This is a genomic window from Acidobacteriota bacterium, assembly GCA_012729555.1.
Classification (GTDB): Bacteria; Acidobacteriota; UBA6911; order UBA6911; family UBA6911; genus UBA6911.
Window position 1 is genome coordinate 1 of record JAAYCX010000081.1, and the last position, 57,461, is coordinate 57,461.

Here is a 57,461-nt window from a genome sequence, read left to right on the forward strand (position 1 = left end):
AATACGAGGCGCAGCAGCGGGAGATCGCCCGCATCAAGGCCTTCGCCGACAAGTTCCGCTACAAGGCGACCAAGGCGGCGCAGGTGCAGAGCCGGCTGAAGGAGCTCGAGCGGATGGAGCGGATCGAGATCCCCCCGGACACCCGGCCGATCCGGCTCCGGTTCCCCGAGGGGCCGCGCACCGGGCGCAACGTCCTCGAGCTCGCGCGGGTCTCGGCGGGGTACGGCGGCGAGCCGGTTTTCCGAGACCTCGACTTCATCCTGGAAAAGGGGGACCGGGTCGCCCTCGTGGGGCCCAACGGGGCGGGCAAGTCGACCTTGATGAAGATCCTGGCCGGGCGCCTGCCGCTCTCCGCGGGGGAGCGCAGGGAGGGGCACAACGTCATCGTGTCCTATTTTTCCCAGGACCAGGACGACCTCCTCTCCTCGACCAAGACCGTCTGGGACGAGGTCTACGCCGTGGCGCCCAACCACATCGTGCCCGAGCTGCGGACGCTGCTCGGGTGCTTCCTCTTTTCAGGGGACTCGATCGAAAAGCCGGTGTCGGTCCTGAGCGGCGGGGAGCGGAGCCGGCTGGTGCTGTGCAAGCTCCTCCTGTCGCCGGCGAACTGCCTGCTGCTCGACGAGCCGACCAACCACCTGGATATCCGGTCGAAGGACATCCTGATGGACTCGCTCAGGGATTACGGCGGGACGATCGTGTTCGTCAGCCACGACCGCTACTTTCTCGACGGGCTGGCCAACAGGGTCCTGGAGATCGGCGACGGGACGGCCGTGGCCTACCTGGGCAACTACGAAGACTACGTGCGGAAGAAGGAAGCGGAGCTCCGCGCGGCGGAAGCGCCTCCCCCGCCGGCCGTTTCCGCACCGGCGCGCGAAACCCCGGCCGCGGGCGAGGGGCGGAAGAAGAAGGTGAACCCGATCAGGATCCGGAAGATCAGGGAGGAGATCAAGGCCCTGGAGGGGAAGATCGAGCTCGACGAGACCCGGATCGCCGTTCTGGGCCGGATGCTGGCCTCGGAGGAACTCTACCGGGACCACCAGCTCTTCCGCGCGACCATGGAGGAGCACAACCAGCTGCAGGCGGCGCTGGCGATTTCGATGTCGGATTGGGAGCGGCTGCACGCCGACCTGGAGGCCATGCAATCCTCCGGGGCCTGATCCCGGGGAATCGAAAATTGTCGACCTCGGGCCCCGCGTGTGGTAACCTGTATGTTCGCTGGCCTTGGAAGATTATCCAACCAATCGTAGTGCAATACTTCGAATGAGGATTCGGAGGCCGCCTTCAGGCGGGGCCTATTTTGGAGCCCATGAGTCCTGTCGCACCAGCCCTTGCCTGGAGCGGCCCAAGATTCAGAGATCGGTTCTCCCCCAAAAGCGGGACCTGAAAATCATGCGGTTTGTGCCGGGCGGAAATCTTCCCGCCGGACTGTTGAGGAGATGAATGTCCAGAAAATATCGTCAATCCGGGTACATGGATTCGGACCGGGAGAGGCGGCCCAAGCTGCCTCCGCACCCCAGGGGGCCCAGGGGGGCCGGGGCGAGAATCGAGACGAAGTTCCACCTGGTCACCCGGTGCAACAACTGCGCGGCGGAGATCCAGGTGGCGGAAAAGATCCAGACCACCGATACCTGCAAGAGCTGCGGCACCGATCTTCACACCTGCCGCAACTGCCTGAATTTCGACCCCTCGGCGCGCAACGAATGCATCAAGCCGGTGGAGACGCGGGTGACGAACAAGAGCGCCAACAACTCCTGCCCCCTTTTCGAACCGAAGGTCCTCATCGAGAAGCAGGGGAGCGGGGCGCCCCCGCCGCGGGTGGAGAACAGCCACCGCCAGGCGTTCCTCGACCTCTTCAAGAAATAGAGATCCCCCAAAAAGAACGGGGCCGGCGTGAGCCGGCCCCGGGGGCCTTGCCGTCCCCTGACGGGATGCGGTCTACCCGAGTTGCGAGGTGCAGTTGGGGCAGCGCGTGGCCTTGATCGCGATCGCGGAGGCGCAGAAGGGGCATTCCTTCGTGTCGGGCGCCGGCGCGGCCTCTTCCTTCCGTTTCATCCGGTTGACCTGCTTGATGAGCAGGAATATGGCGAACGCCACGATCAGGAAATCGATGACGGTGTTCAGGAACACTCCGTAGTTCAGCGTGGCGGCCCCAGCCTCCTTGGCCGCGGCGAGACTCGCGAATTCGCCGCCGGAGAGGGTGAGGAACAGGTTGCCGAAATCCATGCCTCCCATCAGGACGCCGATAGGAGGCATCAGGACATCGGATACGAAAGAGGTGACGATCTTGCCGAAGGCGGCGCCGATGACGATGCCCACCGCCATGTCCAGCACGTTGCCCTTCATCGCGAATTCTTTGAATTCCTTGAACATGTGCCTCTCCAGGGTTTTGAGTTCACCGCATTTCGAGAACGGCCTCCCGTTCGATTTCCCCGGCGGAGGTTTCCCCCTCGAGCTCCTTCCCGTAGCGCTTGAGGAAATAATCGATGGTCTCGACCCGGAGCCGGATCGACCCCGTCGGCCTGTTCTCATCGATATCCTTGAACGCGAAAAAGGGCGTTCCCGACATCTCGATTATGCGCTCGATGGTAGCATAGATCGGGGCGTCGTGACCGCACTTAAAATTCGACATCTCCACCGCGATCAGGTTGGGGTGACGGGCGGTGAACTTGGCCGCCCAGACCTTGTGGGCGCTGTTGGCTGAGTAGGAGTGTTTCCAGACGTCGGAGATGTCCAGGGGGTGCTCGATGACGCCCGCGGCCACCTCGTCCCCGAACAGGCGATCGAGCAGGTCCCCGTCCATGGGGAGGGTCGACTGCGAAAGAACCGGGTACCCCCGCCTCTGCAGCTCTTCGGGGATTCCGTGGTGGATCCCCGGGTCGTGATGGTACGGCCTCCCCAGCAGGACGATGCCGATCCGCCCCTCCTTTTCCAGGCGGTCGATGATATCCCGGGCCCGGCGCTGCAGGTTCGCCTCGTACTCCTCCAGGGCCGCGTAGCCCGCGTAGACGGCCTCCAGGTTTTCCTTCCTGGCGAGGCCGAGGAGGGGGTGCAGTTCCGCGTAGAGCTGGCGCGCCAGGAGCTGGGGTTTCGCCATGTCCAGCAGGGGGTTGATATAGCGGAGGCCGTTCTCGGCGAAGAGGTCCGTTTCCTTGGTGAAGGCCGCCCTCACGACCTCGGGGGTGAGGGCCGTCGTCGGACAGGCGTTGGCGGCGCGAATGCTCAAAGGGGTGCGCAGGATGTCGAGCATCGGGAAGAAAATGCAGTCGAGCGCCTTTTTCCGGTGTTTCTCGAAGAGGAGGTTGTGGACGTGGGCCAGGCCGAGTTTCGAGGGGTAGCACGGGTCGATCGACCCCCGCTTGGAACCCGCACGGAACATCTCCTCGCTGGTGACATCGGAATAGACGATGTTTTCGGCCGCGACTCCCAGGGACCCGAAATAAGCGCTGAAGAGCGGGGCGTAGGCGTACATCCCGAGCACGCGCGGGATCCCGACGCGGAAGCGCCCGCGGCGCTCCATGACCGATTTCCGGCGGAGGTTCCAGGCGGGGACGGGCCTCGCTTGCCCGCTCGCGGGCATTTTCCATACCTCCCGGCCCGCGTATTCCACGAGGTTGGGGTTGGTGTCGCGCGCCGCGTCGAGCTCCGCCTGGATCGCCTTCATGGCCCCCAGGTCTTCCGCCGCCCCCTTCTCGCATGGCGCGATGATGAGGCGGCGGGGCGCTTCCCCCTGTCCCCCGATATCGATGAAGGTCCGGAGGCAGTGGTTCTTGCAGAAAGGACAGCGGGTTTCCTCCCCGACCGTCGTCCGGTATTCGATCCTGCGCACCGCGTCCAGGCCGATGAAGGTGGTGGCGCGCCCCTGGCGCCACAGCGTCATGGCCTCGAAGGCGGTGCCGATGGCGCCCGCCTCCCCCGCGTGCTTGTGGACGGTGATTTCGGGCGTTTTCCCGGTCCCGCGGAAACGCTGCTGGATGAAATCGATCTGAGCCTTGACCGCGGCCAGGTTGTTCTGCGTCCCCCCCTGCAGGATGAAGCGCGTGCCCAGTTCGGCCAGGTTGGGGACCTTGGCGATGTAGAGCCAGACGTTCTTGGGGAGCACGGCCGCCAGCCCGGCGAGGATCTCGTTCGGTTTCCACCCCTGCCCCTGGAAACTGGCGATGTCGGACTGCAGGAACACGGCGCAGCCGTAAGGGAAGACGGGCATCTCGCGGGCGGTGAAGGCGACCTCGGCGAACTGCTCCACGCGGTATCCGAATCCCTCGGAAATCGCCTGCAGGAAGTAGCCGTTCCCGGCCGAGCACTGGGTGTTGAGCTTGAAATCCTTGACGCGTCCGTCCTTCAGGACCATGAGCTTGATGTCCTGCCCGCCCACGTCCACGATGACGTCCGGGACGTCGTAGTAGTGGAGGGCCGACTTGGTGTGCGCCACCGTCTCCACCAGGGCCACATCGGCGCGGATGACGTCGCGCAGCGTGTCCTTGGCGTACCCCGTGGTCGCGGCGCCCAGCACCTCGATCCGGGCCCCCTGCGACTCGACCTGGCCGCGGAGCTTTTCGAGGATCTCGACCGTGTCCTGGATGGGGTTCCCCTTCGAGAGCTGGTAGGCCCGCGCCAGGACCTCCCCCCCGGGAGAGAGGAGGACGGCCTTGGTGGATGTCGATCCGCCGTCGATTCCGATGAACCCCCGGGCGATATCGCCCGGGGAGAACTTCGGCGGCACGAAGGGGGGGGGCGCGTAGGCCGCGAGGAAGGAGGCCACCTCTTCCTCCGATCGGGCCAGGGCGGGGATCCCGGTTCCGCTCCGGCCTTCCCCGCGCGAGCGTTCGGCGTGGAGGTCCCGCAGCTTCCCGGATCCCAGGTAATGCCCGACTTCCGCCTCCTCGTCCCTGCCGAACTCGATGGCTCCCAGGGCCCCGTAATACTCGGCGTCCTGAGGGGCCCGGATCAGGTCCCCGGGCCGGGAGCCTTCGGGGATCCGCACTCCGCGTTCCCGCCACATCAGGGTGATGTTATGCACCCACGCTTCCCGCATCCCCGGGATGAAGGCGTTCGGCCCCCCCAGCAGCACCACCTGGGGCAGGAGCGTGTGGCCGCGCGCGAGCACCTGCAGGTTCTGGACAACGAAGGCTTCGAACAGGGAGGCCATCAGTTCCTCGGCCGGAATCCCCTGTTTCTGCAGGCCGTTGATGTCGGTTTCGGCGAACACGCCGCATTTGCCGGCCACCGGGTGCAGGCGGAGGCCGTCGTAGCGGAGCCGGGACAGGTCCTCGAGCGGGATCCCCAGCTTCTTGCTGATCTTGTCGATGACCGACCCGGTGCCCCCGGCGCACTTGTCGTTCATCGAGGGGAACTTCTTGACGGGGCCGCCCCCGGGGTCCCTGCGCATGATGACGATCTTGGCGTCCTGCCCGCCGATCTCCACGTAGGAGGAGGCCTCCGGGCAGCGCCGCTCCACGGCCAGCGAGGCGGCCAGGACCTCCTGGACGAACTTGGCCCCGATCAGCTCCGTGAAGATCGATGCGCCGCTGCCGGTGAGGAACACCCGGCCGTTGCCGGGCCCGAAGTCCGTCTCCCGCTCCATGCGCTCCAGGAAATCGAGCAGGGTGTCGAGCTGGCGCGTCTCGTGCCTGCGGTAGTCCTTCCACAGGATCTCGTCGGTCTCCGCATCGGCCACCACGGCCTTGACCGTGGTGGAGCCCACGTCAATTCCGGCAATCAATCTGGTCATATCCAAAGCCTGACTCGAACAAAAAGTGTACTCGTATCGACGGCGGACCCCGGGCCCGGCCTTCCGGCGGCGCGCTGCATCATCGCCCCGCCATCAGGTCCCCGACATGGAGCACGAAGTTGGCCGCCACGCCGGCGGTACCCCTGCGGTGCGGGACCGGGTACATGGGGGAGCTCAACTCGGGGTGCTGGGCGACGAAGGCGCGGATCTGGTCGAGGTGTTTCCCGGTGCTCTCGAGCGCCTGCTGAAACTCCGCCTTGGCCTTCGCCTTGGCCTCGCCGAGCGCCATCTGCACGCGGCTGTATGCGTTTGTTTCCCCCTCGCCGGAGGTCTCGATGGGGAGGTAGATCATGTCCTTGTGCCCGCTGACGACGGCCGACTGCACCCCGTCGGACTGGGAGGAGGGGAGGCAGCCGAAGGGCTTGAGACTCAGCACCATGTGGCACAGCTTCTGCGAGTGGTAGTAGATGTTTTTCCCCACCTCGAGATAACCCTCCCCCCCGCGAGCCAGCGGCCGGTAATAGGGACTGGCCAGCTCGGCCAGCTTCTCCTGCGAGACCAGGGTGTGGGCGATGCCGCCGAGGGACTTGATGACCCGGTGGTAGAGCCGGGCATAGAGGCGTTCCCCGAAGGAGAGGAGCGCCCGTTTCTTCTGGAAGGAGAGTTCGTTCCGGAGGCGCTGCCGGAGATCCCAGGGGGCCGGTTCCTCGCAGTCCGCGTTCATCCCGCGGCGGGGGACCATCTGCATGCGTGCGTGGGCCATCAGGTAGGCGAGCCAGGTCCCGATCGCTTCGGGCTGGACATGGGCCCCCTCTTTCTCCAAAAACTCGAACATCCTGTAGTTGCCCCCCCCCTCGGTGGTCTGCGCCCAGAATTCCCCGATGACCTTGACGATCGGTTTCTGGCGCGTCCGGTCGACCTCGATGGAGTCGATGCGCCTGCGGCAGCGTTCGAGCACCCCCTGGAATTCCTCCCCCTTCAGGTGCCGGTTCATCTTGTAGAGGAAGCTCAGCAGGTGGCGCACCAGGTCCCTTTTTTCCAGGGTCGGGACGAACCAGCCCGGCACCCGCTCGACCAGATCGGGCGCCTTGTACCGGCGCAGGTGGTCGCACAGGTCCTCCATGCAGAGGGCCATGACCCGGTTGGTTTCCCCCGGGATCGCCTCGTAGGGGCGGATGTTGTGGGTCAGGTCGTTGAGGACGTCCCCGAGGAAGAGCACCTTCAGCATGCCGAGTCCGAAATCGATGGTGTATTTCAGCCCCGGGGCGGAGATCCTCTGGCGGATGCCGTCGTCCTGCTGGAAGCGGAGGACGCGAAAACCATCGAACCCGGCGTTCTGCAGCGCCAGCCGGTATTCGGCCGCGTAGGTGCCGAAGCGGCAGGGGCCGCACGACCCGGCGGTGAAGTAAAGGTAGTTGTCGACGATGTCCCGCCGGGACATCCCCCCGGCTTCCAGGTCGCGCAGGTACTGGATCAGGGCCCCCGAGGTGAAATAGGCCGGGCTGCACTGGCCGTTGTTGCCGAATTCCTTCCCGAGGTGAAACGCTTCCTGGTCCGGGACCGGGAGGAGTTCACACCTGTAGCCGCCCCCCTGGAAAACGGCGCGGATGAGCTCCTCGTGTTTCCGGGTGAGCCCCCCGACCAGGATCGTCACCCGGGAGCTTTCCTCTTCCGTGAAAGGCCTTTCGGCAGGGCGGTGGTAATGCCTTCTTTTCGGAGAATCTTCCTGCATCATGTCCATGAGGTCATCCTGTCCTGGCGCCCGGTACGTCCAATGTCGGGTTTAAATTTATAACATTCCCGAACTTACCCTTGCAAGGTGTTCGTCGATTTGCTCTAGTGGCGCGGCCGCTGGATGGTGCGAATGTTCTATTTTCGGGTTATTCGACCGTGACGCTCTTGGCCAGGTTGCGCGGCTGGTCCACATCGCACCCGCGCAGGAGGGCGATCTCGTAGGCCAGCATCTGGAGCGGGACGGCCATCAGGATGGGGAGGAGCGGATCGGGGAGCTCGGGGATCCGGATCACGTGCCGGGCGATCTCCTCGATGCCGGCGTCTCCGGTGCTGGCCAGGGCGATGATGATGCCGTCCCGGGCGCGCACCTCCTCGATGTTGCTCCGCATCTTTTCGTAGCGCAGCATGGACCGGGGGTCCCCCTCTTCCCGGGCCGCCAGTGCGACGACCGGGAGGTTGTGGTCGATCAGCGCGTTCGGGCCGTGCTTCATCTCCCCGGCCGGGTAGCCCTCGGCATGGATATACGAAATCTCTTTCAGCTTCAGGGCGCCCTCGAGCGCGATCGGGTAGTGGATCCCCCTTCCCAGGTAGAGGGCGTTGTCGTGCAGGTAGACGTCCCGGGCGATCCGGGCGCAGGCGTCGGCCTGGCCGAGGATCTCCTCCACCGCGCGCGGCACCTGCCGGAGGGCGGAGATCATCCCGATCGATGCCTCCGCCGTGAGCCGGCCCCTCTGCCGTCCCAGGTGCAGCGCCAGGAGCACCAGGACGGCGAGCTGGCAGGTGAAGGCCTTGGTGGAGGCCACCCCGATTTCGGGCCCGCTGCGGGTGTAGAGGGTCCCGTGGCTCTCCCGCGAGAGCATGCTGCCGACGACGTTGCAGATGGAGAGGATCCGGGCGCCCCGGGACCGGGCTTCCCGGACGGCGGCGAGGGTGTCGGCCGTCTCCCCCGACTGGCTGATGGCGATGACGAGCGATTTCGGCCCCACCAGCGGGTCCCGGTAGCGGAACTCGGAACCGTAGTCGATCTCCACCGGGACGCGGGCCATCTCCTCGATCAGGAACTTCCCCACCAGGGCGGCGTGCCAGGAGGTCCCGCAGGCGACGATGTGGATCTTCTCCGTTTCCCCGAGGGCCAGGCCGGAGATCCCCTCCTCATCCCGGAAAACCTCCCCCGATTCCGGGGACACCCTCCCCGCCACGGTGTCCTCGAGGCTGCGGGGCTGCTCGTGGATTTCCTTGAGCATGAAGTGCCGGAACCCCCCCTTTTCGGCCATTGCGGGGCTCCAGGAAACCTCGCGCGGCTCGAACGGCAACTCCTGCCCGTCAAAGGTTTCGAGCGATATCCCCCCGGGGGAGAGCACCGCCATCTCCCCGTCCCGCATGAAGTACATGTTGCGCGTATGTTCGAGGATCGCGGGGACGTCGGAGGCGACCAGCCTTTCCCCCTCCCCCATCCCCACGATGAGGGGGGGGCCGCTGCGGGCGGCCACCAGCGTGTCCGGGCAATCGGCGGAGAGGAGGCAGAGGGCGAAGCTCCCGCGCAGGCGCCCCAGCGCCTCCCGCACCGCCCCGGGCAGGCTCCTTCCGGGGAGGAGCGATTCGACGAGGTGGGCGATGACCTCCGTGTCGGTCTCGGTGACGAACCGGTGTCCCTCCCGCTCCAGCCGGGCCTTCAGTTCCAGGTAGTTTTCGATGATGCCGTTGTGAACGACCGCGATCCTGCCCGTGCAGTCCCGGTGCGGGTGGGCGTTGTCCTCGGTCGGCCGGCCGTGGGTGGCCCAGCGGGTGTGTCCGATGCCGTATTCCCCGTCGAGCGGGTCGGACTCGAGGGAGCGCGCCAGGTTGGACAGCTTCCCGGGGGCGCGGCGCACCGAGACCTCCCGGCCTTTGACCACCGCCAGCCCGGCCGAGTCGTAGCCACGGTATTCCAGTTTGCGCAGGCCCCCCACGAGGACGCCAACGACCGGCTTCGGTCCGATATATCCGACGATTCCGCACATAGATTGAACCTCGCCCTCAGGCATGCAGGCACCGCGCCTGGCCAGAAACAGTTGCCGGAGGCCGGTGGGAGGTATGCTACAATCCCCGCCGGGCGCGCCCGACCGTGCGGAGATTATAGAGGATGTCCGGGCCCCGGACAACCACCGCCGCGCTCCTGCAATATACTATCGGCCACGTGCGGCCCGAGACTTTAACGGCATGAGGACCCGGGGCCTGGCCCGGGTCGGGAGGGAACCATGGAACTCGGCAGCGTCCGACTGACGATCCCGGCCGACGCCAACATCATCGTGGGGCAGAGCCACTTCATCAAGACGGTCGAGGATCTCTACGAGATCCTCGCCACCGGCTGCCCCGGCGCCCGGTTCGGGATCGCGTTCTGCGAGGCTTCCGGTCCCCGCCTCGTCCGGGTGGAGGGGAACGACGCCGGGCTGCGGGAGGTCGCGGCGAAAAACGCGGAAGCCCTCGGGGCCGGACACGCCTTCGTCGTGATCCTCGAGGGCGCTTTTCCCATCAGCGTGCTGAATGCGGTGAAACATTGCCCCGAAGTGTGTCATATTTTCTGCGCCACGGCCAACCCGCTCGAGGTGATCGTGGCGGAAACCGAGCAGGGCCGGGGGATTGTCGGCGTCATCGACGGCCTGCCGCCCCAGGGGGTGGAGACCGGATCGGACGAGGCGGCCCGCAGGGAATTCCTCCGGAAGATCGGGTACAAGAGGTGATGCCCGGCCCCTGTTCCCTTCGCCGATGGCGGGAGATTGTATGATCAGCGTGGAAGAAGCGTTGCGGATTTTGCTGGCCAACCTGCCGGAGCCCGGGGTGGAGACGGTGGAGTTCCGGTCGTCCCTGGGCCGGGTGCTGGCCGAAGACCTTCTCGCCACCTCGGACATCCCCCCCTTCGACCGGTGCGCCATGGACGGTTACGCGGTGCGGGCGGAGGATACGCGCCCTGCCCCGGTGGAACTCGCGGTGGCCGGCGAGAGCCGCGCGGGCGGCGGGATGCCGGCGGGCCTCGAGGCGGGGAGCGCGGTGTCGATCATGACGGGGGCCCCGGTCCCCCCGGGGGCCGACGCCGTGGTGGTGGTGGAGCAGTGCCGCCGTTCGGCCGACAGGAGCCGGGTCGAGATCCTCGAACCGGTGGGGTGCGGGGATAACATCGCCCCCCGGGGGTGCGAGGCCCGGGTCGGGGACCCGGTCCTCCGAAAGGGGCACCGCGTGGGCCCGTCCGAGATCGCCGTGATGGCCAGTTTCGGGCATGCGCGCGTCCGCGTCTACCGCAAGCCCACGGTGGCCATCCTGGCCACCGGGGACGAGCTGGTGGAGATCGACAGGGAGCCGCGGCCGGACCAGATCCGCAATTCCAACGCCTACTGCCTTGCCGCGCAGCTGGAGCTTCTGGGGTTCTCCTCCGACTATCTCGGCATCGCCCTGGACGCCAGGGAAGACCTCGAGCGGAAGATCACCGCCGGCCTCCAGCGGGACATCCTGATTATGACCGGCGGCGTATCCATGGGGGAATACGACCTGGTCCGCGACGTCTTCCGGGACCTCGGGCTCGAGATCCTCTTCAGCAAGGTGTCGATCAAGCCCGGGAAGCCGACGGTGTTCGCGCGCAAGGGGGACCGGCTGATCTTCGGCCTCCCGGGCAACCCGGTTTCGGCCCTGACCACCTTCGAATGTTTCGTCCGTCCGGCGCTCGGGCGGTTGTGCGGCATGAAGAAGCCGGAACTCCCCAGAATGAAGGGGACGCTGCTCGGGGACGTGAAACAGGTATCCGGAAGGACCGCGTTTCTCCCGGCCTGGGTTTTCTGGGAAGGGGAGGAATGGAAGGTGGACCCGCTTCCGTGGAAGAGCTCGGCCGACATCGTCGGTTATACCGGCGCCAACGCCGCGTACATATTCCCGAAGCACCTGGACAGGTTGCAGCGCGGGGACAGGGTCGAGATCATGCTATTGCCCGATTTTTTTGCCAGACAACGGTAACCGGTTGCAGGGGAGGGGACATGGCCAGGAACAAGGACGCGCGGCTGACGCATCTGGATGACGAGGGGAAAGCGCGCATGGTGGATGTCACCGACAAGCCCGTCACCGTCCGCCGTGCGGTCGCGGAATCGTTCATCACCCTTTCCCCCTCGACCCGGTCCCTGCTCGCCGGGGGGAGGCTGCCCAAGGGGAACGCCCTGGAAACGGCCCGGCTTGCGGGCATCATGGCCGCCAAGCGGACGCCCGAGCTCATCCCCCTGTGTCACCCGCTCCTGCTTTCGCACGTGGATGTGGAGGCCACGGCGCGGGGGAAGGGGGTGCGCTTTCTCGCCACGGTCTCCACGGCCGGCTCGACCGGGGTCGAGATGGAGGCCCTGACGGCCGCCTCCGTCGCCGCGCTGACCCTCTACGACATGGTCAAGGCGGTGGAAAAGGGGGCAACGATCGAGAGGATCCGGCTGCTGGAGAAGAGCGGGGGAAAAAGCGGCCCCTACCGGCGGAAGAAGTCCTGAGCCGCCGGCCGGAAGATACGGTGTGAGGGTGCGTCATGCCCATCTATGAATATCGTTGCCGCAGCTGCCGTCGGAGGATGAGTTTCCTGGTGATGACGCCTTCGGCGTTCGAACCGGAGTGCGGATTCTGCGGGGGGAGGGACCTGGAGCGGCTCTTCTCCCGCTTCTCCTCCCCCAGGTCGGAGGAGCAGAGGCTGGAATCGCTGGCCGACCCGGCGAGCCTGTCGGGCCTGGACGAGAACGACCCCGGGAGCGTGGCCCGCTGGATGAAGAAAATGGGGGGCGCACTCGGGGACGACATCGACGGCGGGGAGATCGACGAGCTTGCCGAACAGGCGGCGGAAGAGGTCGCCGGCGGGGCGGACGCGGGGCCGGATTCCTCCCCGGACGAACCGTAGCGCCGGGAGCGGTGCCCGATCTTATGCCCGAAATGCCTGAAGTGGAAACGATCGCCCGGCAACTCCGCGGGAGGGTCGAGGGGAAACGGATTGCCGGGGTCCGCCTTTCGGGGCTGCCGCTCAGGAAACCGGTGTCCCCCGGCCTGGGGACGGCGCTTGTCGGGCGCACGATCCGACGCGTGCGGAGATACGGCAAGTACCTCGTCCTGACGCTCGAACCGAAGGCTTTCTGGGTGATTCACCTGGGGATGAGCGGGCGGCTTCTTTATCACGAACCCGGCCGGGCGGAAGGGGGCAGGCACACGCACGCCTCCATCCTCTTCTCCGACGGGGACGGGCTGGAGTACCGGGACCCCCGCCGTTTCGGGCTGCTGGCCCTGTACGAGGGGGTGTCGCCGCGGGCGATTCCCGAAATCCGCTCCCTGGGGAAGGATCCCCTGCAGCCGGGGTTCACGGGCGAGTGGCTGGGCCGAAGGCTCCACGGCAGCCGGCGCGAGATCAAATCCTTTCTCCTCGACCAGGGGGTGCTGGCCGGGATCGGAAACATCTACGCCTGCGAAGCACTTTTCGAGGCCCGCATTCACCCCGGGCGCAGGTGCGCGACCCTCAGCGGCAGGGAGAGCGGCCGCCTGGCGGCCGCCGTTCAAAAGGTCTTGCGGGACGCGATCCGGCGGCGGGGGACCACCTTCTCCGATTTCAGGGGGGCGGACGGGAAGGCGGGGGGGCACCGGGATCACCTCGCGGTCTACATGAGGGAGGGGAAGCAGTGCGTCGAATGCGGGAGGCCGATCCGGAGAATCAGCCAGGGTAATCGGGGCACCTTTTTCTGTCAGCAATGCCAGCGCTGAGTCCCGGGAGGGTCCCGGGGCGGCGCGGGCGCATAGGGAGGTCGGGCAATGGCGGAATCTTACAGGATATGCGCGCACTGCAAGGGTACGGGGCAGTGCCGGGCGTGCCATGGAACGGGGCGGCTGGCTCTGCAGAAGGGGAAAACCTGCACTTCCTGCTACCCGCACGGAAGCGGCCTGTGCCAGAACTGCCGCGGGCTGGGGGGGTTCGACTCGAGCGGGAAACCGGCGAAAAAGCCGGAATGACGGGGCGGGACGCCCCCGCGCAAGCGGGGATGCGTACCGGCGACCAAAGCATGTTTCTGGCGATCGATATCGGCAATACCAATATCACCCTCGGCCTGTATGAAGGGGACGTTCCGGGGCCCCGCTGGCGCCTCGCCACGGAGCGCGAGAGGACGGCGGACGAGTACGGCGCTTCCCTCCGGGAGATGGTGCGCCGCGCGGGCATCGAAACCGGCGACGTCCGGTCGGTGGCCATCGCAAGCGTCGTTCCGCCGCTGACCGGGGTTTTCGAGGAAGTGAGCCGGGAATGCCTCCGCAGCCGGCCGCTGATCGTGGACAGCTCCGTGAAGACGGGCATCCGGATTCTGTGCGACGCCCCGGAACAGATCGGCGCCGACCGGATCGTGGATGTCGCGGCGGGCTTCGCCCTTTACGGGGGGCCGGCGTGCGTCATCGACCTGGGCACCGCCACCACTTTCGACGCCGTCAGCGCGGACGGGGACTACCTGGGGGGAGCCATCACCCCGGGGATGGGGATCGCGGCCGAGGCCCTGTCCCTGAGGGCGGCCAAGCTTGCGCGGGTCGAACTGCGGCCCCCTTCCTCCGCCATCGGGAGGAATACGGTGCAGTCGCTCCAGTCGGGGCTGCTCCTCGGGTACGTCGGGCTCGTGGAAGGGATGGTTGCACGCTTCCGGGCCGAACTGGGACCCGGCACAAGGGTCATCGCCACGGGGGGGTTGGCCCCCGTCATCGCCCGCGAAACAAAGGTTGTCGGTGTGCTCGCCCCCTGGCTCACGCTCGACGGCCTGCGGATCCTTTACGAGCTCAACCGCGGCCGGGATCAGTAGTTCAAGGCCGCCCGCTCGAGGATGTCGTTGTAGATCTCGAGCTTGCCCGCCTTTTCAAGCTCCGCCCGGAGCCTGCCGACATATTCCTGGAAATACGGGTCCCGAAGCGACTCGAGCATTCTCTGCTTCAGCTCCGGTTTCGCTTCCGTGAAGGCGGCTTCGTCGAACTGCGAGCGGGAGAGGACCTGGAAGACCACGAAGTTGTCGACCACCGCCTGGGGGGTTCCGACCGCTCCCGGTTCCAGGTCGAAAGCGGCCCTGTTGAACGGGGAGTTGGCGCCGATTTCGGGGTCCGCCGTCCCCGTAACCGTGAACTCCGGGCTTTTCGTGACGCCGAAACCGGCGGCGCGGGCCGCCTCGCGCAGGCTTCCCTGCTTACGCGCCGCTTCCGCGAGCTTCTGCGCCTCGGCCTGCAGCAGTTCCCCCGCCCGGGCGTCGACGTAATCGTTCCGGACCCGGTCCCGGAATTCCTCATATCGCCCCGCCCGGGCCGGCTCTATCCCGGTCAGGGTGGCGACGGCGAAGCCGAGGGGGTGCTCGACCGCCTGGCCGACCGCGCCCGCTTCCTTGAGGGTGAAGACTTCGTCCCTCATCGCCTGCGAGATGCCGAAATCGAACGGGTTGTCCTCCTGGGAGAAGAGGCCCGTTTCGCGCACTTCCGCGCCGGCGCCCAGTTCCCGGGCCGCCTCGTCCGGTTTCTTGCCGCCCCGGAGCAGGGCCGCGGCTTCTTCCGCTTTCTGGCGGGCGAGCGCCAGGGCTTTTTTCTGCAGCGCGACCATCGCGAGTTGCGGGCGATTGGATTCCAGCGTCGGCGTTTCGCGTTTCAGCACCTTGATGATGTGGAACCCGTACTGGGTTTTCACCAGGTCCGAGACCTTTCCCGGTTCGAGGGAAAAGGCGGCGGCCTCGAATTCGGGCACCATCTGCCCCCGTTGAAAGGGCCCCAGGTATCCCCCCCTGGAGGCGCTCCCGGTGTCCTGGGAGTGTTCGCGCGCCATCCGGGCGAAATCCGCCCCCGCGCGGATCTGCTCGAGCACCTCTTCCGCCCGCTGCCGGACCGCGGCCTCCTCCGCCGGGTCTTCGACCAGGAGCAGGATGTGGGCGGCCTCGGCCGTTTCCTCGTGGGGCACCTGTTTCCATTCCTGCAGGACGTCCTCGTCGGTCACGGTGATGCCCGCTGCGAGCGCCTCCGCCGGGACCAGCAGGTAGCGGGCGCGCCGCTTCTCTCCGACGCGATAGGAGTCGCTGTGGGCGTTGAAGTGAGTCTCGAGTTCGGCCGCCGTCGGCTGGACACGTTTGCGGAAGTCCTCCTTCCTGAGCAGGACCAGGTCCACCTGGGTCTTCAGCGTGGACCTGGAAAACTCCTCGCGCAGTTCGCGCTCCCCCACGTCGAGGGAACTGGTGACGATCCCGTGCACCTTGTCCAGAAGCCGCATGCGCCTCATGTCGCTTTCGAAATCGGCGACAGAATAGTTGTTTTGCGCCAGGAGGGCCTTGTAGCTTTCAATCCCTATGAATTTCCCCCCGTTCTGGAGATTGGGGTGGGTTTCCACCGCGCGGCGGATCTCCTCCGGGGTGACGCGGACCCCGAGGCGCTCGGCCAGGATCTCGATCAGTTCGGCCGATACCAGGTCCTCGAGCACCTGCTGGGGAAGTCCCATCGATTGAAGGGTCTTCCGGTCCATCCGGTTCCTTCCCCCCGCGTTGATGCGGTCGACCGTCCTGCGGTACAGGTTGACGAAACTGCCGGTCGGGATCGGGCGCCCGTCGACTTCGGCGACGGACGAAGTGGTGGCGACACCGCCCATGTCCATCCCCGGGATGAAGAAGATCATCATGGTCAGGGCCAGGGCGATGATGACGAGCCAAAGAACCAGTTTTAGACGCTTTTTGCGGCGCATCAGATCCAGCATGGGAAGAAACCCCCTCCGTTCGAGACTGAAAACGGGGAGTATAGCACAGACCGGGACAAAACAGGATCGCGAAAGGGGGGAGCGGGCCCCGACGGTTCGCGTCCTTTTAGGGTTCTCTTTTTCCGTGCCGAATATATAATAGGGCATCTCTCCCCGACCGATGAGGATTGAGAGCGGGCGAAGGGATACGTGTAGATGAGGGGTGGAGGGATGCCCGCCGCCTCCCATGCAAACGGCGGAAAATGAAGAACAATTCGAGTGATTCGGCGACCGGTCCCGGCAAGCGGCGGCGCGGCATCGGGGTGCGCAATGTCCTGATCCCGGGCGTCCTGATCCTGGCGGCCGCGGCCGTCCTCGCGGCGGTCTGTCTCCATCGGGCTCCGAAGGGGACGGCGTCCGGGGGCGACGCTCCTCCCCCGGAATTCAGCGAGATCGTGGCCGCCTCCGGAACCGTGCAGGTCCTCGAACCCGGAGACTCCGAATGGCGGGCGGCCGGAGTGGGCCGGAAACTGGCCGACGGGGACCTGGTCCGGACCGGCGCCCGGGGCGGCGCCAGCATCCGCTACCCCAACGGGACCGTAGCCTCCATCCGGGCCGGGACGATCTTCGCCGTGCAGCCGACGGGAAGCAACGAGATGGAGATATGGATGACGGCGTCCCCCGGGCCGGCGGAGCAGGCGATGGGGGAAGAGGCGGCCCCGGGAGGGAGGCGGTCGCTCGACCGGGCGGAAGCGGGGGGGCTGATCCCCTCCCTGAGGCTGGAACGGATCGTCCCGTTCGGACGGAGCCTTGAACTGGTCGGGCACGTGGAACCGGGGAGCCGGCTGACCGTCAACGACGAGAAGGTCGTGGTCGAGGGGGATGGTGCGTTCAAGCACTTCACCAACCCTTTCCCCAGGACGGCGGAGACCGTCGAGATCGTTTTAAGGGCGACGAACCTGGCGGGGCGCACGAGCACCCTGACGGCCAAACACCATTTTCGTTACCGTGCCGGGGACTGATAACATGGACGAAAGGTCCAGAATCGGAATCGTCTACAGGGACCGTGCCCCCGAACTGGTCGCGGGCGGCATCCCGGACGGGATGCCGTGGGAAGCGGAGTTTTTCGAGGAGAAGGAGGTCCTGGCCGAGGGGTGGAGGCCCGGGAGCGATTACGTCGCGGTCTTCTTCCCGGTTGACGGGGCCCCCGGGCTCCGGGGCCGCCTCGCGGATGCCTTTCCGGGGGCGGAACCGGTCGGTTTCCGGACCTCCGCGTCCACATCCGGGGAGGCCGCCGTAAAGACCGGGGCGGGGGAGACGGAACTCCGGGTCCCCGCCCCGCCTGCCCTGGTGCGGACGCTGCTCGACGGCCTGGTGGCGGCGGGATCTTTCCGCCGCGAGGCGGAATCGGCCTCCCGCCGGGCGGACGATACCCGGGATTTTCTCGACACGTTCGTCTCCGCCCTGGACGCCTGCGCCCGCCTTTCGGGGCGGAAATCCGCCCTGGGCCCGCTGCTGGAGCGGGTCCAGACCCGCATCGGGGCCCAGGAGGGGGCGCTCTACCTGCCGTCGGAATCGGGAGGTGAGCTCGAGCGCGTCCTGAGCGCCGGAACCCCCCCGGAATCCGAAGCCGGCGACCGGTTGTCCGCCGTGCGACGGGTGTTCGAGGGCGGAACGCCCTGTCTCGACGACGGCCGTGCGCCGGGGGACTCGGCCCGGTCCGTGCTCCTTCATCCCCTTGCCTGCCGCGGCGAAAAGGTCGGGGTGATCGAACTGGTGAGCAGGGCGGGCGGAGCCTTTGCCCCCGAGGACCGGGCGCTGGTCGAAATGGCGGCGGGCCCGCTCGCGGTGGCCATCCGGACGCTCGGCCGGTTCGAGCTCTCCGAGCGGCTCACGATCACCGATGATTTGACCCTGCTGTACAACTACCGATATCTCAAAAAATACCTCGAAGTCGAGGTAAAACGTTGCCTCCGGTACAAGAAAAAAGTATCTTTGCTGTTTATAGACATTGATGAATTCAAATGCATCAACGACACTTTCGGACATCTGGTCGGAAGTCGGGCCCTGGCGGAAATGGGGCAGGTGTTCAAGCAATGTGTCCGCGAGACGGATGTGGTCGGAAGATATGGAGGGGATGAGTTTGTAATTGTTCTTCCGGAGACCCCGCTCGGCGGGGCCATGGCGGTCGCCGAGCGCATCAGGAAGAGGGTGGAGAGGTACGAGTTCGCCGCCCGCAACCTGAGCATCCGCCTCACGGTCAGCCTCGGGGTGGCCAATTGCCCCAGGCACACGCTGACGGCCGAGGGTTTGATCAGGAAGGCGGACGCCGCGATGTACCGTGCCAAGGAACTTTCCAGGAACAGTATCAAAGTCGCCGTATAGGAACTATGAATTTAAGAACTTTGTTCGGTTTTTTTTCCAGTGACCTGGCCATCGATCTCGGGACCGCGAACACGCTCGTTTACGCGAAGGGGCGGGGGATCGTGGTCAACGAGCCGTCGATCGTCGCCCTCGACAGGAATAACAAGCGGGTGCTTGCCGTGGGACACGCGGCCAAGGAGATGCTCGGGCGCACCCCCGCCGACATCGTGGCGGTCAAGCCGATGAAGGACGGGGTGATCGCCGATTTCGACGTCACCGAGGTCATGCTGAAGTATTTCATCAAGGCGGCGCACAGCCGCAACCACCTGCTGAGCCCCCGCATCGTGATCGGCATCCCCTCGGAGATCACCCAGGTGGAAAAGCGCGCGGTGCAGGAGTCGGCCCTGCGCGCCAAGGCCAGCGAGGTGTACCTGGTGGAACAGGCGATCGTGGCCGCCATCGGCGCGGGCATGCCGATCACGGAGGCGTGCGGCAACATGATCGTCGACATCGGCGGGGGCACCACCGATATCGCGGTCATTTCGCTCTCCGGCATCGTCTACAGCCGGTCGGTGCGGGTCGCCGGCAACGAGCTCGACGAGGCGATCATCCAGTACATCAAGCGGAAGCACAACCTGCTGATCGGGGAGCGCACCGCGGAGGCGATCAAGATCCAGATCGGGTCCGCCGCCCCGCTGGAGCGGCCGATGACCATGGAGATCAAGGGGCGGAACCTGATCGAGGGGGTGCCGAAGACGGTCACCATCTCCGACGAGGAGATCCGGGAGGCCCTGAGCGACAGCATCGCGATCCTGATCAACGCCATCAAGGTCGCCCTCGAGCGGACGCCGCCCGAATTGTCCGCCGACATCATGGACCGGGGGATCGTGCTGACCGGCGGCGGGGCGCTCCTGAAACGTTTTGACAAGAGGCTGGGGGCGGAGACGGGGCTTCCCGTCTTCGTGGCCGAGGACCCCCTTTCGTCGGTCGTTCTCGGGACCAGCAAGATGTTGACGGACCTGAAGTTGTTCCGGAGAATCTGTGTCCAGTGAATTGCCTTCGAGGGTGAACGGACAGCGGTCGGCGGCGGTGCTGATCCCGCTGCTGGTCCTGCAGCTGGCCCTGCTGTCGCTGCAGATAAAAACTCCCTCCGGGACCCTGCTGTTCAAGAGCTGGACGATGGCGGCCCAGGCCCCGGTGCTTTCCCTCTTCGCCAGGATCACCGGCGGGGTCGGCGATTTCTGGCGCGGGTATTTCTGGCTGGTCGGCGCGCGGGCCGAGAACGAGGCCCTCCGGGAGGCCGTGCAGCGTCTCTCGCTGCTCAACGGCGCCTACGAACAGTCCCGGCTGGAGAACGAGCGGCTGAGGCGGCTCCTGACGCTGAGCGATTCCATAGAGAGGCGCGCCCTGGGCGCCCGTGTGACGGCCCGGGCCCCCAGCTTTCTCGCCAACCTCGTCTACATCGACCGGGGCAAGCGGCACGGTGTCCGGGTCGACGCCCCGGTCATTTCGGGGGAGGGGATCGTCGGAAGGGTCCTGCTGGTGTCGGCCGATCAGGCCCAGGTCCAGTTGATCACCAACCCCGGCGCCGCGATCGGCGTGATGCTGGAAAACAGCCGGACCCCGGGGGTCCTGGCCGGAACCGGCGACCCGCTGCTCGAGCTGAAATATATCGGCGACACGGACCCGGTCGCCGTCGGGGAGGTCGTGCTGAGTTCGGGACTGGACGGCATTCTGCCCAAGGGGATGACGATCGGACGGGTGGTCGAGGTCGAGAAGGGGAAAGGGGTCTTCCAGGCGATCAGGGTGAAGCCTCTCGTGGACCTGATCCATCTCGAGGAGGTGGCGGTTCTCCTGGACCCGCCGATCACGGAAACGTCGAGCCGGATACCATGAAATACATCTTCCTGGCGTTGTCTTCATTTCTCGCCATCATCGCGCAGATGATCGCCGGGGAGAACTTTTTCCTGTTCAACTTCCTCGACCTGTCGCTCCTGCTGGCCGCCTACTGGGCCATCTACCGCAGCCGGATGCAGGCCCTGTTCGTGGGATCGCTGACCGGAATCCTGCTCGACGCCGCCCTGGGCTGGCCGCTGGGCTACAACGGGTTCGGGCGGACCCTGGCCGCTTTCGTCATCGGGCAGTGCTGGAAAAGGTTCAACACGGCGGACCAGCCGTGGGTCAGGTTCTCCATCTTCGCCGCCGCTTCGTGCATCAACTCCGCGAGCATCTACCTGCTGTTCTGGTTCATGCAGCGCTCCTCGAGCGGGATCTTCCCCGGCGCCAGCCTTCTGCAGGCCGTCATCACCGCCGGCGTGGGGGTGGTGATGTTCGCGGCGATGGACGGCTACAGGCGAATTCAGACGCATAAGGCGCACTGAGCTAGATTTGGCACTCGAGCAGGAATCCAACCGACAACTGATACAGCAACGCCTGAACCTGTTCCGCATACCGGTGCTGTTGATTTTTCTCGTCCTCGGGGCGAGGCTCTGGCAGCTGCAGATCATCCAGGGGTCCGAATACGCCCTGAAGGCGGAGCGGAACCGGGTCCGCAGCATCGCCCTGACGGCGCCGCGGGGGAACATCCTCGACCGCAACGGCGTCCCCCTGGTGGACAACCGGCCCTCCTTCGACGTGCTCGTGTACCGCGAAGACATGAGGGACCGCGAGGCGACCGTTCACTTCCTGACCCGGAAGCTGGGGATCGACCCGGGGGAGATCGAGAAGCAGTTCGAGCGGCACAGGGGAACGGGGCTCTACCGGCCCTTCATCGTCAAGGAAAACGCCGGCATGGAGGACATCTCCATCATCGAGGCGCACCGGGGGGACCACCCGGAGATCAAGGTGGGGCCCGAGCCGCGCAGGCAGTACCGCTACGGCCCGCTGGCGGCCCACCTGCTGGGGTACCTGGGGGAAATATCGGAAGAGGAGCTCAGGAGCGACCGGTTCCCGGGGGCCGTTGCCGGACAGCTCGTGGGCCGCAGCGGGGTGGAACGGTTTTACAACCGGCTGCTCGCGGGGAAGGACGGGGTCCGCCGGGTGCTGGTGGACAGCCTCGGGCGCGAGGTGGAAATCCTGGACGAATCGGAACCGATGATCGGCGGCGAACTGCGGCTGACGCTGGACCTGCGGCTCCAGGTCGCAGCGGAGGAGGCCCTGCGGGACAAGGTCGGGGTGGTCGCGGCCATGGATCCCCGCAACGGGGAGATCCTGGCGCTGGCGAGCTCCCCAGCCTTCGACCCGAACGCTTTTTCGCGGCGCATCTCCGGGTCCGACTGGGCGGAGCTGGTCCGGCACCCCGACCGCCCCATGCAGAACCGGGCCATCCAGAACAGCCACTCGCCGGGCTCCATCTTCAAGCTGATCATGGCGGGCGCCGGTTTCCGGGCGGGGGTGCTGGAGAAGGACCCGGTCATAGTCTGCCGGGGGGGCGCGCGCTATTACGGACGGGTGTTTCACTGCTGGGACCAGGGCGGCCACGGCGCGGTGCGCCTGGAGCAGGCGATCGCGAAATCCTGCAATATCTTCTTTTACGAACTGGGGCGGGACCTGGGGATCGAGAGAATCAGCGCTTTTGCCCGCGAGCTGGGGCTGGGGTCCCCGAGCGGCATCGACCTGCCGGGGGAGCGGGGGGGCATCATGCCGAGCCCGGAATGGAAGCGCGAGGCGCGCGGGGAGCCCTGGTACCCGGGGGAGACCATTTCGGTCTCCATCGGACAGGGGGCCGTCAGCACCACCCCGGTGCAGCTCCTCCGGGCCGTCGGCGCCCTGGTCACCGCCGGCCGGCTGGTCACCCCCCATCTGCTCCTCCACGCGGAAGGGGGTGCCGAAAGTCCCCAGGGGGGGTGGCCGGTGAAACGCCTGCCGATCGCAGAGGCCCATTCCCGGAGAATACGGCAGGGGATGTGGGAAAGCGTCAACGCCTGGGGGACGGGACACAACGCCGAGGTTCCGGGGGAGGACATCTGCGGCAAGACCGGAACCGCTCAGGTGGTGGGGAAGGACGCGGCGAAGCGGCTGGGGGAAGGGGTGGACGATCACGCCTGGTTTGCCGGGTTCGGCCGCCGGGACGACCCCGAAATCGCCGTAGTCGTCTTCATCGAGCATGGAGGTTCCGGGGGAGGGGCGGCGGCCCCCGTCGCCCGGGAGATCTTCCGAACCTATTTCCAGAACCGGCGGTCGTCGGGGGCGGCGGATCATGACTGAATCGGATCAGCGGCTGTTTCACGGGTTCGACGGGCTCCTGTTCGGGGCTCTGCTCCTCCTTTCGGGAGCCGGCATCGTCGCCATCTGGAGCACCACGGGGAGCGTCGGGCTGGACAGCTACTTCGGCCGGCAGGTGATGTACCTCGCCGCCTCGCTCGTGATCTTCTTCACCCTCCTCTATTTCGATTACCATCTTTTCTCCGATTTCATCGTGATCCTCTACCTGGCCGCCATGGCCGTCCTGGGGCTGGTCCTGATTTTCGGGTTCAGCATCCACGGGAACAAGAGCTGGATCGACCTGGGGGTCCTGTCGGTCCAGCCGTCGGAACTGGTCAAGATCGTGGTCATCGTGGCCCTGGCCCGGTACTATTCCGGCCTGGAGGGGGATTACCTGGGGCTGAGGGAAATGCTGATCGGCGGGCTGATCGTTTTCGTGCCGGCGCTCCTGGTCAAGCTGCAGGGGGATTTGGGGACCGCCGTCACCTTCGTTCCCATCTACGCGGCTCTCTCCGCGATCGCCGGGATACGCCGGAAGCACGTCGTGATGCTCGTGCTCGCGGCCGCCGTCGCCGCCCCCCTCACCTGGTTCGCCCTCAAGGACTACCAGAAGGACCGCATCGAAACGGTGTTCAACCCCTCGGGCGACCCCCAGCGTTTCGGCTACCAGACGATCCAGTCGCAGATCGCCGTCGGCTCGGGGGGGGCGCTCGGCAAGGGGTTCGGCGGGGGGTCCCAGGGGCACCTCGGCTTTCTGCCCGCGCGGTTCACCGATTTTGTTTTCGCCGTGCTCGCGGAGGAAAAGGGGTTCGTCGGCAGCATCGCCATCCTGGCCCTTTTCCTCCTTGTCGCCTTTCGGCTGTTCCGCACCGCCTCGGAGGCCAAGGACAGGGTCGGCGCCCTGATCGTGTCCGGCGTGCTGGCGCTCCTGCTGTTTCACATGAGCATCAACATCGGGATGGTCGTCGGGCTGCTTCCGATCGTGGGCATCCCGCTCCCCTTCGTCAGCGCCGGCGGATCTTCCCTGATTTCGTTCTTCGTCGGCATGAGCCTGTGCATGGGAATCCGGATGAGGCGCTATGTCAACTGACGGCGCCGCCGGAACGTTTGCTTGCATTCGGTGCGTGCGCCAATTACCATGGACTGTTGGATTGTATCTCCCGGGAGGCCCGGGCCCATCGAATACCAATGGTTGAGCCATTATAAGTGGATATTGAAAACAGTTATCCGGCCCTTTTGAGGCCATCACAAGAATGACCAGTCGCTGCTCGATACTGAGGGCGGAACTCAACGAAACGGGTTGTATCCGGGAACCTGGAAGCGGCAACGGGACGCGTCGCTAGTCACGGGAGTGCGAAGGCGGATGCCTTTGCGCATCCCCTCCGGCCCTGTCGCCGGATCTGAGCGCGCCTGCCGCCCGGTTTCCCGAAAAGGCGGGTTTGCTTTTGTTTTTCAGTCGTATCCATAATCTGGAGTGCCTGTGGTCCGCAGGGCCCTGCCCGTATTGACCCGCATGGATTCTTACCGGAAAGTATCGACCGCGCCTGTGTCTCAGACACGGGAGCAAAACCATGATCAAGGACATGATCGTTTCCAGCACGGCTCTGGAAACGAGAGTCGCCATCCTGGAAGAGGACCAGCTGGCCGAACTCTATATTGAACGCCATGGAAACCGGGGCATCCTGTCCAACACCTACAAGGGGAGGGTGACCAAGGTCCTTCCCGGGATGCAGTCGGCTTTCGTCAACATCGGGCTGGAGAAGGACGCCTTTCTTTACGTTTCCGATTTCGTCGAGGAGAGCGAGGAGTGCGAGACCGTGTTCCCCGTCCCCGAGGAGCCGGCCGACGCCGCGCCGGAGCCGGAGACCCAGGAGCGCCAGGGACGGCGGGAACGCAAAGGGGAGCGCGGGCGCTGGCGCGACCGGAGGGAGCGTTCGGAGCCGCGCACGGAAGCCGGGGAGACCGTGGACGCCTCCGAGGCCTCCGCGGCCGCGGGGGAGGCATCCGAAGCCCCGCTCGAGCGCTGGAACATCAGTGCGGAGACGGACCGGGAAACGGAGGGGCATTTCGAAGCCGACGTCCTGACCGGGGCTTCGGCGCTGCCCGCTTTCCCCGTGGAGCCCGGGGAGGGGGGGGGCGGCGCCGCCGAGGCGCCTGAAGGCGGGACCCCGTCCCCGGAGCCCGCCCCCGGGGAACCGTCGCCCGAACCGACGGCGGACGCCGCCGCCATCCGCGACGACGGCGAAACCCTGCCGTTTGCCGCCGAGGAGGGCTCCAAGCCCGGATTCGTCCGGCGCCGGGGCCAGGCGACGCGGCGCAAGAGGTACACGGCCGCGCGCCATTCCCACCGGGCCGAGCACCAGTCGATCGACGACATGCTTCACGAGGGGCAGGAGGTGCTGGTCCAGGTAGCCAAGGAGCCGATAGGGAAGAAGGGGGCCCGGGTCACCAGCCACATCGCCCTCCCGGGGCGTTACCTGGTATACATGCCGACGGTGGAGCATATCGGGGTTTCCCGGAAGATCGGGTCGGACACCGAGCGGGCGCGACTGAAGGAGATCCTCCTCAAGCACCGGGACAGGTTCCCCGGTGGGGTGATCGTGCGCACCGCCGCCGCGGAGCACAGCGAAGAAGACCTGGTGAACGATCTCAATTTCCTGGTCAGGCTCTGGGAAGACATGCGCACCCGGGCCGAAAAGGTATCCGCCCCCGCCCTCGTCCATGCGGAAATGAGCCTCGTGCAGCGGCTGCTGAGAGACCAGTTCTCCTTCGAGTTCGCCTCGATCCGCGTCGACGACGAGCTGGAATATCAGCGGGTCGTGGAGTTCGTCGACAAGATCTTCCCGAACCTGGTGCACCGGGTGAAGCTGTACACCAAGGAAAACTCCATTTTCGACGAGTACGGCATCACTCCCGAGATCGACAAGCTGCTGCAGCCCAAGATCTGGCTGAAATCGGGGGGCTACATCGTCATCAACCAGACCGAAGCCCTGGTCAGCATCGACGTCAATACCGGGAAATTCGTCGGCCGGGGGAACAGCCTCGAAGAAACCATCACGCGGACCAATCTCGAGGCGGTCAGGGTGATCGTCCAGCAGGTGCGGCTCCGGGACCTCGGCGGCATCATCGTGATCGATTTCATCGATATGGACGAGCGCAAGAACCGCAAGCGGGTGATGGACGCCCTCTCCGAGGAGATCGCCCGGGACAAGTCCCCGACCAAGATCCTGGAGTTCAACGAGTTCGGCCTGGTGGCGATCACGCGCAAGCGGGTCAAGCAGTCGCTGGAAAGGTCCCTGTGCCAACCCTGCCCCTACTGCTCGGGTTCCGGGATGGTCAAATCGATTGCCACGACCTGCCACAACATCTATTACGAAATCGAGAAGATGCGCAAGCACCTGGACGACCGGGGGGACCTCATGATCCGCGTGCATCCCGACGTGGCCCGCGCCCTGCGCGAATCGGAGGCGTGCGTCATCGAGGAACTCGGGCATCTCCTCAGGCGGGACGTCATCGTGAAGTCCGACCCGACGATGCACATCGAGCACTACAACATCGTGACGTAGGCCCGGCGGAGGGGGCCGGGGTCAACCCTCCCGGTCCTTGGCCTCCTCCCAGAGCGTGTCCATCTCCTCCAGCGAGGCGTCCTTGAGCGCCCGCCCCCGGCGCTTGATCGCCGACTCCATGTAGCGGAAGCGCCGCTGGAACTTGCGGTTGCTGCGCTGGAGCGCCGTTTCCGGGTCTACTCCCAGGTACCGCGAGACGTTCACGGCCGCGAACAGGAGGTCTCCCACCTCCTCGGCCACCTTCCCACCGTCCGACCGCGACCGGGCCTCCAGCAGTTCCCCCGCCTCCTCCCCCAGCTTGGCGAGAACGTCCTCCAGCCTCTCCCAGTCGAAACCGACCCTGGAAGCCTTGGCCGTCATCTGGTGGGCCCGGTGCAGGGCCGGGAGCCCGGGGGGGATGCCGTCGAGCAGCGACCGGTCCGAGCCGGGGTTCGACGCGCTGGCGACCCCCCTTTCGGCGGCCTTGATGTCCTCCCAGTTTTTCAGCACCTCGTCCGCCGTTTTGAGGTCGGCTCCCCCGAAGATGTGCGGATGCCGGCGCGTCATCTTCTCGCAGGAGCGGTCGATGACGGAGGCCAGGTCGAATTCCCCCCGCTCGCGGGCGATCTGGGCGTGAAAGACCACCTGGAACAGCAGGTCCCCCAGTTCGTCCTTGAGCTCCTCCGGTTCCTCCGAGTCGAGGGCCTCCAGCACCTCGAAGGCCTCCTCGATCAGCATCGGCTTCAGGGTTTCCCTCGTCTGCTCCCGGTCCCAGGGGCACCCGTCCTCGCCGCGGAGCTTTTCGACGAGGAGCGCCAGCTTTTCGATGTCTGCGTCTCTCTTTTCCATCCCGCCATTATCCCCGTCGGGGGGGCGGGCCACAATGACGTCTTCGCCGAAAAATGGCCGGCGCCCGGGGCGGGGAATTTATTGGTGTCCCGATTTGCGGGGCACTATAATTCCGTCACCTATGAAAAGCGAATGGCATACCCTGGCGGCACCCGAAGTGGTGGGGAAACTCGGGAGCGACGCCTCCCGGGGGCTCTCCGATGAAGCCATCGCCGCTCTCCGCGAGGAGCACGGCTGGAACGAACTGGAGGGGAAGGAGGGGCGGACCCGGTGGCGCATCCTGGGCGAGCAGCTCAGCGGGGTGCTGACGGTGCTCCTGCTGATCGCGGCCCTGGTGAGCGGCCTGCTGGGCGACTGGCTGGAGGCCGTGGTCATCCTCGTCATCGTCCTGCTCAACGCGGTGTTCGGCTACCTGCAGGAAGCGAAGGCGGAAGAGTCGATGGCGGCCCTCAAGCGGATGGCGGTGCCGGTCGTGCGGGTCCGCCGGGGCGGGCGGGTGCTGGAACTCTCCGCGCGGGAACTGGTGCCGGGAGACATCGTGATCGTGGAGACCGGCAATATCGTCCCCGCGGACGGGAGGATTCTCGATGGGGTCAACCTGCGCGTCGACGAGTCGGCACTGACGGGGGAGTCGGAGCCGGTGGAGAAAACGGCCGAACTCCGGCTCGATTCCGCCAAGGCGCTCGGCGACCGCCGCAACATGATCTACAGCGGGACCGTCGTGGCCTACGGCCGGGGCACCTTCGCGGTGACCGAAACCGGGATGCGGACCGAACTGGGACACGTGGCCCGCATGATGCAGTCGGTCGGCGAGGAGGCCACCCCGCTGCAGCGGCGGCTCAACCGCCTCGGGAAGACCCTGGCCCTGGCGGCGCTCGGGTTGGTGGCCCTGGTGTTCCTGCTCGGGTGGATCCGGGGACGGAGCAGCATCGAGGAGCTGCTCCTGACGGCCGTGAGCCTGGCGGTTGCGGCGGTGCCCGAGGCGCTGACGGCCGTGGTCACGATCGCGCTTTCGCTGGGGGCCCAGCGCATGCTCCGGCGCAAGGCCCTCATCCGCAAGCTCCCGGCCGTGGAGACGCTCGGTTCCGTCACCCGCATCTGCTCGGACAAGACGGGGACCCTGACCCTGAACCGGATGAGCGTCATCGCCCTCGACGTGGCCAATCACACGGTGCGGCTGGACCAGTGCGAGGACGGGGGTTCGTTCACCCTCAAGCCCAGCGGTCAGAACCCTCCCCCGGGCGTGTGGCCCACGCTCGACCTGCTCCTGGCGGCGGGGGCGCTCTGCAACGACGCCGAGCTCGCGGGCGGCGGGGAGGAGCGCGGGGGGCTCCACCGCGCGGTCGGAGATCCCACCGAAGGGGCCCTGGCCCTGGCCGCCGCCTGCTCCGGCATCCTCAAAAACGACCTGGAGCGGGCGTTCCCCCGTGTCGGGGAGGTCCCCTTCGATTCGGTCCGCAAGCGCATGACCACGCTGCACCGTTTTCCCCGGGCCGACACCGAAATCCCGGAAAGCCTCCGTTCCTTCTGGGACCGGCGGGAGCGGGCCGAAACTCCCCCTTTCATCGCCTTCACCAAGGGCGCCCTGGACGGGTTGCTTTCGGTCTCCCGCCATGTGTGGGTGGAGGGGAAAACCCTGGAACTGGACGATGCCTGGAAAGGTCGGATCCAGGCGTCTCACGACGACATGGCGGCCCAGGGGATGCGGGTCCTGGCCGTGGGCATGCGCCCGTGGGACCGGACCCCGGAGGAGACCACGGAAAAGGCGGTGGAAAACGGCATCGTCCTCCTCGGACTCTTCGGCATGATCGACCCCCCGCGTCCCGAGGTCAGCGACGCGGTGGCCGCCTGCCACGGCGCCGGCATCCGAACGGCCATGATCACGGGGGACCATCCCCTGACCGCGAGGCACATCGCCCGGCAGATCGGGATATCGGATAACGACCTGTTCCTGACGGGGGCCGAAATCGAACGCCTCTCGGCCGACGAGCTGGTGGAGGCGACCCGCCGGGTTTCGGTCTTCGCCCGCGTTTCCCCCGAGCACAAGCTCAAGCTGATCGACGCCTACCAGGGCCGGGGGGAGGTCGTGTCCATGACGGGGGACGGCGTCAACGACGCGCCCGCCCTGAAGAAGGCCGATATCGGGGTGGCCATGGGGATCACGGGGACCGATGTCGCCAAGAACGCCTCGGACATGATCCTGCTCGACGACAACTTCGCCACCATCGTGGCCGCGGTCGAGGAGGGAAGGATCATCTACGACAATATCCGCCGCTTCATCCGGTACCTGCTGACGTGCAACGCCAGCGAGATCGCCGTGATGCTCCTGGGGCCGCTCCTGGGCATGCCCCTTCCCCTGCTGCCGCTGCAGATCCTCTGGATGAACCTGGTCACCGACGGCGCCCCGGCGCTCGCCCTCGGGGTCGAGCCCGCCGAGAAGAACGTGATGCGGCGCCCCCCCCACCCGCGGGACTCGGGCGTCTTCAGCCGTGAAATGGTCTCTTTCATCGGCGTCGTCGGGGTCCTGATGAGCGTCATCGCCATCGGGACCGCGTGGGAGCTCTGGCGCCTCGGGGACCCCGCCTGGCAGACGACGGTGTTCACCGTCCTGGTGCTGACCCAGCTGGTCGTGGCGCTGGAGGCGAGGTCGGAGGAGGAGTCGCTGCTGCGGATGGGGCCGTGGGGAAACCGGGCCATGGTCGGCGCCGTCCTGATGACCGTGCTCCTGCAGGCGGCCGTCATCTATACGCCGGCGGGGAACCGGATTTTCGCCACCGTTCCCATGCCGCCGGCCGACCTGGCGGTCGCGGCGGCGACCTCCCTGCTGACCCTCCTCTTCATCGAGGCCTGGAAACTCGGGCTGCGCCGGCGCAGAATGAGGGCGGGCGGGATGGGATGAAAGTTTCTTTCGTGATACACTGAAGGCATGCGGCGCCTGGCAATCGGGCGGAGGACAAGGAGGCATCTATGGCGGAGTTCCCCAAGCACCTGTACCTGATTCTGTTTCCCAACGAGGCCCTGGTGGCGTCCCAGCTCACCCCCGAGGAATTCGGCAAGCACTACTCGGTCGGCAGCCCCAGGCATTTCAGCGGCAAGGTGATCTTCGCCGAGGTGGACAGCGACTACCGCAACGACTACTTCCGGATCGACGACTACCTGAGGATCACCGAGTCGGGGATCCCGGGGAGGCCGAAACGCTCCAAGTTCGTCAAGTCCTACCGGGTGCTGGAGCACGTCGATTTTCCGGCGCTGGGCAAGCTTTACCTGGTGACGACCGACGGCGCCGTGCTCGGGCTCGAGCGTTCGCCGGAACCGGAGGCCGCAGGCGACAGGAACCGCATCCGGCTCTACCAGGAGATCTGTCCCCTGCGCCTCCTGGTCGCCTCCTGCCTCGATCCGCGCCGGTTCGGCCATTACATCACCGAGGAGACCTGGTCGAAGGGGGCGCCCAGGATCTTTTTCACCGAGTACGACCTCAACGTGGAGGAGTTCGTCGCGAGCAACGAGATCTACGGTTACAACATGGGGCCGCTCCCGAACGTCAACCCCACCAACCTGCCGACGGCGGTCAAGGAACTCCAGGAAGACCCGCGCAAGAAGACCAAGACCGTCAACCTGAACCCCAATCTCGATTTCGTCAGCTACAAATCGATCAAGCACGGGTTCTGGCTCGCCTCGGGGGCGGAAACGGTGTTCTACCGGATGCCGGGCATGGACGAACTGCACCGGGACCACTACGCCTGGTGGCGCCGCATCTGACGGACGCGCCGGCCGGCGCGCCTCGCACGCGGCCGGCCGGGCCCGGTCACCCGACGACCTGCTCGAGCGCGGCGAGCACGCGCACGGCATCCTCCTCCGCCATCCCCGAGAAGATCGGGAGGCAGATGTGGCGGGAACAGAGGTCTTCCGAGACGGGCAGCGGACCCCGGGCGTACCGGGTGAATACGGGCTGCAGGTGCAGGGGCGCCTCGTAGACCTCTCCCGCCAGGGAGACGGCGTAACGCTCCCGCAGCACCCTTTTCAGTTCCCTCCGGTCGGTCGCGCGTCTGAGGACCGCGATGTACTTGTAGTAGTTGCAGGTCCCGCCGGCCGGAACCGGGAGGGGCGCCAGGTTTTTGAACGCCCGCAGCCCCCGGTCGTACAGGGCGGCGATCGCCTGCCGGTCGGCGATCATGGCGGGAAGGCGCTCGAGGTGTTTGAGCCCGATGATGGCGTGGGGCTCCGAGAGGCGCCAGTTGTGCCCCATGCGCACGTGGGCGTTCTCCGTAAAACTCTTTTTCCCCTGGTCCCGGTAGATGCGGGCTTCCTCCGCGAGCCTTTCGTCGCCGGTCACGATCATTCCCCCTTCGGCCGAGGTCATGACCTTGGTGGGGTAGAAGCTGAAGGTCGCGCCGAGCCCGAAGCCCCCCGCGCCGGTGGATCCATGGGAAGAGCCGTGGGCGTGCGCGGCGTCCTCCACCAGGAAGAGCCCCTTCTCCCGGGCCAGGGAGACCAGATCGGGCATGCGGGGGGAAACGACGCCGCCGATGTGGACGGTCACGATCCCCGCGACCCCGGGTTCCAGCAGCGGCTTCACCGTTTCCGGGCCGAGGGCGAACGTTTCCGGGTCCATGTCGGCGAAGACGGGGATCCCCCCCGCGTGCACCACCGCCGCGGCCGTGGCGAAGAAGGTGTTGGAGGGGACGATGACCTTCTTCCCCTCGACGCCGATGGTGCGGAAGAGGATCTCGAGCGCGCTCGTGCCGCTGCTCACGGCGATGGCGTGACGGATTCCGCAGAATTCGGAGAACGCCTTCTCGAATTGCGAACCATATTTTCCCAGGGTCAGCTGGCCGCTGGCCAGCACCTCCTGGATCCTGTCGGCGATCCATGCCCTGTCCTCGGGGAGGAACTGGATTCTGGCTGCGGGTACCGGGTTCATGGTCTTCCTTTCTTGAGTGGGGGTTGCGGCTTCAGAGCCGGTGACGGCAGATCGCCGAAGGCGATCGGCCGGATGCGTCTTTCCTGCAGCGCCCTCCTCAGGCGCGGGCCGGTGAGGGCCCGGAATTCCTCCTCGTGCCGGTAATCGGGCATGGGGCCGTCGATTTCCGGGGCCCGCCCCGTGGCCGGGTGGAAACAGAACTCCGTGACCCCCGGCGGAAGCTCGGAGAGGAGGCGCAGGACGAGGTCCTCCGTCATGGCGCCGCTGTCGGTCATCCCGAACAGGGCGTCGTTGTGCCTCATCCCGGCCCGGCGCAGCCGGTGCCGCATCAGGCGGGTCCAGGGGGAGAGGAAGGCGCGGGACGCGGTCCGCGCCCCCAGCCTCCGCCGTGCGGCCCTCCAGGATCGGAGCGGCGGTTCCGCGGGGAGGCGCACGGAGTGCAACCCGTATTCCCTTCCCGTTTTCAGCATCAGCCCCAGGATCGTCGGGTGAAGATGCATATGGTTGTGCGCGTCGGCGTGGTCGAGGTCCAGCCCCGTCGCGCCGAACGCCTCGAACTGGGCCCGGATCTCCATCTCCAGCTGCCTGCGGACCCGGGGCAGGAAGAAGAAGCGGAACCCGCTCTGCGCGAGGTGCGTGGAAAAACGGCCGCCGGCGTCGACGAGGTCGGGCACCCTTTCGGGCGGCAGCACCGGGCGCCCCTCGACCAGGGTGAGATGGAGCCCCACGCGGAGGGTGGGGGCGCGCCGCGCGCGCTCCACGGCGTCCCCGGAAAAGGGGGCGCCCACCATGAGGCTGGCCGAGGTGAGAACCCCCTCGTCGTGGGCCCTGGCGATCGCCTCGTTCACAGGCAGGGCCAGCCCGAAATCGTCCCCCGTGATAATGATGTTTTTCACCGTGTCCCCCGTGCCGCCCGAAGCTCGTGCGGCGGGCCGTCAGTGGGCCGTTCGCAGCCTGTCCTTCGTCATTGGGTCCCGGGCCACCAGGCGTCCGTCCCGGGTGAGAATGAAGCGGGCGCCGCGCCATGTCGTCGTGCGCTTGGTGAAGGCCAGCATCCAGGTGACCAGGGAGGAGAGGTCGCGCGGCAGGAGCAGGCCGAGGCTGCGCACCCCCTCCCGGTCGCCGAGCCCCGGGCCGAGGATCACGGCGGCCGAAACCAGCCGCAGCGCCGCGGCGCCCGCGAACACCCACCATCCCAGGGGGTCGCCCGGGCGCGCCAGGGCGAACAGGAGGGCGAAGGGGACCGAACGCACCAGCGCCGTGGCGAAGAACGCGTAGGGGCGCGCGGCCCGCGTGTTCTGGTCCCAGTAGACCTGGTGGCTCCACCAGTGGGAGGGGCTCTTGAGGTCGACGACGGTGTCGACGAAATAGGGTACGATGGCGACTTCCTTTCCCAGCCCCCAGATGCGGCGGCCCATTTCGTAGTCTTCCACGAGGTAGTCGGAGAGGGCCTCCAGGCCCCCGATCCGCTCCAGGGTGGAGCGGTGGAGGGCGGCGGACGCCCCGAGGCAGAACCGGGAGGCGCCGCTGACGTGGGCGAACAGGACGTTGGCCATGAAGTCGGCGTTCAGCGTCAGCAGTTCCATCCGCTCGTACCAGGAGGCGGCGCCCGCGGCCTTGTAGAGGGTGCAGACGCACCCGACCTCCGGGTCGCCGAGCGGAGCGACGATGGTCTTCAGGTAGTCGGGCTCGAGGCGGACGTCGCTGTCGCTGATCACCAGCACGTCATGACGGGCGTGCCGGAGTCCCCCCATCATGTTGTTGATTTTGCCGTTGGTGCCGTGGCGGACGTTCTCCACGGCGACGGTGACGCGGCCGGGGCCGAACTCCCGCTGGATTTCGTACAGGAGCGGGAGGGCGGGGTCGTCGCCGTCCTGGACCGAGAACACGACCTCATACTCCGGGTAATCCTGCAGGCAGGCGCTCCGCAGGTTCCGCCGCTGGTCCTTTTCCAGGCCGTGGACCGGCTTCAGGATCGTGACGGGGGGCCAGGACGCGGGAGGGGGGGCGGGCCGGGAGCCCGCCCGCGCGCGGAAGCGCAGGACGGCCAGGATGCAGAGAACCGCGTAAACGGAGCCGCCGACCGCCGGGATCAGCAACAGCCACTGGAGGCCGTGCCACGCAATAGTCGCCATCTTCAGACTGCCTCCCCGGGGAACCCGGGCGCCGGGTTCAGGGCCGGATGCGGCACCGGAAACCGATCCCGGAGAAGATCCCGGCCAGGCCCGCGTGCTCGCTGCCCAGTTCCACGACGGTGCGGGAGAATTGGGGCCTCAATGTACGTTCCGTGCGCAGCCGCTCGAAACCCCGGGCGGCCTCCTCCGGGGAAGCGGCCGCAAGCGCCCGGAGGCCGGCGTCCTCGCGCCCGAGGTCGAGAATGCGGGCGAGCACGCCCGATATCGCTTCCCCCCCCCGCGTCCCCCCGGCGGGCCGGACGAGTCCCGGTTCCGGGTACAAAGTATCATTCTTCACCCGATTCCGGTAACCGAAAAACCGGGCGCATTCCGCCGCGATCATCGCGGTGGCGTTGATCTTCCCCTCCAGCGAGCTCCCGGCGATGTGCGGGGTCCCGATCTCCGCCGTCTCCAGGAGGTCGTAGTCGATCCGGGGTTCCCCCTCCCACACGTCGAGGACGGCGCCGGAGAGGGAGTTCGCCCGGAGGGCCGATTCCAGGCTCTCCCCGTCGACCACGCCGCCGCGGGAGGTGTTGATCACGACCTGGTGCGGGGAGAGGCGCCCGAGAAGCTCCCGGCCGACCATGTGCCGCGTCGGGAAGGGCCCGCCGGAGACCAGGGGGACATGAAAGGTCAGGATGTCGGCCGAAAGCACCTGGTCCAGCGGCCTGTAGCGGGCGTCCCCCGTCAGGAGGGCGAGCGGCGGGTCGCACAGGAGAACCTCCATCCCGAGGGCGCACGCCCTGCGGGCGACGCGCGAACCGACGTGGCCGACGCCGATGACGGCCAGGGACCTGTCGCCGAGGTCCCACCCGCGGCGCGCCGCCACGGCATGAAGGGCCGCCAGGACATAGTCGGACACCGCCTCGGCGTTGCAGCCGGCCGCGTAGCAGAAGTGGATCCCCCTGCCGCCGAGGTACCCGGAGTCGACGTGGTCCATCCCGGCGCTGGCCGCACCGACGAAGCGCACGGTGCTCCCTTCCAGGAGGGAGGCGTCGACCGGGGTGACGGTACGTACGATCAGGGCGTCTGCGCCGCGGATCTCCCCGGGCGTCACGCACCGTCCCTCGAAAGGCCGGACCTCGCCCACGCCGGAGAAGAACTCCTGCCAGTAGGGGATCGACCGGTCCAGGGCAATGATCATCGCGGCCTCTGAAAACCCGTAATTTTGAAGGGATTTCTCCCCGAATGCAAATATGTTTTGAGGTTGGGGGATCACAAACCTCCCCGCTTCCTGTATGCTCCGGTCGGACGGCGGAGGACGATGGCGACCAGCGGGATCGGAACCCTGAACGAGAGGCCGCTGCACGCGGAGCTGAAGCGGCTGCTGTGCCTCCCGGGCGACCGGGTCGAAGTCCCCGTGGACGGGTTCACCGTGGACATCGTGCGCGGCGAACTGCTGATCGAGATCCAGACCCGCAACCTCTCCGGCATCCGCCGGAAGCTCGCGGACCTCGTCGAGCGCCACCCCGTCCGGCTTCTCTACCCCCTCGTCCGGGAGAAGGTGATCGTGCGGCAGTCGGGGGGCGGCCGGCGCACCCTCGGCCGGCGCCGCAGCCCCGCGCGCGGGGCGATCGAGTCGCTGTTCGAGGAGTTCGTGAGCGTGGCGGCGCTCATGTCCCACCCCAATTTCACGCTGGAGGTCGCCCTGGTCGCGGCGGAGGAGGTGCGCCGCCGCCGCCCGGGGAGCTGCCGGGCGCGCAAGGGGTGGGGGGTTCACGAACGGCGGCTGGTCCGCGTCATCGGCCGGATGCTGTTCGAGACGCCCGCGGACATGCTGGCGCTGCTTCCGGACGAGGTGCCCGAACTGTTCACCACCCGGGAGCTGGCGGAGGCGACGGGGCAGCCGGCCTGGCTCGCCCAGAAGATGGCTTACTCCCTGCGCGTCATGGGCGCGGTCGGGGTCGAGGGGAAAAGAGGGCGCCACGTCCTCTACCGGCGCTCCCTCCCCTCCCGGCTCTGAGAACGGGCGCCGCCGTCAATCCCCGTCGCCGGCCGGCTCCCCGGGGACGGGAGCGCCGGAGAGCCCCGCCATCCGCTCGAACTCCTCCTCGTCGAGCACCCGGACCCCCAGGACGCGCGCCTTTTCCAGCTTGCCGCCCGGGTCGCGCCCCGCCACGACGAAATCGGTCTTGCGCGAAACGGCCGACGTCGTCTTCCCCCCCAGTTTGCGGATGAGGGCCTCCATTTCGGCGCGGCCGTGACGGCTCAGGGTCCCGGTGACGACGAAGGTCCGGTCCCGGAACTCCTCGTGCTCCCGGGGGCGCGCGGCGCCGCTCCCGGCCGTGAGGTCCACGCCGTGGCGCCCGAGTTCCCGGACGATGTCCCTGCCGGCGCGGCTGCGGAAAAAGCGGTAGACGCTCTCGGCCACGACCGGGCCGATGCCGCCGATCGCGGCCAGCCTTTCCTCGGTCGCCTCCGTGAGGCTCCGGATATCCCCGAATTCCCCCGCCAGCAGCCGGGCGTTGCGTTCCCCGATGTGGCGGATCCCGAGTCCGGCGAGTACGCGCTCCAGCCCCCTCCCCTTGCTCGCGCGGACCGCCTCGACGAGGTTCTGCGCCGATTTTTCCCCCATCCTCTCCAGCCCCTCGAGCTGCCGGGCCGTCAGGGCGTAGATATCTGTGAGGGAGGACACCAGCCCCCGGTCCACGAGCTGGTCGATCAGGGCCGGTCCGAGCCCCTCGATGTCGAGCGCCTTGCGCGAGGCCAGGTAGCGCACCCGCTCCTTGAGCTGCGCCGGGCAGGAGGGGTTCAGGCAGCGGATATAGACCCCCCCCTCGTCCCGCCCCACCTCCCCCCGGCAGACGGGGCACTCCGTGGGGAAGAGGTAGGGGAGCTCCGTGCCCGTGCGCTTTTCCAGTTCCACCCGCACCACGTGCGGGATGATCTTGCCCGCCTTTTCGACGACGACATGATCCCCGATGCGGATGTCCTTGCGGGCGATCTCGTCGGCGTTGTGCAGGCTGACGCGGGACACGCGCGTCCCCGCGATCTCCACCGTCTCCAGTTCGGCCACGGGAGTGAGGGTGCCGCCCTTTCCCACCTGCACGCGGATGTCGAGGACCCGCGTCTCCGCCTGCCAGAGCTCCACCTTGAGGGCGATGACCCACCGGGGGGACTTGGAGGTGGCGCCGAGGCGCTCCCTCTGGGCGAAGCCGTCGATCTTGATGACCAGGCCGTCCGTCTCGTAATCGAGGCCCTCGCGCGACTCGAGCGCATCGGCGCACCAGGCCAGCGCTCCGTCGATCGAGTCGAAGATCCCGCCGTGGGGGACGGCCGGGATCCCGAAGGCGCGCACCCTCTCCAAAAATTCCAGGTGGGAAGAGAGCCCCAGCCCCACGAGGCGCCCCTCGCTGTGGGCGAAGAAGCGGAGGTTCCGCCGGCTGCTCTGGCGGGGGTCCAGGAGCTTGAGGCTCCCGGCGGTCGCGTTCCGGCAGTTGGCGAAGACGCGTTCCCCCGCTTCGGCCTGCAGCCGGTTCAGGCGCGAAAGCTCGGAGTGGGTCATGTAGACTTCGCCCCGCACCTCCAGAACCGGCGGAGGGGAGCCGATCAGGCGGAGCGGGATGTCCCGAACGGTGCGCAGGTTGTGCGTGATGTCGTCCCCCCGCGCGCCGTCCCCGCGGGTGAGACCGAGGGAGAACAGGCCGTTTTCGTACAGCAGGGAGGCCGACACCCCGTCGATCTTCTGTTCCACGATGTAACGGGGGGCCGCCCCTTCCAGGAGCCGCCGGATGCGGCCATCGAATTCACGCACCTCCTCCTCGTTGTAGGTGTTTTCGATCGAGAGCATGGGGACCGGGTGCGGGACCGAGCGGAAACCTTCGATCGGCCCGCCGCCCACCCGCCGGGTGGGGCTCGAAGGGGTGATCCTCTCGGGGTGCCGCTGCTCGAGGTCCCGGAGCTCGAGCATGAGGCGGTCGAACTCCAGGTCGCTGATTTCGGGGGCGGCCTCGATGTAATAGCGGTGGTTGTGATATTCGATGATCCTGCGCAGCTCTTCGATCCTGTCCTCTGTGGAGTCGGTCATGACGGTGTCGTGGAATCCCCCGATGGCGCCCGCGCGCGCCCGGGAAAAATGCCACGGCGGCGTCAAAACAGGCGACTTTTTCCGCCTATGTTATATACTGGAGCCGTCATCGGGAACCACCAAATTCATTCCCCTGTCGGCGGCCGCGGGAGGACGCCAGGATGATGAGCGATAACGACCACCCGGAGGAGCGCCGGCGCGCTCGCGGCGACGGCGATCCGGCCCGGGCCCTTTCCTCCCTCGAGCTCCAGAAGCAGGCCTTCCTTGCCCTCAGTTCCGAGCTGACCCGCATCCTCGGGGACCTCTCCCGGAAGGTGGCCGACGCCTCGGAACGTCTCCGGGAAACGGAACTGGAGATCACGCGGAAAAGGGGGGAGCTCGGGACGCTGCACGAAGTCGAAGCCTCGGTGGAGGCGCTCGGCCGGTTGCGGGAAGAGCAGCGCCTGGAAAGGGAGAACCTCGAACGCCTCCGGGCGGAGCAGGCCCGCGTCCGGGAGGCTGAGCAGGCGGAAGCCCGGCGCAGGTTCGAGGAGGAGCTGCAGTCGCTCCGGAAGAGGGCGATGGAAAGGCACGAGGCAGGCGAAAAGGAATTCGAGCGCCGGGAGGAGGCCCTCGCCGGGAGGGAGCGGGAGGTGGCCAGGCTCCTCGGGGAAGTGGAGATGCTGCTCGGCAGGATCGCGCTCCGGGCCAGGCCGCCCGCCGACCCGCCCCCGGGCCGTACGCGGGGGGACCGGGAGGAAAGGGGACGGGTCCAGTAATTCGCTCGATCCCCCTTGAGACTTCCCCCGGGACGCGGTAGCTTTCTTTCTGGCCCGACCGGGACGCGATAGCTCTTGACAGGGCGGAAGCGGGCCGATTAAGATGAGGATCTGGCGCCCTTAAGGACTTTTTTTACAAGTGATTACGAGTCTTGCAGATGCCGCCCCATGAAGAGAATAGCCAACGAGATCGAGGTCATCATCAACAGCGCGCTGGAAAACCTCGAACTCATCCAGACCCTCACGGACTGCATCACCGATTTTATGCGCTTCGATGAGGATACGGCCCACTGGATCGGGATGTCGGTCCGCGAATCGGTGACCAACGCCATCCAGCACGGCAACAAGCTCGATTCCGGCAAGACCGTCGATATCTGTTTCGCGGTTGAGCCCGACAGGCTGGGTGTTACCGTCCGGGACCAGGGGCAGGGGTTTCAGGCGGACAGCATCCCCAGTCCCCTCGATGCGGACAACCTGCTCAAACCGAGCGGGCGGGGGATATTCTATATCCGCACCTTCATGGATGAGGTCGAGTTCCGGTCTCTCCCCCAGGGGGGGACCGAAGTCTACATGGTGAAAAGGATTCCTACTATCTGAGGAGAGTGGAAATGAAGATCGAACAACGTATGGTCAGGGACGTTCACATCCTGGACTGCAGCGGCAAGATCACGCTGGGTGAAGGCACCATGACGGTGCGCAACACGGTACGCGACATCCTGAAGGACAAGGGGAACAAGATCGTTCTCAATCTTGCGGACGTGAACTATATCGACAGTTCCGGGATCGGCGAACTGGTGAGCACCTACACGACGGTGACCAACAGCGGCGGGCAGCTCAAGCTGCTCAACCTGACCAAGAAGATCCACGAACTGCTGCAGATCACGAAGCTCCTGACGGTGTTCCAGGTGTTCGACGACGAGCGGGCGGCCATCGCCAGTTTCGAATAGGTTCGAGCGCGTCGGGATCAGGGGAGGATCCTGTCGAGGTTGAGGATCTTGGTCAGGTCGTTGAACACCACGAAACCCATCAGGAGGATGAGGAACAGGAATCCGGCCTGTACGATCTTCTCCTTCAGGTTGATGCTGAGATCCCTTCGCAGGATCCCCTCCACCAGGAGCAGGGCGATCACGCCCCCGTCCAGGATCGGGATCGGGAGCAGGTTGAAAACCCCCAGCTGAAGGCTGATCAAACCGAGGAATCCGAAGAAAACCCGGGCGCTGCCCGTGCGGGCGGCGCTCCCGGATATCCGGGCGATCTCGATCGGTCCCGACAGCGTCTTTACCGAGGCCGATCCCTTCAAAATCCTTCCGATGATGCGGAACGTCAGCGCCGACAACTCGAAATTGCGCCGCACCGATTGCGTCAGGGCCCCCAGGACTCCGAATTTCTGGAGATCGGAGGGGTAATCGGCCACGAATCCCACGATCACGCGGCCGTTCTCCCTGACGGGCGTGATGGTGAGATCGAGGATCCGGCCCCCCGGGGGGGCGGGGGATTCCCACACCTTTTCCCTGTCTTCCCCTGCGCCGGGCCTTCGGACCCGGAACCTGAGGGGGACCCCCTCGCTCTCCGAAATGATGTTCAGGATCCGGCTGTAATCCTCGCCCGTCCGGCCGTTTTTCCGTACCGACAGGATCTCGTCCCCGTCCCGGAGCCCGGCCCGGTAGGCGGGGGATTCGGTGTCGACCGTGTAGACGATGGTCCGCTCGAGGGGGAACTTGAACCCCAGCGCCGCGGCATCGACCGTCGTTTCGTCGGGGGGGGGCTCCAGGTGCAGCGGCAGCACCCGGCCGTCGCGCGCGACCTCGACGTCCAGGGCGTCTTTCGCCGCCGTGCCCAGCGCCACTTCGAGGTCCTCCCAGGTTTCGATGCGGTTGCCGCTGACGGAGAGGACCCGGTCTCCCGTCTGGAGCCCGGCATCGGCAGCCGGGGAACCGGCGGCTACGGGGCCGACCACGGCCGGTTCCTTCGGGTATCTCGGGGCGGACACCCCCTGCATGTAGGAGACCGTGAGGATGAGCACGGCGAGCAGGATGTTCATCATGGGGCCGGCGACCGCCACCAGGAACCGGTGCCACTTGGGGTGGGACAGAAACTCGTCCGTGGAGCCCTTGTGTTCCTCGTAGGCTTCTCCCGCCATTTTCACGTATCCGCCGATGGGGATCGGGCTCAGGCGATATTCCGTTCCCCCGCGCGTGAAACCGATCAGGCGGGGGCCGAAACCCAGCGAAAAGACCAGGACCCGGATCTTCAGGAGCTTGGCCATGGCGAAGTGGCCGAACTCGTGCACGGTGATGGTGATGCCCAGGACCACGATAAAGGCTAGAATAGTCAACAGCAAATCGATCTCCCTCCCCCGTCCCTCATAGGATGCCCCATGGAAGCCGTCGGCTCAATAGCGGAGCCGCCTAGGCCCCTCCGCCGGAAACCGTCCTCCGGCGGTGCGGGCAACAGGCCCTGGCCGCCTCGCGCGCCCACCGGTCGGCCTCCAGGATGTCTTCCAGTTCCGCCGCCTTCCCGGGCTTGTGGGCGTCGAGCACCGTTTCGATGATCCGGGGGATGTCCTGGAAAGAGATGGCCCTGTCGAGGAACCCCTCCACCGCGATCTCGTTGGCCGCGTTGAGGGCCGCCGGGGCGGTCCCCCCCGCCCTGAGCGCCCGGTAGGCGAGATCGAGGCACGGAAACTTCTCGGGGTCCGGCTCCAGGAACTCCAGGTTCGCCAGCTTCTGGAAATCCAGGGAAGGGAGGGGGGTCCGCCACCTCTCCGGGTAGGTCAGGGCGTACTGGATGGCGATGCGCATGTCGGTCGGTCCGAGCTGCGCCAGCACCGAGCCGTCGATGTATTCCACCATGGAATGGACCACGCTCTGCGGGTGCACCACAACGCTGATCCTGTCGGCGGAGACCCCGAACAGCCGGGAGGCCTCGATGACCTCGAGCCCCTTGTTCATCAGCGTGGCGGAGTCGATGGTGATCTTGCGTCCCATGCGCCAGGTCGGGTGGTTGAGCGCGTCCTCCAGCGTCACGTCGGCGAGTTTCTCCCTGGGCGTTTTCCTGAAGGGGCCGCCGGAGGCGGTCAGGATCAGGCGGCCGACCTCCTCCTCCGTCCCCCCTCGCAGGCATTGATGGATCGCGTTGTGTTCGCTGTCGACGGGGAGGATCGGGACGCGCATCCGGCGCGACTTCTCCATGATCAGCTCCCCCGCCATGACCAGGGTTTCCTTGTTGGCCAGGGCGATCCCCTTGCCGTTTTCGAGGGCGTAATAGGTGGGGAGAAGGCCCGCGGCCCCGGAAATGGCCGAAAGCACCATGGAGGATTCGGGGTGGCAGGCGACCTCGATATGCCCGTCGAGCCCGTGGACGAACCGGGTGCGCGCCATGGGGTAGCCCCGCTGGCGCAGAAGGCCCTGGACCTCGGCGGAGGCTTCCGCGTCCGCGCTCGAGGCGATATCGGGTTGGATTTCCTCGACCTGGGCGGCGAGCAGGGCGGTGTTACGGCCGCCGCAGAGGCCCGCCACCCGGAACTTTTTGGGAAAGGCGGAGGTTACCCGGAGGGTGTTGGTGCCGATCGATCCGGTGGAGCCGAGAATGGAGATGACTTTCATGGGTCTCATTCCGAAAATGGGTCATTCCAGCACTCCCGGCCGGGATTGGCGATCGGGGAATGCCGGAGGCCAGCGCCCGCGTTCAGCAGAAGAACGTGAGATAGAAATAGAGGACCGGAAAGGCGAACAGCAGACTGTCCATTCGGTCGAGCGCGCCCCCGTGCCCCGGTATCAGTTGAGAACTGTCCTTCGTCGCCGCCGCCCTCTTGAGCATCGATTCCGCCAGGTCCCCCAGTTGCCCGAACGCCCCCGCCAGGGCCGAGGCGGCGATGACGTGGCCGAGGGGGAGGGCGGGGAACAGGAGCCTCTCGAGCAGGACGGCGATTCCCACCCCGGCCAGCAGCCCCGCGAGCGCCCCCTCGTTGGTTTTCTTCGGGCTCAGCTCCGGTGCGAACCGGGTCCTCCCCACCGTTTTCCCCGCCAGGAGGGCGGCCGAATCCCCGGTCCAGATCACGGCCAGCAGGATGACGGTCCACGGCATCCCGTCGGCTCCGAAATCGTACCGGATCGGCAGGGCGGGGTAAAGAAAGAGGGTGAAATAAAACAGCCCCAGGGACTCCGCCATGAGGGCCAGCGCCCGGTCGCGCATCGGCCACCCGCGCCGCCACATGGCCGACAGGAAGGCCCCGAGCAGCACGAGCGCGAAAAGGACGACGGTGGCGAAGCGGCCCTGGCGCAGCGCGACGAGCAGGATCCAGAACGCGGCATGCCCGAAGAGCGGCTGGACCCGGATCCCCAGCGACCGCACCAGGCCGAAGTATTCGTGCAGGCAGAGGGAGCCGATGACGCCGATGCCGGCCAGGTAAAGGACCGGCGGGGCGTAGAGCACGCCGAGGACGGCGATGGGGAGGAGAACGACCGCCGAGAGTATTCTTTTCATCGTCCGCCTTCGCAGGGGGCCTGGAGGCCTCCGTAGCGCCGGTCGCGCTTCTGGTATTCCAGGATGGCCTCGAGCAGGTGCCGGCGCCTGAAATCGGGCCAGTACGTGGGGGTGATGTAGATTTCCGAATAGGCGATCTGCCAGAGGAGGAAATTGCTGATCCGCATTTCCCCGCTGGTCCGGATCAGCAGGTCGGGGTCGGGGACCGCGGAAGTGTAGAGGTGGCGCGCGATCAGCTCCTCGTCGACCGGCGCCGCGTCCCCGTTTATCCTCCGTTCCCCCAGTAGGAGGTTGAAGGCGTCGACGATTTCGGCGCGCCCGCTGTAGTTCAGGGCGACGTACAGGCTCATGCCGGTGTTGCCGGCGGTGGCGCGCATGGCATGCTGCAGTTCCGCGCGCACCGATTCCTCCAGCTCCCCGATCCTGCCGATGGCCACGAAGCGGATGTTGTGCCCCTGGATCCGGTCCAGTTCGCGCCGGAGGTACCTCTTGAGCAGCGCCATGAGGGTGCGAACCTCGGAGCGCGGCCTCTTCCAGTTTTCCACCGAAAAAGCGTAGAGGGTGAGCGCCTCCAGCCCGAGGCGGGCGGAACTCTCCACGATTTCCCGGACCGACTCGATCCCCTCCCGGTGCCCGGCCACCCTCGGGAGCCGGCGCGATTCCGCCCAGCGGCCGTTGCCGTCCATGATCACGGCCAGGTGGCGGGGGAGGCGGCCCTCGTCAATCCGCTGCAGCAGTTCGGCTTCGGTGCTTCCGGAAGGGGCGAAACCCTCCATCTCCATACCCGTTTTCTCCAGGCGACCATGATAGCAGAATTCCCCCCGGGCTCAGTACCGAACTTTCAGGAGCACGAGGCCGTGGGCGGGGGCCGTAAAGCCGGCCGAGCGGCGGTCCCTCTTTTCGAACAGGAGGGCGAAGTCCTCGAGGGGCATGGCCCCCCTGCCCACTTCAAGCAGGGTGCCGGCCATATTGCGGACCATGTGGTGCAAAAACCCGTTTCCCTCGACCGTCAGGTGGAGCCGCCGCCCCCTCAGCGTCAGGTCGCAGCGGCCGATCCGCCGGACGGTGCCGCCGACGGCCGACCCGGTCTTGGCGTAGCTCGCAAAGTCGTGTTCCCCCTCGAGCAGCCCCGCGGCCCTCCTCATCCTGGGGACATCGACCGGGTACGGGTAATGGAAATACTCCCGCAGCAGGTGGGGGGCCAGGATCTTCCCGAGGTAAACCTGGTAGCGGTAGACCTTGCTCCGGGCGCTCCTGCGCGCATGGAACCCCGGCGGCGCCGCCCGCGCCCGGAGTACGCGGATGTCCCTTGGAAGCAGGCTGTTGACGGCTCGCACCAGGCGTCCGGGGGGGATGCGGGAAAGGGTGTGGAAGTTCGCCACCAGCCCGCGCGCGTGCGTCCCCGCATCGGTCCTCCCGCTCCCCGTCAGGCTGACCGCGGCCCCCGTGATCCGTTCGAGGGCCGAAGAGACCAGTCCCTGGATCGTCGGGGCGTCCTTCTGGATCTGCCAGCCGCGGTAGGCGGTTCCGTCGAAAGCGAGGGTCAGGCGGATGTTCCGCCCGCCTACGATCGGCTGCCCGGTTTGATCGCCCTGCTTCCGGCTTTGCATAAGGGGCACTCCTCGGCCGCGTAGGTGGGAATGTCGAGGACCGCGAGCGCCGTCCGGGGCACCCCGAGGTCGGTCTTCCCCCCGCTCCGGTCGATCAGGGAGCCGGCCGCGACGACGACCCCCCCCGCCCGGGTGACGACGGCCATGGTTTCGCGGGTGGACCCCCCCGTGGTGACGACGTCCTCCACCACGAAGGCCTTCTCCCCGGGCCGGATCCCGAACCCGCGCCGCAGGGTGAGAGCGCCGTCCTGGCGCTCGGCGAAGAGGGCGCGCACCCCGGCGGCGCGCGCCACCTCGTGCGCCACCAGGATGCCCCCCAGGGCGGGGGCGATGACGCAATCGGGTGGCTCCCCGATCTCCCGGAGCCGCCCCGCCAGGGCGGCCCCCAGGGCGGCCGCCTGTTCGGGGCGCTCGAGGACCAGGGCGCACTGCAGGTAGCGGTCGCTGTGCAGGCCGGAGGTGAGCAGGAAATGCCCCTCCAGAAGCGCGCCGGACTGTTTGAACATATTCAGCACTTCATCCTGTGTCATGTCTTTCCTCGCCTGAAATATTCCGGTGACGGACGACCGTCCTCCCGCGGACCCCCCACGGGCAAAAAATCGAATTTTGCGCCCACAAGGACCTAGAGGCCGGCGCGAATTATGATAAAATACACAGCTCTCGACGAAAAGGAGTCATTATATGTCAGGTCACTCAAAATGGCATTCCATTAAGCACAAGAAGGCGGCGACCGATTCCAAACGCGGCCGGATTTTCACCCGCCTGATCAAGGAGATGACCGCGGCCGCCCGGATGGGCGGCGGCGATCCGGATGCCAATCCGCGGTTGCGCCTGGCGGTGGCCACGGCCAAGGCGAGCAATATGCCGGCCGAGAACATCAAGAGGTCGATCATGCGGGGCACCGGGGAGCTCCCCGGGGTTTCCTACGAGGACGTGAACTACGAAGGGTACGGGCCCGGGGGGGTCGCCATCTTCATGGTGGGGCTGACCGACAACAAGAACCGCACGGTGGCCGAACTGCGCCACCTCCTGTCCAAGCACGGCGGGAACCTGGGGGAATCGGGCTGCGTCGGCTGGATGTTCGACCGGAAGGGCTACATCGTCGTGGAAAAGGCGGCGGCCGGGGAGGACAAGCTCCTGGAAATCGCCCTCGGCGCCGGGGCCGAAGACCTGAAGGAAGACGGTGACAGTTTCGAAATCATCACCGCCCCCGAAGAGATGGAGGGGGTGAGGGCGGCCCTCGAGGCGGCCGGGATCCCCATGACGACGGCCGAGATCTCCATGATCCCCCAGAACTACGTCAAGCTGGAGGGGAAGAACGCCCAGACGATGCTGAAGCTGATGGAGGCGCTGGAAGATCACGAGGATATCCAGAACGTCTATTCCAACTTCGACATCGACGAGTCGGAGTTCGACGCCGAAGCCTCGTAGGGCGCGTAGGGTGCGCATACTGGGCGTCGACCCCGGGAGCGGGGCCACCGGCTACGGGATGATCGATACCGACGGTTCGCGCCACCGGACCATCCTCTTCGGCGCGGTCACGACCTCGCCCCGGCGCCCGTTCCACCAGCGCCTCCTCACGATCTTCGAAGAGCTCGACGCGGTCCTCGCCCGGGAGGGGGCCGATGTCATGGCGATCGAGGGGGTGTTCCATTCGGCCAACGTCCAGGCGGCCCTGAAACTCGGCCACGCCCGCGGAGTCGCTCTCGTCGTCGCCGCCCGGCGGGGGCTCGACGTCCGGGAATATTCGCCGCTGGAAATCAAGAGCGCCGTCGTCGGGTACGGCCGCGCCGAAAAAATCCAGGTCCAGGCCATGGTCCAGCTGATTTTGGGCCTTCCCGAACTGCCCACCCCCGACCACGCCGCCGACGCCCTGGCGGTGGCCATCTGTCACGCACACAGGATGGGGGGGAAGGGCGTCAGGCGATGACGATCCCGGCGTAGGCGACCACCCTTGCGCGGTCGCCCGTCACCTCCCCCGAATGGGTGTAGCGCACGAGGCGCCCCGCACGGGCGCCCAGGTCCCGGCAGGCGACGAGCACGGCCACGGTGGGCCCGAAGCCGCACATGCTGATCCCCTTTTCGAGCACCGTTTCGTAGAGCCCCGCCGGGTCCAGGTCCAGGACCCGCCCGATGGCCAGCCGGTCGAGGCGGGAGGCGGCTTCGGCGGTTTCGTAATGCGTCATGTCGGAACTCGACACCAGCAGGACCGGCTCCGCCATCCTCCCGATCACGAGCGCCATCGCGTGCCCCAGCTCCTCCAGGGGGGCATAGTCGACGGTCCCGACGCAGACGGCCGAAAAACGGAAGCCGGGGGCGAGCGCCTGCAGGAAGGGGATCTGGACCTCGAGCGCGTGCTCGTCGCGATGGGCGGCGGCGTCCTCCCTGAGGGGGGGGCACGCCTCGAGGAGGGCGCGGTTCATCTCCCCGTCCACGGGCGCCCTTCCCAGGGGCGTCTCCCACTCCCCCGGGGGCGCCAGGGCCAGCGCCGCCCCCCTCCCCGTGTGGTTGGGTCCCAGGAGGATGAAGCGGCCCGGCAGGGCGACGGAGGAGAAGACCTCGCCGGCCACCCTCCCGGAGTAGATATAGCCGGCATGGGGCACCAGCACCGCCCGTGCGGCCGGGGGGGGCGCCTGCCCGGGGGCGGGGATGCCGGAGACGACGGTCCTTCGGAGTTCGTCGGGATCGCCGGGATAGAAGCTGCCGGCTACGGCGGCCCTTCTCACCATGGCGCACCTATGTCGCGACGGGGGTCGCGTCCTGGACGACACACCGTTGTTCCCGGATGTGCGCGTCGAATTCATCGTGGAACTTCTGAACGTAGCTCTCGATCGGCATCGCCGCGGCGTCGGAGAGGGGGCAGATCGTGCGCCCCTTCATGTTGGCGCAGAGGTCGAGCAGCAGCCCCAGGTCCCCCTCCTTGCCGCGCCCCCCCTCGATCCGGCGGAGGATGCGGTAGAGCCATTCGGTCCCCTCGCGGCACTGGGTGCACTGCCCGCACGATTCCTCGGCGTAGAAGCGCGCTATCCTGACGGCGGCCCTGACCATGCAGGCGCTGTCGTCCATGACGATCACCCCGGCCGAGCCCAGCATGCTCCCGGCCCTGGCGATGGAGTCGAAATCGAGGGGGACGTCCACCTGGTCCGCGGTCAGCACCGGCGTGGAGGACCCCCCGGGGACGACGGCCTTGAGTTTGCGGCCCGGGCGGAGGCCGCCGCAGTGATCGTACAGGAGTTCGCCGAGGGGGGTCCCCATCGGCAGTTCGTAGACCCCCCGCCGGACGACATGGCCGCTGACCCCGAACAGGCGCGTGCCGGCGTTGCCCGGCACGCCGATGGAGGCGTACCAGTCGGCCCCGTTGTTGACGATGTGGGGGACGTTGGCCAGCGTCTCCACGTTGTTGATGACCGTGGGGGAGTCGTAGAGGCCGACCGCTGCGGGGAAGGGGGGCTTCAGACGGGGGTGCCCCCTCCGTCCTTCCAGGGATTCCAGCAGGGCCGTTTCCTCGCCGCAGATGTAGGCCCCGGCGCCGCGGTGCACGAGGATGTCCAGGGAGAACCCGGACCCCAGGATGTTGTTGCCGAGATACCCCCTGCCGCGGGCCTGGGCGATCGCCCGCTCGAGGATCCCGGCCGGCCGGACGTACTCTCCGCGGATGTAGAGGAAGGCCAGGCGGCACCCCAGGGCGTAGGCCGAGAGGATCGTTCCCTCGACCAGCTGGTGAGGGTCCTTTTCGATGAGGAGCCTGTCCTTGAAGGTGCCCGGCTCGCTCTCGTCCGAGTTCACGCAGAGGTAGACCGGCCGGCCCGTATTCTTAGGGACGAACCCCCACTTCATCCCGGTGGGGAAACCGGCGCCCCCCCGCCCCCGCAGCCCCGATTTTCTCACCGTTTCGACGATGTCGTCCGGGGACAGTTCCCCCAGCGCCCTGGCCAGCGCCCGGTAGCCCCCGAGCGATTCGTAGACCCCGATTTCCTGGAGGTCGGGGAGATGCATGTTCCGGGTCAGGATTTTGGTGTCCATGTGAATGGAATCGCCCTTCCGATAACGAAGGTCAGTCTACCACGGCGCGGGGCCTCCCGTCCCGGGTTAAGTGTCGCTCCGTCCCACCCTGACCTGCGCCGGGCGCACCAGCTGATCTCCCATCGCGTACCCGGTCTGCAGCTCCTCGAGGACCACCCCGTCGCGGGCCGCGTCCGTGACCGGGATGGTGCCGACCGCCTGCGCCGAGTTCGGGTCGAAGGGGAGCCCGAGGGAGGGGACGGGGGTGACGCCGATCGACTGGAGCTTCGACCGGAACAGGTCGGCCGTCAGCCGGACCCCTTCCAGGAGATGTTCCACCGAGTCCGCCCTGGCGGCGGCTTCCATCGCCCGCTCCAGGTTGTCCAGGACCTCGAGAAAGGGGAGGACGAGCTTTCCCTTTTCCAGTTCCAGCTTCCGATCGAAGTCCTCCCGGAGGCGGGCCCGGGTGCGGGCCAGCTCCCCGTCGACCTGTTCCGTTTTCTCCCGGAACCGCTTTTCCATTTCCTCCATCCGCCCCCGGAGTTCCTCGACGTAGGAGGGATAGCGGGGCTTGGGCTCCACCGGCGCGGCCTTGTCGATAACGTCCAGATTCAAGAATTTCCTCCTGTCGACAACCTGAAACTCCCCGGGGGCCGGATCCGGCTCCCGCCCGTTTTCCCGATCGCTCATTTTCGGTCCCGTGCCTCCCTGAAGGGTCGCCGCCTCCGGCGGCCGAACCCAATTTAGGGGTTCGGCCGCCGGACGTCAACCTCGCGGCTTCATTTACCGAAGACCAGTTCGCCCGAGGCCGCGTCGACATCGAGCCGCACGGCGTCCCCCGGGACGATTTCTCCCTCCAGCAGCATCAGCGCCAGGCGGTCCTGGATTTTTTTCTGGATCAGGCGCTTGAGCGGCCGGGCACCGTACACCGGGTCGTACCCCTCGCGCGCCAGCTCCCCGATCGCCTCCGGGGTCACCGTCAGGGTGAGGTCCTTCTGCTCGAGCAGCCGGCCCAACTGCGCGATCTGCAGCCCGACGATCCCGCGGATCAGCTCCCGGTCGAGGCGGCGGAACACGATGATGTCGTCGATCCGGTTGAGGAACTCGGGCCGGAACGTGCTCCTCAGCGCCTCGAGCAGCTGCGGCGTCGAGGCGTCCAGGTCCCCTTCGGCCTCGCTGATCGCGTGGCTCCCGATGTTGGAGGTCATGATGATGACGGTGTTCTTGAAATCCACCGTCCTCCCCTTGCCGTCCGTCAGCCTCCCGTCGTCCAGGATCTGCAGGAGGATGTTGAACACGTCCGGGTGGGCCTTCTCGATCTCGTCGAACAGGATCACCGCGTAGGGCCTGCGGCGGATCGATTCGGTCAGGTAGCCCCCCTCTTCGTATCCCACGTACCCCGGGGGGGCGCCGATCAACCGGGCCACCGAGTGCTTTTCCATGTATTCCGACATGTCGATGCGGACCATGGCCCGCTCGTCGTCGAAGAGAAACTCGGCGAGCGCGCGCCCGAGCTCGGTTTTCCCCACCCCCGTGGGGCCGAGAAAGATGAAGGACCCCATGGGACGCCGGGCGTCCTGCAGTCCCGCCCTCGCCCGGCGGATGGCGTTGGACACCGCCTCGAGCGCCGGGTCCTGCCCGAGGACCCGCTCCCGCAACCGGTCCTCCATGTGGACCAGTTTCTGGATTTCCCCTTCCAGCATCCGGCTGACGGGGATCCCCGTCCACTTGGCTACCACCTCGGCGATATCCTCCTCGTCCACCTCCTCCTTCAGGAACTTCCTTTCCGACTGGAGTTCGGCCAGCTTGGCGTTTTCCTCCTCCAGCCGCGACTGGAGCTGGACCAGCGTCCCGTAGCGCAGCTCGGCCGCGCGCCCGAGGTCCCCCGCCCTTTCGGCGTTCTGCTCCTCCGCCCTGACCCCCTCGATCTTCTCCTTGATCGAGCGGATCGAGCCGATGATGTCGCGTTCCCGGTGCCAGTGCAGCTTCATCCCCGAGCTCTTTTCCCGCAGCTGGGCGAGTTCGGCGGTCAGGGCGTCCAGCCGCTCGCGCGACGACCTGTCGGTTTCCTTCGCAAGGGCCTGGCGTTCGATTTCGAGCTGGGTGATGCGGCGCTCCACCTCGTCGATCTCGACCGGCATGCTGTCGATCTCGATCCGCAGGCGCGAGGCCGCCTCGTCGACCAGGTCCACCGCCTTGTCGGGGAGGAAGCGGTCGGCGATGTAGCGCTGCGACAGCGACGCGGCGGCCACCAGCGCGGAGTCGGTGATCCGGACCCCGTGGTGCACCTCGTACTTTTCCTTGATCCCCCGGAGGATGGCGAGGGTGTCCTCGACCGAGGGCTCTCCCACGTAGACGGGCTGGAACCTGCGCTCGAGCGCCGCGTCCTTCTCGATGTACTTCTTGTACTCGTTGAGGGTGGTGGCGCCGATGCAGCGCAGCTCCCCCCGGGCCAGGGCGGGCTTGAGCATGTTGGAGGCGTCGATCGCCCCTTCGGCCGAACCCGCGCCCACCAGGGTGTGGAGCTCGTCGATGAAGAGGACCACGCTCCCGGCCGCTTCCTCGATTTCGCGCAGGACCGCTTTGAGCCGGTCCTCGAATTCGCCCCGGTACTTGGCGCCGGCCAGCATCCCCCCGAGGTCGAGGGCCACCATCCGCTTTTTCCTGAGGGTTTCCGGGACGTCCCCCGCGACGATCCGCTGGGCCAGCCCCTCCACGATGGCCGTCTTGCCCACGCCGGGCTCCCCGATCAGCACGGGGTTGTTTTTCGTGCGGCGCGACAGGACCTGGACCACGCGGCGGATCTCGTCGTCCCGCCCGATCACGGGATCCATCTTTCCCCGGCGCGCGAGTTCGGTCAGGTCGCGCGCGTAGCGCTTGAGGGCCTGGTATTTGTCCTCCGCGTTGGGATCGGTCACCCGCTGGCTGCCGCGGATGGAGGCCAGCACCTTGAGCAGGTCGGCCTTTCCCGCCCCCCGCGACCTCAGGATTTTCCCGGCGAACCCGTCTCCCGCCGCCAGGGCCAGCAGGAGGTGCTCGGTCGAGACGTACTCGTCCTTGAACTGGTCGGCCTCCGCGGCCGCCTCCCGCATCAGCGCCTCCATCTTGGGGGAGAGGGCGGGTTGGGTGCCCTGCACCCTGGGGAGGGTGGAGAAGTGCCCCTCGAGTTCCTTCCGGATGGAGTCGGCGGACACCCCCAGCTTCTGCAAAAGCGGCGCCACCAGCCCGTCTTCCTGCCCGATCAGCGCATCCAGGAGATGTTCCGGCGCGAGCTCGGCGCTGCCGAGCGACTCCGCCTTCCGCTCGGCCGACTGCAACGCTTCCTGTGCCTTGAAAGTCAATTTGTCCAGCCGCATTTTCCCTGTGACCTCGATATCGTGTTATTAGGATATTGGAACGGCGCACCCCTCTCTTTCCTCCGCGCACCCTCCCGCCCGCGTTCCCCCTCCTTAGTCCGCCCATTACATAAGATGTGAGTGCCTCCTTGTCAAATCGGCGTCTTTCCTCTCCACCGGCGGCGCCCCGGGGCCCCCCGGGCGGCGCGGTTCTTTCGGCCGCCCCCGGACCCCGATCTATGATATAATCCGACCTTTTTTCAGGAGAGGCGCGGCTGTGACCCTAGAGATCAAGAACACCCTGAACCTTCCGAAGACTTCCTTCGGCATGAAAGCGAACCTTCCCCTGCGGGAACCGGAAATGATCCGGCACTGGGACGAGACGGACGTCTACGGGAAGATCCGCAAGGCCCGCGCCGGCTCCCCCGGGTTCGTCCTCCATGACGGGCCCCCCTATGCCAACGGGGCCATCCACATGGGGCACGCGTTCAACAAGATCCTCAAGGACATCATCGTCAAGTCGCGGACGATGATGGGGTTCGACGCCCCCTACGTCCCCGGCTGGGACTGCCACGGGCTGCCGATCGAGATCAAGGTGGAGGAGCAGCTGGGGCGGCGCAAGGAAGGGCTCGACCGGCTGGCGATCCGCAGGGAGTGCCGCAGGTACGCGGAGACATTCATCGACATCCAGCGGCAGGGGTTCAAGCGGCTGGAGGTGTTCGGCGAGTGGGACGACCCCTACCTGACCATGAGCCACCGCTACGAGGCGGAGATCGCGCGGGCGTTCGGCCGCTGCGTCGACAAGGGGCTGGTCTACAAGGGACTGAAGCCGGTGCACTGGTGCCCCTCCTGCCAGACGGCCCTGGCGGAGGCGGAGGTGGAATACGAGGACCATACCAGCCCGTCGGTCTATGTCGCCTTCCCGGTGGAGTCGGACCTGTCCGACCTGGACCCCGCCCTCGGCGGCAGGGACTGGGCGGTGGTCATATGGACCACCACCCCCTGGACCCTCCCCGCAAACCTGGCCATCGCCTTCCACCCCGAGTACGACTACTCCGCGGTGAGGGCGGGGGAGCGGGGCTACATCGTTGCGACCGAACTGCTCGGGGCGGTCGCCGCGAAGTGCGGCTGGGGGGAGCCCCTGGAAGTGGCCCGCTTCAAGGGGAAGGTCCTGGACCGGCGCAGGGCGCGGCACCCCTTCATCGACCGCGAGTCGCTCCTGGTGCTGGCCGATTACGTGACGCTGGACGCCGGCACCGGCTGCGTGCATACCGCCCCGGGGCACGGGTCGGACGACTACGTCACCGGCAGGAACTACCGGCTGGAGACCCTCTGCCCGGTGGACGACCGCGGTTGTTTTCTCCAGGGCGTGGAGCATTTCGGCGGGCGGCCGGTCTTCGAGGCCAACCGCGCGATCGTCGAATTCATGCGCGGGACGGGATCGCTGCTCCATGGCGAGGATTTTCAGCATTCCTACCCCCACTGCTGGCGCTGCCACCAACCCATCATCTTCCGCGCCACGCCGCAGTGGTTCATCGCGATGGACGGGGGGGGGCTCCGGGACGCCGCGCTCGCAGCGATCGGGGGCGTGCGCTGGATCCCCTCGTGGGGGGAGGAGCGGATCCGCAACATGGTGGGGGAGCGGCCCGACTGGTGCATCTCGCGCCAGCGCGCCTGGGGGGTGCCCATCATCGCCTTCTACTGCCGGGGATGCGGCGAGGTCCTGCTCGACGGGAAGGTCGTCGATCATGTCGCCGGTCTCTTCGACCGCGAGGGGGCGGACGCCTGGTACGCGCACGCGCCCGAGGAGTTGCTCCCCGCGGGGACGGCGTGCCCCCGCTGCGGCGGCCGCGATTTCCGCCGGGAATTCGACATCCTGGACGTCTGGTTCGACTCCGGCAGCAGCCACCTGGCCACGCTCGGCGCGCGCCCCGACATGCCCTGGCCCTCGGATCTCTACATCGAGGGGGGGGACCAGTACCGCGGGTGGTTCCAGAGTTCGCTCCTGATCGCCGTGGCGCTCAGGGGCCGGGCGCCCTACCGCGCGGCCATCACCCACGGGTGGACGCTCGACGAGAAGGGGCGGACGATGTCCAAGTCGAAGGGGATCGGGGTCGACCCCAACGACCTGGTCAAGGAGCGCGGGGCGGAGATCGTGCGCCTGCTGGTCAGTTCGGTCAACTACGTGGAGGACGTGCGCATTTTCGACGAGCTGCTCGACCGGCTGGGGGACTCCTACCGGAAGATCCGCAACACCTGCCGCTTCATGCTGGGCAACCTCGGCAACCAGCCCGATCCCGCGCACCCGCGTTTCGACCCCGAAACGGACAGCGTGCCCTTCGACCGCATGCTCGAAATCGACCGCTGGGCCCTGGTGTGCACCGGGCGGCTCGTCCGCAGGTGCCTCAGGGGCTACGAGGAGTACCAGCTCCACCAGGTCTACGGCGCCCTGTACCACTTCTGCACCGTGGACATGTCCGCCTTCTACCTCGACATCCTGAAGGACCGGCTCTACACGGCGCCCACCCATTCCGCGGAGCGCCGGTCGGCGCAGACGGCGCTGTGGCGCATCCTCGACGCCTTTACCCGCCTCATCGCCCCCATCCTCTCCTTCACGAGCGAGGAGGTCTACGCGGCGATGCACGAGGGGCTCCCCCCCGCGGCCCGCGCTGAATCGGTGCACCTGACCCTCTTCCCCGAAATCGAGGAGCGCGAGGGGGAGGAGGCGCTGCTGGGGGAGTGGGACCGCCTCCGCGCGGTCCGGGAATCGGTCCTGAAAGCGCTCGAGGAGGCGCGCCAGGGGGGCCTCATAGGGAATGCGCTCGAGGCCGCGGTGGTGATCGGGGCGGCCGGGGATACGGCCGCCCTGCTCGAGCGCCACCGCGGGGAGCTGCCCGCGCTCTTCATCGTTTCCCAGGTGGAATTCGCGGCGGACGAGGCCGCCGGGGACGGGGTGCGGATCGAGATCAGGAAGGCGGAAGGGAACAAGTGCGAGCGCTGCTGGAACTACTCGAAGACGGTGGGGGCCGATCCGGCCTTCCCCGCCCTCTGCGGCCGCTGCGTCCCCGCCGTCGTGGAGATGACGCGATGCCGGTAGGGAGAGGGGGAGGGGGGGCGCCCCGGCCGGGTCCGGGCCCGCGGAGATGAAGACGAGATGCTGCCTGATCGCCCTGGGAATCCTGGGCCTCGACCAGCTGACCAAGTGGCTGGCCGTGAGGGAGTTGGCGGGGGGGCGGGGCGTGGAACTCATCCCCGGCTACCTCGGCCTCTCCTACGTCGAGAACACCGGCGTGGCCTTCGGGCTCTTCGACGGAGTGGCCTCGCCCTGGAAGCCCTGGATCCTGGGGGGGCTGGCGCTGGTGGCCGTCGCCGTGATCCTCCTTTACGGCCTTTACGCCCCGAAGGAACGGAGGCTGCTGCACCTGGCGCTGGCGGTGACCCTGGGGGGGGTCGCCGGCAACCTGGTCGACCGCGTGGCGCGGGGGTTCGTCGTCGATTTCGTCGAGTTCCACATCCGCCAGTCCTTCTACTGGCCGAATTTCAACGTCGCGGATTCCGCCATCACGGTCGGAGTCGTCCTGCTCCTTTTCGATTCCCTCAGGAACCCGGCCGCGGGGAAACCGTCCGGACCCCCGCGCGGAGGCGAGCGATGACGGCGGGAGGGTGCGGCGCGTGGACGCTCGGCGGGCGCTCCCTCGGGGCCCTCGCCCTGATTTTTGCCGCCCTGGGGGTGGTTGCGGCCCCCGCGGAGGATCCCGCCGCGCTCCTGGCCGGGCTCGAAAAGCGCTACGCGGCGGTGGAGACCGCCGCCGGGAATTTCGTGCAGACCTACCGGGCGCCCGGGGTGGAGCAGACCGAGTCGGGGGTTTTCTGGCTGAAACGGCCGGGGCTGATGAGGTGGGAATACCGGGAGCCGGAGGAGAAGCTGTTCGTGGCCGACGGGAAGGAGAGCTTCCTCTACGTCCCCTCCGAGCGCCAGGTCACCGTGCAGCCCCTCACGCCCGAAGATTTCGAGGGGACGCCGCTGGGACTGCTGCTGGGGGCGAAGCACTTCTCCCGCGGTTACGAGGCTTCGGCCGACGGGGGGACGCCGCGGCTCGAGGGCACGGTCCTGCTGCGCCTTCTGCCGCGGCGGCCCGATTCCGGCTACGACTACCTGGTGCTGGAACTGGACCGGGACACCTCGGATATCCGGAGGATCGTCATCAGGGAGCATATCGGGAACACCTCGGAGTTCCTCTTTTCAGACGTTTCCACGAATGTCCGCGTGCCGGCCGGCAGGTTCCGCTTCACCCCCCCGCGGGGGGTCGAGGTGCTGCGTCTCGGCGACAACGATCGGATCGAGTGAGATGATGATGGACGACATGGAGACGTTCGTACGGGTGGGGACCGAGTGCGCCCTGGAGGCGGGGAAACTGCTGCACGAACGGTACCGCACGGGGTTTGCCGTCGCCAACAAGGGGGCCATCGACCTGGTGACGGAGGTCGACCTGGAGGCCGAGGAGCGGATCGTCGCGCGCCTCCTCGGGGAGTTTCCGGATCACTCGGTCCTGGCGGAGGAGCGGCACAGCCGCGCGACTCCGGGGCCCGTCTGCTGGGTGATCGACCCGCTCGACGGCACCACCAATTACGCCCACGGCTACCCCGATTTCTCCGTCTCGATCGCGCTCCAGATCGAGGGGGTGGTGGAGTGGGGGGCCGTGTACAACCCGCTGCGGGAGGAGCTGTTCCTCGCTCGCCGTGGGGGCGGCGCCTTCTCGAACGGCGCCCGGCTCGCCGTTTCCGGCGTGCAGAGCCTGGACCGGAGCCTCCTGGCCACGGGTTTCCCCTACGACGTCCGGACCAGCCCCCGGAACAACCTCGCCGATTTCTGCGCTTTCGCCGTGCGCTGCCACGGGATCCGCCGAAGCGGTTCGGCCGCGCTCGATCTCTGCCACGTGGCCGCGGGGCGCCTGGACGGTTTCTGGGAACTCCATCTCAACCCCTGGGACTGCGCCGCCGGGTACCTGGCGGTCCGGG

At 67.1% G+C, this 57,461-nt stretch carries 50 protein-coding genes (1 of these 50 running past the window's edge); 29 read left to right on the top strand and 21 right to left on the bottom strand.

Features of this window, described 5'->3' with window-relative positions:
- Positions 1–1,160: ABC-F family ATP-binding cassette domain-containing protein (locus GXY47_13945; protein NLV32244.1), on the top strand; the 1,160-nt coding region annotated here is incomplete at its 5' end.
- 283 nt (positions 1,161–1,443) lie between these two features.
- Entirely contained in the window at positions 1,444–1,866 is a 423-nt protein-coding gene (locus GXY47_13950) for a hypothetical protein (GenBank protein NLV32245.1), read from the top strand.
- A 72-nt stretch (positions 1,867–1,938) separates the two neighbouring features.
- On the opposite strand, the gene mscL is transcribed toward GXY47_13950, so the two are convergent.
- The 4 genes from mscL to glmS form a co-directional block, all read right to left on the bottom strand.
- The gene (gene mscL / locus GXY47_13955; GenBank protein NLV32246.1) at positions 1,939–2,373 is read right to left on the bottom strand and encodes a large conductance mechanosensitive channel protein MscL; all 435 of its coding nucleotides are present in this window, start codon (positions 2,371–2,373) and stop codon (positions 1,939–1,941) included.
- A gap of 22 nt (positions 2,374–2,395) precedes the next feature.
- Positions 2,396–5,731, bottom strand: coding sequence for a CoA activase (locus GXY47_13960; GenBank protein ID NLV32247.1), 3,336 nt, complete (start codon positions 5,729–5,731; stop codon positions 2,396–2,398).
- Between the two features lie 79 nt (positions 5,732–5,810).
- Positions 5,811–7,466, bottom strand: coding sequence for an activator of (R)-2-hydroxyglutaryl-CoA dehydratase (locus GXY47_13965; GenBank protein ID NLV32248.1), 1,656 nt, complete (start codon positions 7,464–7,466; stop codon positions 5,811–5,813).
- A 145-nt stretch (positions 7,467–7,611) separates the two neighbouring features.
- On the bottom strand, positions 7,612–9,465 hold the full coding sequence (glmS, locus tag GXY47_13970) for a glutamine--fructose-6-phosphate transaminase (isomerizing) (protein ID NLV32249.1): 1,854 nt from the start codon (positions 9,463–9,465) through the stop codon (positions 7,612–7,614).
- Positions 9,466–9,702: 237 nt separating this feature from the next.
- Here glmS and GXY47_13975 point away from each other — a divergent pair, with 237 nt between their 5' ends.
- From GXY47_13975 to GXY47_14005, 7 genes are read left to right on the top strand one after another with little or no spacing between them, the layout of a single operon-like run.
- Positions 9,703–10,185 carry an adenosine monophosphate-protein transferase gene (locus tag GXY47_13975; protein ID NLV32250.1) on the top strand — a complete coding sequence of 161 codons (483 nt, stop codon included), beginning with the start codon at positions 9,703–9,705 and terminating at the stop codon, positions 10,183–10,185.
- A gap of 40 nt (positions 10,186–10,225) precedes the next feature.
- On the top strand, positions 10,226–11,446 hold the full coding sequence (locus GXY47_13980; GenBank protein NLV32251.1) for a molybdopterin molybdotransferase MoeA: 1,221 nt from the start codon (positions 10,226–10,228) through the stop codon (positions 11,444–11,446).
- Between the two features lie 20 nt (positions 11,447–11,466).
- Complete coding sequence (gene moaC, locus GXY47_13985; GenBank protein NLV32252.1) at positions 11,467–11,958, top strand: cyclic pyranopterin monophosphate synthase MoaC; 492 nt, start codon at positions 11,467–11,469, stop codon at positions 11,956–11,958.
- A gap of 35 nt (positions 11,959–11,993) precedes the next feature.
- Positions 11,994–12,356, top strand: a complete 363-nt coding sequence (locus tag GXY47_13990; GenBank protein NLV32253.1) for a zinc ribbon domain-containing protein — start codon at positions 11,994–11,996, stop codon at positions 12,354–12,356.
- A gap of 23 nt (positions 12,357–12,379) precedes the next feature.
- Positions 12,380–13,204 carry a bifunctional DNA-formamidopyrimidine glycosylase/DNA-(apurinic or apyrimidinic site) lyase gene (gene mutM / locus GXY47_13995; GenBank protein ID NLV32254.1) on the top strand — a complete coding sequence of 275 codons (825 nt, stop codon included), beginning with the start codon at positions 12,380–12,382 and terminating at the stop codon, positions 13,202–13,204.
- 48 nt (positions 13,205–13,252) lie between these two features.
- On the top strand, positions 13,253–13,450 hold the full coding sequence (locus tag GXY47_14000; protein ID NLV32255.1) for a hypothetical protein: 198 nt from the start codon (positions 13,253–13,255) through the stop codon (positions 13,448–13,450).
- A 50-nt stretch (positions 13,451–13,500) separates the two neighbouring features.
- A complete protein-coding gene (locus GXY47_14005) occupies positions 13,501–14,277 on the top strand; it encodes a type III pantothenate kinase (GenBank protein ID NLV32256.1) in 777 nt (258 codons plus the stop codon).
- Here the strand turns inward: GXY47_14005 and GXY47_14010 are convergent.
- Positions 14,271–16,190 (bottom strand): hypothetical protein, encoded by a 1,920-nt coding sequence (locus GXY47_14010; GenBank protein ID NLV32257.1) that lies wholly within the window; start codon positions 16,188–16,190, stop codon positions 14,271–14,273. The genes GXY47_14005 and GXY47_14010 overlap by 7 nt on opposite strands.
- 242 nt (positions 16,191–16,432) lie before the next feature.
- On the opposite strand from GXY47_14010, the gene GXY47_14015 reads away from it, so the two are divergent.
- The 8 genes from GXY47_14015 to GXY47_14050 all read left to right on the top strand — a co-directional run bounded on the left by GXY47_14015 (position 16,433) and on the right by GXY47_14050 (position 26,302).
- Positions 16,433–17,191, top strand: a complete 759-nt coding sequence (locus GXY47_14015) for a hypothetical protein (GenBank protein NLV32258.1) — start codon at positions 16,433–16,435, stop codon at positions 17,189–17,191.
- Positions 17,192–17,273: 82 nt separating this feature from the next.
- Positions 17,274–18,554: a sensor domain-containing diguanylate cyclase gene (locus tag GXY47_14020; protein NLV32259.1), complete on the top strand. Its 1,281-nt coding sequence runs from the start codon at positions 17,274–17,276 to the stop codon at positions 18,552–18,554.
- Between the two features lie 5 nt (positions 18,555–18,559).
- Positions 18,560–19,585: a rod shape-determining protein gene (locus tag GXY47_14025; protein ID NLV32260.1), complete on the top strand. Its 1,026-nt coding sequence runs from the start codon at positions 18,560–18,562 to the stop codon at positions 19,583–19,585.
- Positions 19,575–20,429 carry a rod shape-determining protein MreC gene (gene mreC, locus GXY47_14030; protein ID NLV32261.1) on the top strand — a complete coding sequence of 285 codons (855 nt, stop codon included), beginning with the start codon at positions 19,575–19,577 and terminating at the stop codon, positions 20,427–20,429. The genes GXY47_14025 and mreC overlap by 11 nt, the downstream gene beginning before the upstream one ends.
- Positions 20,426–20,914 (top strand): rod shape-determining protein MreD, encoded by a 489-nt coding sequence (gene mreD / locus GXY47_14035; GenBank protein NLV32262.1) that lies wholly within the window; start codon positions 20,426–20,428, stop codon positions 20,912–20,914. The genes mreC and mreD overlap by 4 nt, the downstream gene beginning before the upstream one ends.
- Before the next feature lie 7 nt (positions 20,915–20,921).
- Positions 20,922–22,739: a penicillin-binding protein 2 gene (mrdA, locus tag GXY47_14040; protein NLV32263.1), complete on the top strand. Its 1,818-nt coding sequence runs from the start codon at positions 20,922–20,924 to the stop codon at positions 22,737–22,739.
- Positions 22,732–23,826 (top strand): rod shape-determining protein RodA, encoded by a 1,095-nt coding sequence (gene rodA, locus GXY47_14045; protein ID NLV32264.1) that lies wholly within the window; start codon positions 22,732–22,734, stop codon positions 23,824–23,826. Before mrdA ends, rodA begins: the two co-directional genes overlap by 8 nt.
- A 481-nt stretch (positions 23,827–24,307) precedes the next feature.
- Positions 24,308–26,302, top strand: a complete 1,995-nt coding sequence (locus GXY47_14050) for an Rne/Rng family ribonuclease (protein NLV32265.1) — start codon at positions 24,308–24,310, stop codon at positions 26,300–26,302.
- 21 nt (positions 26,303–26,323) lie between these two features.
- Here the strand turns inward: GXY47_14050 and mazG are convergent, their stop codons facing one another.
- A complete protein-coding gene (gene mazG, locus GXY47_14055; protein ID NLV32266.1) occupies positions 26,324–27,130 on the bottom strand; it encodes a nucleoside triphosphate pyrophosphohydrolase in 807 nt (268 codons plus the stop codon).
- 121 nt (positions 27,131–27,251) lie between these two features.
- Between mazG and GXY47_14060 the strand changes: the two genes are divergently transcribed.
- Both GXY47_14060 and GXY47_14065 read left to right on the top strand, forming a co-directional pair.
- A complete protein-coding gene (locus tag GXY47_14060; protein ID NLV32267.1) occupies positions 27,252–30,029 on the top strand; it encodes a cation-translocating P-type ATPase in 2,778 nt (925 codons plus the stop codon).
- Between the two features lie 68 nt (positions 30,030–30,097).
- Positions 30,098–30,889, top strand: coding sequence for a hypothetical protein (locus GXY47_14065; protein NLV32268.1), 792 nt, complete (start codon positions 30,098–30,100; stop codon positions 30,887–30,889).
- Between the two features lie 46 nt (positions 30,890–30,935).
- On the opposite strand, the gene GXY47_14070 is transcribed toward GXY47_14065, so the two are convergent.
- Genes GXY47_14070 through GXY47_14085 form a run of 4 tightly spaced genes read right to left on the bottom strand, consistent with a single transcriptional unit; the run spans position 30,936 to position 35,369 of the window.
- The gene (locus GXY47_14070) at positions 30,936–32,051 is read right to left on the bottom strand and encodes a DegT/DnrJ/EryC1/StrS aminotransferase family protein (protein NLV32269.1); all 1,116 of its coding nucleotides are present in this window, start codon (positions 32,049–32,051) and stop codon (positions 30,936–30,938) included.
- The gene (hpnK, locus tag GXY47_14075; GenBank protein NLV32270.1) at positions 32,048–32,947 is read right to left on the bottom strand and encodes a hopanoid biosynthesis-associated protein HpnK; all 900 of its coding nucleotides are present in this window, start codon (positions 32,945–32,947) and stop codon (positions 32,048–32,050) included. The genes GXY47_14070 and hpnK overlap by 4 nt, the downstream gene beginning before the upstream one ends.
- A gap of 39 nt (positions 32,948–32,986) precedes the next feature.
- Positions 32,987–34,186 carry a glycosyltransferase gene (locus tag GXY47_14080; GenBank protein ID NLV32271.1) on the bottom strand — a complete coding sequence of 400 codons (1,200 nt, stop codon included), beginning with the start codon at positions 34,184–34,186 and terminating at the stop codon, positions 32,987–32,989.
- A 37-nt stretch (positions 34,187–34,223) separates the two neighbouring features.
- Positions 34,224–35,369 carry a 4-phosphoerythronate dehydrogenase gene (locus GXY47_14085; protein ID NLV32272.1) on the bottom strand — a complete coding sequence of 382 codons (1,146 nt, stop codon included), beginning with the start codon at positions 35,367–35,369 and terminating at the stop codon, positions 34,224–34,226.
- 120 nt (positions 35,370–35,489) lie between these two features.
- Here GXY47_14085 and GXY47_14090 point away from each other — a divergent pair, with 120 nt between their 5' ends.
- Entirely contained in the window at positions 35,490–36,188 is a 699-nt protein-coding gene (locus GXY47_14090; protein NLV32273.1) for a hypothetical protein, read from the top strand.
- Between the two features lie 15 nt (positions 36,189–36,203).
- On the opposite strand, the gene ligA is transcribed toward GXY47_14090, so the two are convergent.
- Positions 36,204–38,252, bottom strand: a complete 2,049-nt coding sequence (gene ligA / locus GXY47_14095; GenBank protein ID NLV32274.1) for an NAD-dependent DNA ligase LigA — start codon at positions 38,250–38,252, stop codon at positions 36,204–36,206.
- A gap of 161 nt (positions 38,253–38,413) precedes the next feature.
- Here ligA and GXY47_14100 point away from each other — a divergent pair, with 161 nt between their 5' ends.
- The 3 genes from GXY47_14100 to GXY47_14110 all read left to right on the top strand — a co-directional run bounded on the left by GXY47_14100 (position 38,414) and on the right by GXY47_14110 (position 39,957).
- Positions 38,414–39,010, top strand: coding sequence for a hypothetical protein (locus GXY47_14100; GenBank protein NLV32275.1), 597 nt, complete (start codon positions 38,414–38,416; stop codon positions 39,008–39,010).
- A gap of 168 nt (positions 39,011–39,178) precedes the next feature.
- Positions 39,179–39,607 (top strand): ATP-binding protein, encoded by a 429-nt coding sequence (locus GXY47_14105; protein ID NLV32276.1) that lies wholly within the window; start codon positions 39,179–39,181, stop codon positions 39,605–39,607.
- Positions 39,608–39,612: 5 nt separating this feature from the next.
- Positions 39,613–39,957: an STAS domain-containing protein gene (locus GXY47_14110; protein NLV32277.1), complete on the top strand. Its 345-nt coding sequence runs from the start codon at positions 39,613–39,615 to the stop codon at positions 39,955–39,957.
- A gap of 17 nt (positions 39,958–39,974) precedes the next feature.
- Here GXY47_14110 and rseP read toward each other — a convergent pair whose 3' ends face one another.
- From rseP to GXY47_14140, 6 genes are all read right to left on the bottom strand, one after another.
- Positions 39,975–41,351 carry an RIP metalloprotease RseP gene (gene rseP, locus GXY47_14115; protein ID NLV32278.1) on the bottom strand — a complete coding sequence of 459 codons (1,377 nt, stop codon included), beginning with the start codon at positions 41,349–41,351 and terminating at the stop codon, positions 39,975–39,977.
- Between the two features lie 67 nt (positions 41,352–41,418).
- Positions 41,419–42,615, bottom strand: a complete 1,197-nt coding sequence (locus tag GXY47_14120) for a 1-deoxy-D-xylulose-5-phosphate reductoisomerase (GenBank protein NLV32279.1) — start codon at positions 42,613–42,615, stop codon at positions 41,419–41,421.
- A gap of 82 nt (positions 42,616–42,697) precedes the next feature.
- The gene (locus GXY47_14125) at positions 42,698–43,495 is read right to left on the bottom strand and encodes a phosphatidate cytidylyltransferase (protein ID NLV32280.1); all 798 of its coding nucleotides are present in this window, start codon (positions 43,493–43,495) and stop codon (positions 42,698–42,700) included.
- Positions 43,492–44,277, bottom strand: coding sequence for an isoprenyl transferase (locus GXY47_14130; GenBank protein ID NLV32281.1), 786 nt, complete (start codon positions 44,275–44,277; stop codon positions 43,492–43,494). The genes GXY47_14125 and GXY47_14130 overlap by 4 nt, the downstream gene beginning before the upstream one ends.
- A gap of 45 nt (positions 44,278–44,322) precedes the next feature.
- On the bottom strand, positions 44,323–45,105 hold the full coding sequence (gene truA, locus GXY47_14135; GenBank protein NLV32282.1) for a tRNA pseudouridine(38-40) synthase TruA: 783 nt from the start codon (positions 45,103–45,105) through the stop codon (positions 44,323–44,325).
- A complete protein-coding gene (locus GXY47_14140; protein ID NLV32283.1) occupies positions 45,060–45,635 on the bottom strand; it encodes an orotate phosphoribosyltransferase in 576 nt (191 codons plus the stop codon). Before GXY47_14140 ends, truA begins: the two co-directional genes overlap by 46 nt.
- 151 nt (positions 45,636–45,786) lie before the next feature.
- Between GXY47_14140 and GXY47_14145 the strand changes: the two genes are divergently transcribed.
- Positions 45,787–46,536, top strand: coding sequence for a YebC/PmpR family DNA-binding transcriptional regulator (locus GXY47_14145; GenBank protein NLV32284.1), 750 nt, complete (start codon positions 45,787–45,789; stop codon positions 46,534–46,536).
- A 10-nt stretch (positions 46,537–46,546) separates the two neighbouring features.
- Positions 46,547–47,035: a crossover junction endodeoxyribonuclease RuvC gene (ruvC, locus tag GXY47_14150; protein ID NLV32285.1), complete on the top strand. Its 489-nt coding sequence runs from the start codon at positions 46,547–46,549 to the stop codon at positions 47,033–47,035.
- On the opposite strand, the gene amrB is transcribed toward ruvC, so the two are convergent.
- The 4 genes from amrB to clpB form a co-directional block, all read right to left on the bottom strand.
- The gene (gene amrB, locus GXY47_14155; protein NLV32286.1) at positions 47,025–47,834 is read right to left on the bottom strand and encodes an AmmeMemoRadiSam system protein B; all 810 of its coding nucleotides are present in this window, start codon (positions 47,832–47,834) and stop codon (positions 47,025–47,027) included. The genes ruvC and amrB overlap by 11 nt on opposite strands.
- A 7-nt stretch (positions 47,835–47,841) precedes the next feature.
- A complete protein-coding gene (gene nuoF, locus GXY47_14160) occupies positions 47,842–49,128 on the bottom strand; it encodes an NADH-quinone oxidoreductase subunit NuoF (protein ID NLV32287.1) in 1,287 nt (428 codons plus the stop codon).
- A gap of 66 nt (positions 49,129–49,194) precedes the next feature.
- Positions 49,195–49,722, bottom strand: a complete 528-nt coding sequence (locus GXY47_14165) for a nucleotide exchange factor GrpE (protein NLV32288.1) — start codon at positions 49,720–49,722, stop codon at positions 49,195–49,197.
- Positions 49,723–49,886: 164 nt separating this feature from the next.
- Complete coding sequence (gene clpB, locus GXY47_14170) at positions 49,887–52,463, bottom strand: ATP-dependent chaperone ClpB (GenBank protein ID NLV32289.1); 2,577 nt, start codon at positions 52,461–52,463, stop codon at positions 49,887–49,889.
- 307 nt (positions 52,464–52,770) lie between these two features.
- Between clpB and ileS the strand changes: the two genes are divergently transcribed.
- The 4 genes in view from ileS to GXY47_14190 are tightly spaced (at most 46 nt apart) and all read left to right on the top strand, a layout consistent with a single transcriptional unit that may run on beyond the window.
- Positions 52,771–55,539 carry an isoleucine--tRNA ligase gene (gene ileS / locus GXY47_14175; GenBank protein ID NLV32290.1) on the top strand — a complete coding sequence of 923 codons (2,769 nt, stop codon included), beginning with the start codon at positions 52,771–52,773 and terminating at the stop codon, positions 55,537–55,539.
- 46 nt (positions 55,540–55,585) lie between these two features.
- A complete protein-coding gene (lspA, locus tag GXY47_14180) occupies positions 55,586–56,095 on the top strand; it encodes a signal peptidase II (GenBank protein NLV32291.1) in 510 nt (169 codons plus the stop codon).
- Complete coding sequence (lolA, locus tag GXY47_14185) at positions 56,092–56,790, top strand: outer membrane lipoprotein chaperone LolA (protein NLV32292.1); 699 nt, start codon at positions 56,092–56,094, stop codon at positions 56,788–56,790. The genes lspA and lolA overlap by 4 nt, the downstream gene beginning before the upstream one ends.
- Before the next feature lies 1 nt (position 56,791).
- Positions 56,792–57,461, top strand: partial view of an inositol monophosphatase gene (locus GXY47_14190; protein ID NLV32293.1) — the 5' portion only. The gene runs 140 nt beyond the window's last position; the window shows 670 of its 810 coding nt (coding positions 1–670); it begins with the start codon at positions 56,792–56,794; its stop codon lies off the right edge, out of view.

Bases quoted from the DNA above. Each gene is read 5' to 3' on its own strand.
- GXY47_14120 (NLV32279.1), bottom strand. From the start codon at position 42,615: ATGAAAGTCATCTCCATTCTCGGCTCCACCGGATCGATCGGCACCAAC.
- GXY47_14000 (NLV32255.1), top strand. From the start codon at position 13,253: ATGGCGGAATCTTACAGGATATGCGCGCACTGCAAGGGTACGGGGCAG.
- ileS (NLV32290.1), top strand. From the start codon at position 52,771: ATGAAAGCGAACCTTCCCCTGCGGGAACCGGAAATGATCCGGCACTGG.
- GXY47_14100 (NLV32275.1), top strand. From the start codon at position 38,414: ATGATGAGCGATAACGACCACCCGGAGGAGCGCCGGCGCGCTCGCGGC.
- GXY47_13975 (NLV32250.1), top strand. From the start codon at position 9,703: ATGGAACTCGGCAGCGTCCGACTGACGATCCCGGCCGACGCCAACATC.
- lspA (NLV32291.1), top strand. From the start codon at position 55,586: ATGAAGACGAGATGCTGCCTGATCGCCCTGGGAATCCTGGGCCTCGAC.
- nuoF (NLV32287.1), bottom strand. From the start codon at position 49,128: ATGGACACCAAAATCCTGACCCGGAACATGCATCTCCCCGACCTCCAG.
- GXY47_14020 (NLV32259.1), top strand. From the start codon at position 17,274: ATGCCGTGGGAAGCGGAGTTTTTCGAGGAGAAGGAGGTCCTGGCCGAG.
- GXY47_14125 (NLV32280.1), bottom strand. From the start codon at position 43,495: ATGAAAAGAATACTCTCGGCGGTCGTTCTCCTCCCCATCGCCGTCCTC.
- mazG (NLV32266.1), bottom strand. From the start codon at position 27,130: ATGGAAAAGAGAGACGCAGACATCGAAAAGCTGGCGCTCCTCGTCGAA.
- GXY47_14130 (NLV32281.1), bottom strand. From the start codon at position 44,277: ATGGAGATGGAGGGTTTCGCCCCTTCCGGAAGCACCGAAGCCGAACTG.
- GXY47_13950 (NLV32245.1), top strand. From the start codon at position 1,444: ATGTCCAGAAAATATCGTCAATCCGGGTACATGGATTCGGACCGGGAG.
- GXY47_14085 (NLV32272.1), bottom strand. From the start codon at position 35,369: ATGATCATTGCCCTGGACCGGTCGATCCCCTACTGGCAGGAGTTCTTC.
- GXY47_14010 (NLV32257.1), bottom strand. From the start codon at position 16,190: ATGCTGGATCTGATGCGCCGCAAAAAGCGTCTAAAACTGGTTCTTTGG.
- GXY47_14090 (NLV32273.1), top strand. From the start codon at position 35,490: ATGGCGACCAGCGGGATCGGAACCCTGAACGAGAGGCCGCTGCACGCG.
- GXY47_13965 (NLV32248.1), bottom strand. From the start codon at position 7,466: ATGATGCAGGAAGATTCTCCGAAAAGAAGGCATTACCACCGCCCTGCC.
- mreD (NLV32262.1), top strand. From the start codon at position 20,426: ATGAAATACATCTTCCTGGCGTTGTCTTCATTTCTCGCCATCATCGCG.
- GXY47_13960 (NLV32247.1), bottom strand. From the start codon at position 5,731: ATGACCAGATTGATTGCCGGAATTGACGTGGGCTCCACCACGGTCAAG.
- clpB (NLV32289.1), bottom strand. From the start codon at position 52,463: ATGCGGCTGGACAAATTGACTTTCAAGGCACAGGAAGCGTTGCAGTCG.
- GXY47_14065 (NLV32268.1), top strand. From the start codon at position 30,098: ATGGCGGAGTTCCCCAAGCACCTGTACCTGATTCTGTTTCCCAACGAG.
- glmS (NLV32249.1), bottom strand. From the start codon at position 9,465: ATGTGCGGAATCGTCGGATATATCGGACCGAAGCCGGTCGTTGGCGTC.
- GXY47_14050 (NLV32265.1), top strand. From the start codon at position 24,308: ATGATCAAGGACATGATCGTTTCCAGCACGGCTCTGGAAACGAGAGTC.
- GXY47_14140 (NLV32283.1), bottom strand. From the start codon at position 45,635: ATGACACAGGATGAAGTGCTGAATATGTTCAAACAGTCCGGCGCGCTT.
- rodA (NLV32264.1), top strand. From the start codon at position 22,732: ATGACTGAATCGGATCAGCGGCTGTTTCACGGGTTCGACGGGCTCCTG.
- GXY47_14145 (NLV32284.1), top strand. From the start codon at position 45,787: ATGTCAGGTCACTCAAAATGGCATTCCATTAAGCACAAGAAGGCGGCG.
- amrB (NLV32286.1), bottom strand. From the start codon at position 47,834: ATGGTGAGAAGGGCCGCCGTAGCCGGCAGCTTCTATCCCGGCGATCCC.
- GXY47_14070 (NLV32269.1), bottom strand. From the start codon at position 32,051: ATGAACCCGGTACCCGCAGCCAGAATCCAGTTCCTCCCCGAGGACAGG.
- GXY47_14060 (NLV32267.1), top strand. From the start codon at position 27,252: ATGAAAAGCGAATGGCATACCCTGGCGGCACCCGAAGTGGTGGGGAAA.
- mscL (NLV32246.1), bottom strand. From the start codon at position 2,373: ATGTTCAAGGAATTCAAAGAATTCGCGATGAAGGGCAACGTGCTGGAC.
- GXY47_14005 (NLV32256.1), top strand. From the start codon at position 13,501: ATGTTTCTGGCGATCGATATCGGCAATACCAATATCACCCTCGGCCTG.
- mutM (NLV32254.1), top strand. From the start codon at position 12,380: ATGCCCGAAATGCCTGAAGTGGAAACGATCGCCCGGCAACTCCGCGGG.
- truA (NLV32282.1), bottom strand. From the start codon at position 45,105: ATGCAAAGCCGGAAGCAGGGCGATCAAACCGGGCAGCCGATCGTAGGC.
- GXY47_14025 (NLV32260.1), top strand. From the start codon at position 18,560: ATGAATTTAAGAACTTTGTTCGGTTTTTTTTCCAGTGACCTGGCCATC.
- GXY47_14080 (NLV32271.1), bottom strand. From the start codon at position 34,186: ATGGCGACTATTGCGTGGCACGGCCTCCAGTGGCTGTTGCTGATCCCG.
- GXY47_14015 (NLV32258.1), top strand. From the start codon at position 16,433: ATGAAGAACAATTCGAGTGATTCGGCGACCGGTCCCGGCAAGCGGCGG.
- ligA (NLV32274.1), bottom strand. From the start codon at position 38,252: ATGACCGACTCCACAGAGGACAGGATCGAAGAGCTGCGCAGGATCATC.
- GXY47_13990 (NLV32253.1), top strand. From the start codon at position 11,994: ATGCCCATCTATGAATATCGTTGCCGCAGCTGCCGTCGGAGGATGAGT.
- lolA (NLV32292.1), top strand. From the start codon at position 56,092: ATGACGGCGGGAGGGTGCGGCGCGTGGACGCTCGGCGGGCGCTCCCTC.
- GXY47_13980 (NLV32251.1), top strand. From the start codon at position 10,226: ATGATCAGCGTGGAAGAAGCGTTGCGGATTTTGCTGGCCAACCTGCCG.
- moaC (NLV32252.1), top strand. From the start codon at position 11,467: ATGGCCAGGAACAAGGACGCGCGGCTGACGCATCTGGATGACGAGGGG.
- GXY47_14105 (NLV32276.1), top strand. From the start codon at position 39,179: ATGAAGAGAATAGCCAACGAGATCGAGGTCATCATCAACAGCGCGCTG.